Annotated in this window: 54 protein-coding genes and 1 tRNA gene (2 of these 55 only partly in view); 33 read left to right on the forward strand and 22 right to left on the reverse strand. The window is 67.9% G+C overall.

What is annotated here, in order from left to right:
* The 5 genes from HQ325_RS00785 to HQ325_RS00805 all read left to right on the forward strand — a co-directional run.
* A protein-coding gene (locus HQ325_RS00785) for a catalase (protein WP_222626303.1) crosses the window boundary here: on the forward strand, positions 1-1430 show its 3' portion. Its footprint begins 94 nt before the window's first position; the window shows 1430 of its 1524 coding nt (coding positions 95-1524); its start codon lies beyond the left edge, outside the window; it ends in the stop codon at positions 1428-1430.
* Between the two features lie 141 nt (positions 1431-1571).
* On the forward strand, positions 1572-2237 hold the full coding sequence (locus HQ325_RS00790; RefSeq protein WP_222626304.1) for an HAD family hydrolase: 666 nt from the start codon (positions 1572-1574) through the stop codon (positions 2235-2237).
* Complete coding sequence (locus HQ325_RS00795) at positions 2234-4042, forward strand: glycoside hydrolase family 15 protein (protein ID WP_222626305.1); 1809 nt, start codon at positions 2234-2236, stop codon at positions 4040-4042. The genes HQ325_RS00790 and HQ325_RS00795 overlap by 4 nt, the downstream gene beginning before the upstream one ends.
* Before the next feature lie 6 nt (positions 4043-4048).
* Positions 4049-4849, forward strand: coding sequence for an SDR family NAD(P)-dependent oxidoreductase (locus HQ325_RS00800; RefSeq protein WP_222626306.1), 801 nt, complete (start codon positions 4049-4051; stop codon positions 4847-4849).
* A 15-nt stretch (positions 4850-4864) separates the two neighbouring features.
* Positions 4865-5854, forward strand: a complete 990-nt coding sequence (locus HQ325_RS00805) for an LLM class F420-dependent oxidoreductase (RefSeq protein WP_027506666.1) — start codon at positions 4865-4867, stop codon at positions 5852-5854.
* 12 nt (positions 5855-5866) lie between these two features.
* Here the strand turns inward: HQ325_RS00805 and HQ325_RS00810 are convergent, their stop codons facing one another.
* From HQ325_RS00810 to HQ325_RS00830, 5 genes are all read right to left on the reverse strand, one after another.
* Entirely contained in the window at positions 5867-7258 is a 1392-nt protein-coding gene (locus HQ325_RS00810; RefSeq protein ID WP_222626307.1) for a nucleobase:cation symporter-2 family protein, read from the reverse strand.
* 77 nt (positions 7259-7335) lie between these two features.
* The gene (locus HQ325_RS00815) at positions 7336-7614 is read right to left on the reverse strand and encodes a hypothetical protein (protein WP_027506667.1); all 279 of its coding nucleotides are present in this window, start codon (positions 7612-7614) and stop codon (positions 7336-7338) included.
* 13 nt (positions 7615-7627) lie between these two features.
* A complete protein-coding gene (locus tag HQ325_RS00820; protein ID WP_222626308.1) occupies positions 7628-9190 on the reverse strand; it encodes a TPM domain-containing protein in 1563 nt (520 codons plus the stop codon).
* A gap of 50 nt (positions 9191-9240) precedes the next feature.
* Positions 9241-11508: an FGGY family carbohydrate kinase gene (locus tag HQ325_RS00825; RefSeq protein ID WP_261777830.1), complete on the reverse strand. Its 2268-nt coding sequence runs from the start codon at positions 11506-11508 to the stop codon at positions 9241-9243.
* A 2-nt stretch (positions 11509-11510) separates the two neighbouring features.
* Positions 11511-12569 carry a LacI family DNA-binding transcriptional regulator gene (locus HQ325_RS00830; RefSeq protein ID WP_222626310.1) on the reverse strand — a complete coding sequence of 353 codons (1059 nt, stop codon included), beginning with the start codon at positions 12567-12569 and terminating at the stop codon, positions 11511-11513.
* A gap of 74 nt (positions 12570-12643) precedes the next feature.
* On the opposite strand from HQ325_RS00830, the gene HQ325_RS00835 reads away from it, so the two are divergent.
* The gene (locus tag HQ325_RS00835; protein ID WP_222626311.1) at positions 12644-13861 is read left to right on the forward strand and encodes an HAD-IA family hydrolase; all 1218 of its coding nucleotides are present in this window, start codon (positions 12644-12646) and stop codon (positions 13859-13861) included.
* Here HQ325_RS00835 and HQ325_RS00840 read toward each other — a convergent pair.
* On the reverse strand, positions 13850-14860 hold the full coding sequence (locus HQ325_RS00840) for a LacI family DNA-binding transcriptional regulator (RefSeq protein ID WP_222626312.1): 1011 nt from the start codon (positions 14858-14860) through the stop codon (positions 13850-13852). The two genes, HQ325_RS00835 and HQ325_RS00840, sit on opposite strands and share 12 nt — an antisense overlap.
* A gap of 40 nt (positions 14861-14900) precedes the next feature.
* Entirely contained in the window at positions 14901-15641 is a 741-nt protein-coding gene (locus HQ325_RS00845) for an SDR family oxidoreductase (RefSeq protein ID WP_222626313.1), read from the reverse strand.
* 369 nt (positions 15642-16010) lie between these two features.
* Between HQ325_RS00845 and HQ325_RS00850 the strand changes: the two genes are divergently transcribed.
* The 6 genes from HQ325_RS00850 (at position 16011) to HQ325_RS00875 (ending at position 22698) form a co-directional block, all read left to right on the forward strand.
* Complete coding sequence (locus HQ325_RS00850; RefSeq protein WP_222626314.1) at positions 16011-16763, forward strand: nucleoside/nucleotide kinase family protein; 753 nt, start codon at positions 16011-16013, stop codon at positions 16761-16763.
* Positions 16760-17539, forward strand: a complete 780-nt coding sequence (locus HQ325_RS00855; RefSeq protein WP_222626315.1) for an ATP-binding cassette domain-containing protein — start codon at positions 16760-16762, stop codon at positions 17537-17539. The genes HQ325_RS00850 and HQ325_RS00855 overlap by 4 nt, the downstream gene beginning before the upstream one ends.
* Positions 17536-18633, forward strand: a complete 1098-nt coding sequence (locus HQ325_RS00860; RefSeq protein WP_222626316.1) for an ABC transporter permease — start codon at positions 17536-17538, stop codon at positions 18631-18633. Before HQ325_RS00855 ends, HQ325_RS00860 begins: the two co-directional genes overlap by 4 nt.
* Before the next feature lie 84 nt (positions 18634-18717).
* The gene (locus tag HQ325_RS00865) at positions 18718-19686 is read left to right on the forward strand and encodes an ABC transporter substrate-binding protein (RefSeq protein ID WP_222626317.1); all 969 of its coding nucleotides are present in this window, start codon (positions 18718-18720) and stop codon (positions 19684-19686) included.
* A 107-nt stretch (positions 19687-19793) separates the two neighbouring features.
* A complete protein-coding gene (locus HQ325_RS00870; protein ID WP_222626318.1) occupies positions 19794-21260 on the forward strand; it encodes a mannitol dehydrogenase family protein in 1467 nt (488 codons plus the stop codon).
* Between the two features lie 223 nt (positions 21261-21483).
* Positions 21484-22698 (forward strand): oxygenase MpaB family protein, encoded by a 1215-nt coding sequence (locus tag HQ325_RS00875; protein ID WP_222626319.1) that lies wholly within the window; start codon positions 21484-21486, stop codon positions 22696-22698.
* Positions 22699-22776: 78 nt separating this feature from the next.
* Here the strand turns inward: HQ325_RS00875 and HQ325_RS00880 are convergent, their stop codons facing one another.
* The gene (locus HQ325_RS00880) at positions 22777-23250 is read right to left on the reverse strand and encodes a tautomerase family protein (RefSeq protein ID WP_222626320.1); all 474 of its coding nucleotides are present in this window, start codon (positions 23248-23250) and stop codon (positions 22777-22779) included.
* A 123-nt stretch (positions 23251-23373) separates the two neighbouring features.
* Positions 23374-25887 carry a molybdopterin-dependent oxidoreductase gene (locus HQ325_RS00885; RefSeq protein WP_222626321.1) on the reverse strand — a complete coding sequence of 838 codons (2514 nt, stop codon included), beginning with the start codon at positions 25885-25887 and terminating at the stop codon, positions 23374-23376.
* A gap of 154 nt (positions 25888-26041) precedes the next feature.
* Here HQ325_RS00885 and HQ325_RS00890 point away from each other — a divergent pair, with 154 nt between their 5' ends.
* Complete coding sequence (locus tag HQ325_RS00890; RefSeq protein WP_374107202.1) at positions 26042-26284, forward strand: NAD(P)-binding protein; 243 nt, start codon at positions 26042-26044, stop codon at positions 26282-26284.
* A gap of 120 nt (positions 26285-26404) precedes the next feature.
* Here the strand turns inward: HQ325_RS00890 and HQ325_RS00895 are convergent, their stop codons facing one another.
* Positions 26405-27091, reverse strand: a complete 687-nt coding sequence (locus tag HQ325_RS00895) for a TetR/AcrR family transcriptional regulator (RefSeq protein WP_222626322.1) — start codon at positions 27089-27091, stop codon at positions 26405-26407.
* A gap of 160 nt (positions 27092-27251) precedes the next feature.
* Here HQ325_RS00895 and HQ325_RS00900 point away from each other — a divergent pair, with 160 nt between their 5' ends.
* Entirely contained in the window at positions 27252-27455 is a 204-nt protein-coding gene (locus HQ325_RS00900) for a hypothetical protein (protein ID WP_222626323.1), read from the forward strand.
* Between the two features lie 101 nt (positions 27456-27556).
* On the opposite strand, the gene HQ325_RS00905 is transcribed toward HQ325_RS00900, so the two are convergent.
* Both HQ325_RS00905 and HQ325_RS00910 read right to left on the reverse strand, forming a co-directional pair.
* Positions 27557-27630, reverse strand: a tRNA-Pro gene (locus HQ325_RS00905).
* 36 nt (positions 27631-27666) lie between these two features.
* Complete coding sequence (locus tag HQ325_RS00910; protein ID WP_222628734.1) at positions 27667-28632, reverse strand: metallophosphoesterase; 966 nt, start codon at positions 28630-28632, stop codon at positions 27667-27669.
* A 75-nt stretch (positions 28633-28707) separates the two neighbouring features.
* Here HQ325_RS00910 and HQ325_RS00915 point away from each other — a divergent pair, with 75 nt between their 5' ends.
* Positions 28708-29181 (forward strand): GatB/YqeY domain-containing protein, encoded by a 474-nt coding sequence (locus HQ325_RS00915; RefSeq protein WP_204869650.1) that lies wholly within the window; start codon positions 28708-28710, stop codon positions 29179-29181.
* A 30-nt stretch (positions 29182-29211) separates the two neighbouring features.
* Here the strand turns inward: HQ325_RS00915 and HQ325_RS00920 are convergent, their stop codons facing one another.
* Positions 29212-31581, reverse strand: a complete 2370-nt coding sequence (locus tag HQ325_RS00920) for a transglycosylase domain-containing protein (RefSeq protein WP_308014203.1) — start codon at positions 31579-31581, stop codon at positions 29212-29214.
* A 284-nt stretch (positions 31582-31865) separates the two neighbouring features.
* On the opposite strand from HQ325_RS00920, the gene HQ325_RS00925 reads away from it, so the two are divergent.
* The 3 genes from HQ325_RS00925 to HQ325_RS00935 all read left to right on the forward strand — a co-directional run bounded on the left by HQ325_RS00925 (position 31866) and on the right by HQ325_RS00935 (position 34104).
* Complete coding sequence (locus tag HQ325_RS00925) at positions 31866-32189, forward strand: WhiB family transcriptional regulator (RefSeq protein WP_027506681.1); 324 nt, start codon at positions 31866-31868, stop codon at positions 32187-32189.
* Positions 32190-32767: 578 nt separating this feature from the next.
* Entirely contained in the window at positions 32768-33436 is a 669-nt protein-coding gene (locus HQ325_RS00930; RefSeq protein ID WP_222626325.1) for a hypothetical protein, read from the forward strand.
* Positions 33437-33444: 8 nt separating this feature from the next.
* On the forward strand, positions 33445-34104 hold the full coding sequence (locus HQ325_RS00935; protein WP_222626326.1) for a S1 family peptidase: 660 nt from the start codon (positions 33445-33447) through the stop codon (positions 34102-34104).
* Between the two features lie 10 nt (positions 34105-34114).
* Here the strand turns inward: HQ325_RS00935 and HQ325_RS00940 are convergent, their stop codons facing one another.
* Both HQ325_RS00940 and HQ325_RS00945 read right to left on the reverse strand, forming a co-directional pair.
* Positions 34115-35239 carry an ArsA family ATPase gene (locus tag HQ325_RS00940; RefSeq protein WP_222626327.1) on the reverse strand — a complete coding sequence of 375 codons (1125 nt, stop codon included), beginning with the start codon at positions 35237-35239 and terminating at the stop codon, positions 34115-34117.
* Positions 35236-36282, reverse strand: coding sequence for an ArsA-related P-loop ATPase (locus tag HQ325_RS00945; RefSeq protein ID WP_308117883.1), 1047 nt, complete (start codon positions 36280-36282; stop codon positions 35236-35238). The genes HQ325_RS00940 and HQ325_RS00945 overlap by 4 nt, the downstream gene beginning before the upstream one ends.
* Before the next feature lie 41 nt (positions 36283-36323).
* Here HQ325_RS00945 and HQ325_RS00950 point away from each other — a divergent pair, with 41 nt between their 5' ends.
* Entirely contained in the window at positions 36324-36488 is a 165-nt protein-coding gene (locus HQ325_RS00950; RefSeq protein WP_197027831.1) for a hypothetical protein, read from the forward strand.
* A 1-nt stretch (position 36489) separates the two neighbouring features.
* Positions 36490-36951 carry a RidA family protein gene (locus HQ325_RS00955; protein ID WP_222626329.1) on the forward strand — a complete coding sequence of 154 codons (462 nt, stop codon included), beginning with the start codon at positions 36490-36492 and terminating at the stop codon, positions 36949-36951.
* 9 nt (positions 36952-36960) lie between these two features.
* Here HQ325_RS00955 and HQ325_RS00960 read toward each other — a convergent pair whose 3' ends face one another.
* Positions 36961-37845, reverse strand: a complete 885-nt coding sequence (locus tag HQ325_RS00960; protein WP_222626330.1) for a Gfo/Idh/MocA family protein — start codon at positions 37843-37845, stop codon at positions 36961-36963.
* A 66-nt stretch (positions 37846-37911) separates the two neighbouring features.
* On the opposite strand from HQ325_RS00960, the gene HQ325_RS00965 reads away from it, so the two are divergent.
* Positions 37912-38712 (forward strand): MBL fold metallo-hydrolase, encoded by an 801-nt coding sequence (locus tag HQ325_RS00965; RefSeq protein ID WP_222626331.1) that lies wholly within the window; start codon positions 37912-37914, stop codon positions 38710-38712.
* On the opposite strand, the gene HQ325_RS00970 is transcribed toward HQ325_RS00965, so the two are convergent.
* Positions 38709-39383: a Crp/Fnr family transcriptional regulator gene (locus tag HQ325_RS00970; protein ID WP_027506688.1), complete on the reverse strand. Its 675-nt coding sequence runs from the start codon at positions 39381-39383 to the stop codon at positions 38709-38711. The genes HQ325_RS00965 and HQ325_RS00970 overlap by 4 nt on opposite strands.
* Positions 39384-39532: 149 nt before the next feature.
* A complete protein-coding gene (locus HQ325_RS00975; protein ID WP_027506689.1) occupies positions 39533-39805 on the reverse strand; it encodes a hypothetical protein in 273 nt (90 codons plus the stop codon).
* A gap of 184 nt (positions 39806-39989) precedes the next feature.
* On the opposite strand from HQ325_RS00975, the gene nth reads away from it, so the two are divergent.
* From nth to HQ325_RS01005, 6 genes are all read left to right on the forward strand, one after another.
* Positions 39990-40676, forward strand: a complete 687-nt coding sequence (gene nth, locus HQ325_RS00980) for an endonuclease III (RefSeq protein ID WP_222628736.1) — start codon at positions 39990-39992, stop codon at positions 40674-40676.
* Positions 40673-41338 carry a TlpA disulfide reductase family protein gene (locus HQ325_RS00985; RefSeq protein ID WP_222626332.1) on the forward strand — a complete coding sequence of 222 codons (666 nt, stop codon included), beginning with the start codon at positions 40673-40675 and terminating at the stop codon, positions 41336-41338. Before nth ends, HQ325_RS00985 begins: the two co-directional genes overlap by 4 nt.
* Entirely contained in the window at positions 41335-42030 is a 696-nt protein-coding gene (locus HQ325_RS00990; RefSeq protein ID WP_374107175.1) for a CoA pyrophosphatase, read from the forward strand. Before HQ325_RS00985 ends, HQ325_RS00990 begins: the two co-directional genes overlap by 4 nt.
* Positions 42027-43217 carry a MarP family serine protease gene (locus tag HQ325_RS00995; protein ID WP_222626333.1) on the forward strand — a complete coding sequence of 397 codons (1191 nt, stop codon included), beginning with the start codon at positions 42027-42029 and terminating at the stop codon, positions 43215-43217. The genes HQ325_RS00990 and HQ325_RS00995 overlap by 4 nt, the downstream gene beginning before the upstream one ends.
* A 210-nt stretch (positions 43218-43427) precedes the next feature.
* Positions 43428-44555: a GGDEF domain-containing protein gene (locus HQ325_RS22730; RefSeq protein ID WP_222626334.1), complete on the forward strand. Its 1128-nt coding sequence runs from the start codon at positions 43428-43430 to the stop codon at positions 44553-44555.
* Positions 44556-44571: 16 nt separating this feature from the next.
* Positions 44572-45597: an Rv1355c family protein gene (locus tag HQ325_RS01005; RefSeq protein ID WP_222626335.1), complete on the forward strand. Its 1026-nt coding sequence runs from the start codon at positions 44572-44574 to the stop codon at positions 45595-45597.
* Here HQ325_RS01005 and HQ325_RS01010 read toward each other — a convergent pair.
* Together HQ325_RS01010 and HQ325_RS01015 are read right to left on the reverse strand one after the other, a co-directional pair.
* A complete protein-coding gene (locus HQ325_RS01010; protein WP_222626336.1) occupies positions 45585-46559 on the reverse strand; it encodes an alpha/beta fold hydrolase in 975 nt (324 codons plus the stop codon). The two genes, HQ325_RS01005 and HQ325_RS01010, sit on opposite strands and share 13 nt — an antisense overlap.
* A gap of 24 nt (positions 46560-46583) precedes the next feature.
* Complete coding sequence (locus HQ325_RS01015) at positions 46584-47114, reverse strand: phage holin family protein (protein WP_222626337.1); 531 nt, start codon at positions 47112-47114, stop codon at positions 46584-46586.
* 356 nt (positions 47115-47470) lie between these two features.
* Between HQ325_RS01015 and HQ325_RS01020 the strand changes: the two genes are divergently transcribed.
* Positions 47471-48763 carry an MFS transporter gene (locus tag HQ325_RS01020; RefSeq protein ID WP_222628740.1) on the forward strand — a complete coding sequence of 431 codons (1293 nt, stop codon included), beginning with the start codon at positions 47471-47473 and terminating at the stop codon, positions 48761-48763.
* A 69-nt stretch (positions 48764-48832) separates the two neighbouring features.
* On the opposite strand, the gene acs is transcribed toward HQ325_RS01020, so the two are convergent.
* Positions 48833-50800 carry an acetate--CoA ligase gene (gene acs, locus HQ325_RS01025; protein WP_222626338.1) on the reverse strand — a complete coding sequence of 656 codons (1968 nt, stop codon included), beginning with the start codon at positions 50798-50800 and terminating at the stop codon, positions 48833-48835.
* Between the two features lie 429 nt (positions 50801-51229).
* On the opposite strand from acs, the gene HQ325_RS01030 reads away from it, so the two are divergent.
* The 5 genes from HQ325_RS01030 to HQ325_RS01050 all read left to right on the forward strand — a co-directional run bounded on the left by HQ325_RS01030 (position 51230) and on the right by HQ325_RS01050 (position 57270).
* On the forward strand, positions 51230-52846 hold the full coding sequence (locus tag HQ325_RS01030) for an ABC transporter substrate-binding protein (protein WP_222628742.1): 1617 nt from the start codon (positions 51230-51232) through the stop codon (positions 52844-52846).
* 86 nt (positions 52847-52932) lie between these two features.
* Positions 52933-53856, forward strand: coding sequence for an ABC transporter permease (locus HQ325_RS01035; protein WP_027506699.1), 924 nt, complete (start codon positions 52933-52935; stop codon positions 53854-53856).
* A gap of 5 nt (positions 53857-53861) precedes the next feature.
* A complete protein-coding gene (locus HQ325_RS01040) occupies positions 53862-54788 on the forward strand; it encodes an ABC transporter permease (RefSeq protein WP_222626339.1) in 927 nt (308 codons plus the stop codon).
* Between the two features lie 4 nt (positions 54789-54792).
* A complete protein-coding gene (locus tag HQ325_RS01045) occupies positions 54793-56496 on the forward strand; it encodes an ABC transporter ATP-binding protein (protein WP_261777613.1) in 1704 nt (567 codons plus the stop codon).
* 21 nt (positions 56497-56517) lie between these two features.
* On the forward strand, positions 56518-57270 hold the full coding sequence (locus HQ325_RS01050; protein WP_222626340.1) for an oxidoreductase: 753 nt from the start codon (positions 56518-56520) through the stop codon (positions 57268-57270).
* Positions 57271-57646: 376 nt separating this feature from the next.
* Here the strand turns inward: HQ325_RS01050 and HQ325_RS01055 are convergent, their stop codons facing one another.
* Positions 57647-57671, reverse strand: partial view of an HAD-IB family hydrolase gene (locus tag HQ325_RS01055; RefSeq protein ID WP_308014204.1) — the end only. It continues 791 nt past the right edge of the window; only the last 25 of its 816 coding nucleotides appear in the window; its start codon lies off the right edge, out of view; the stop codon is at positions 57647-57649.

Here is a 57671-nt window from a genome sequence, read left to right on the forward strand (position 1 = left end):
TGCACGATCACTACCTCATCGAGAAGATGGCGCAGTTCAACCGTGAGCGGGTCCCGGAGCGTGTGGTGCACGCCAAGGGTGCAGGCGCCTTCGGCACGTTCGAGGTCACCGGTGACATCTCGCAGTACACGCGGGCGGCGGTGTTCCAGCCCGGCGCGAAGACCGAGATGCTGGCACGCTTCTCCACCGTCGCGGGCGAACAGGGCAGCCCCGACACGTGGCGCGACCCCCGCGGTTTCGCGCTGAAGTTCTACACCACCGAAGGCAACTGGGACATGGTCGGCAACAACACGCCGGTGTTCTTCGTGCGCGATCCGTTGAAGTTCCAGGACTTCATCCGCAGCCAGAAGCGCATGCCCGACTCCGGTCTCCGAGACAACAACATGCAGTGGGACTTCTGGACGCTGTCGCCCGAGTCGGCACACCAGGTGACCTGGCTGATGGGTGACCGCGGAATCCCGAAGTCGTTCCGCCACATGGACGGTTTCGGTTCGCACACGTACCAGTTCATCGCGGCCGACGGAACCAAGTCGTGGGTCAAGTTCCACTTCAAGACGGATCAGGGCATCGACTACCTGACCCAGGACAAGGCCGACGAGCTGGCGGGCACGTCGCCCGATCATCATCGTCAGGACCTGTTCGGATCGATCCGCAACGGCGACTTTCCGAGCTGGACAGTCAAGGTGCAGATCATGCCGTACGACGATGCCGAGACGTACAAGTACAACCCGTTCGATCTGACGAAGGTCTGGTCGCAGAAGGACTACCCGTTGATCGAGGTCGGCACGATGACCTTGAACAAGAACCCGGAGAACTTCCACGCCCAGATCGAGCAGAGCTCGTTCGAGCCGTCCAACCTCGTGCCGGGCATCGGCGCGAGCCCGGACAAGATGTTGCTCGGACGCATCTTCAGCTACGCGGACGCGCACCGGTACCGCATCGGCACCAATTACGCGCAGCTGCCGGTCAATCGGGCGAAGGCGGAGATCAACTCCTACTCCAAGGAGGGTGCGATGAACATCCACTACAACTCCGCGGAGACGCCCGTGTACGCCCCGAACTCGTACGGTGGTCCCGCCGCCGACACGAACGCGTACGGCGACGACGGTGCCTGGGACTTCGAGCCCCGATTCGTGCGCACCGGGTACGTGCAGCATCCCGAGGACGGCGACTTCGTCCAGGCCGGCATTCTCGTGCGCGAGATCATGGACGACGACGCCCGCGAGCGTCTCGTGGGCAACATCGTCGGCCATGCGCTGAACGGTGTCACCGAGCCTGTGCTTCAGCGGGTGTTCCAGTACTGGAGCAACGTCGACCCCGAGATCGGCAAGAAGGTCGAGGAGGGTGTGCGCTCCGGACAGGGCGAGACCGCCCCCACGACCGGCGCCGGCGCGGTGGACGACCCGGCCGACGAGGCCGCGAAGGTCTGATCCGCTCCGATTCTCGACGTCGCCCGTCGCACCCTCCGCAGGTGCGGCGGGCGTTGTCGTCGTCACACCTGAGGTAGCCCTCCGGTCGTGACGCTCCCCTCCCGCCGTTTGTCGTCCCTCACCCCCGGGTAGTCGAGGAGGGTGACTTCTCCCGCCGTTCTGTTCGACATCGACGGCACGCTCGTCGATTCGAACTACGCCCATGTCCACGCCTGGGCTCGTGCCTTCTCAGACGCCGGTATCGCTGTGGACTCGTGGCGGATCCACCGCTCGATCGGGATGGACGGCGCGAAGCTGCTCTCGTCGTTGGCGGGTGACGCACCCGAGGACGCGGCGGAACGCGCGAAGGAACTACACACGCAGTACTACGAGGAGATGTCCTCCCTGCTGTCGCCGCTGCCCGGTGCGCTCGACCTGCTCGGCGCGGTAGCAGACCGCGGGCTGCAGGTCGTACTCGCCACCTCGGCACCGGAGAACGAACTCGCGATCCTTCGCGGACTTCTCGGGGTCGAGGAGATCGTCTCGGAGTTGACGTCGTCGGAGGACGTCGAGACGGCGAAGCCGGAGCCGCGCATCGTCGACATTGCGCTGGACCGTGCCGGCGTCGGTGCCGAGCGCGCCGTCTTCGTCGGGGACTCCGTGTGGGACGTGAAGGCATCCGTTACAGCGGGCGTCCCGTGTATCGGAGTGCGCAGTGGCGGCGTCTCGAGTGCCGAGTTGACCGAGGCCGGCGCCACCGCGGTGTACGACGATCCTGCAGACCTGTTGGCGCACATCGACAGTTCGATGATCGCGCGCCTCGAATGAGAGAGAACGGCTACGCACCGATCGAGAACTACGCGGCGATCGGCGACGGCCGCACCGTCGCGCTCATCGCGGACGACGGGCGCATCGACTGGTTTCCCGTTCCCAATCTCGACACCGCGCCGGTGTTCGCGGCACTGCTCGACGCCGAGTCCGGCGGCTACATCTCGATGCGCCCGGCGGAGGAGTTCACGACCACGCGTCGGTACGCCGACGGCACCAATGTCCTGGTCACGACGTTCACCACCGAGTCGGGCGTCGTGAACGTCACGGACTCACTGAACACCGGTGTGGCGGGACGCCTTCCGTGGACCGAGCTCGCACGGCGCGTCGAGGGCGTCGAGGGCAGTGTCGACATGGAGTGGTCCGTCGCTCCGGGGACGTGTCTGGGAACGGCGTCGCCGTGGTCGTACGAGACGGTGCACGGCACGGTGCTGCGCGTCGACGGTGTCACTCTGGGCGTGCGCACTCTCAATGCCGACGACATCGAGCTCGAATCTCGCTCCATCAGTGGTCGATTCACCACCGCGGTCGGTTCGCGCTCCCTCGTGGCCGTGGTCGGTACCGAGGTGGAACCGCTGTATCTCCCAGTGCCGGAAGACGTCGACTCTGGCATCGATCGCACGATCGCCAACTGGCAGATGTGGTCCGAGGAGTTCCGGTACGAGGGCCCCTGGCACGACGAGGTGCACCGTAGCGCCCTCGCATTGAAGCTACTGCTGTACAGCCCGTCCGGCGCCATCGCGGCAGCGGCGACGACCTCGCTGCCGGAGCGGTGGGCCGGTGCCAAGAACTGGGACTACCGCTACGCGTGGGTGCGTGACACCGCGTACACGATCAAGGCGCTGATCCGCTTCGGCCTGCGCGAGGAGGTCCACGCCGCGGTGGCGTGGCTGCTGCGCATCATCCGCAGCAACGAGCAGATCACGCAGGTGTTCTACACCCTGAACGGTGAGATCCCGGGCGGCTCGACATATCCCGACGTGCCGGGGTGGCGCGGAGTCGGTCCGGTGATCAACGGAAACGAGGCGGCAACTCAGTTGCAGCAGGGGATCTTCGGTGACCTGTTCGACATCGTGTCCCTCTACGTCGACGCTGGCAACGTACTCGATGCGCCCACCGGTCGACTTCTCGCGGAGATCGCCGACACGACGTGTGACATCTGGCGCCGCAAGGACGCCGGGATGTGGGAGCTGCCCACGATCCGGCACTACACGTCCTCCAAGATGGGCTGCTGGCACGCGCTCGACCGTGCGGTGCACCTCTCCGAGCAGGGCATGATTCCCGGCATCGCGGACAGGTGGGTGACCGAGCGCGATCACATCGCTCAGTGGATCGACGACAACTGCTGGTCCGAGTCGCGCGGCGCCTACGTCTGGTACCCGGGCACGGATGAGCTCGACGCCTCCGTGTTGCTGCACGCGGGCAGTCGGTGCGTCGACGACGAGCGGATGTCGAGAACCGTCGACGCTCTGCGCGACGAACTCGGTTCCGGCGACCACCTCTATCGATACTCCGGCATGCAGATGGTCGAGGGTACGTTCGTCGCCTGCTCGTTCTGGGTCGTCGGCGCCCTCGCCAAGCTCGGCCGCGACGACGAGGCCAGCGCACTCATGGATCGACTGGTCACCAGCGGCAACGACGTCGGCCTCTTCGCCGAGATGATCGATCCCGACCGGTCGGCCGAGGACGAGCCGTCGACCTTTCTGGGCAACTTCCCGCAGGGGCTCTCCCATCTCGCTCTCATCAACGCGGCGCTCACGCTCGCCAGCGGCCACGACCACACGACCTCCGACACAGGAAAGTAGGACCACATGGACCTCGGAATCACGGGCAGAACTGCTGTCATCACCGGCGCGGACTCGGGAATCGGGTGGTGCACGGCGCAGATGCTGCTCGACGAGGGTGTCCGGGTCTTCGTCACGGACAAGGACCAGGACAAGCTGGACGCCGGCGCTGCCGAGCTCACGGGACCCGATGGGGCCGTCACGGCATTCGCCGCCGACGTGACGAAGCCCGCCGATGTCGACGCGATGCACGCGAAGGCGGTCGAGGCGCTCGGCACCGTGGACATCCTGGTGCAGAGTGCCGGCATCACCGGCGCACAGGGCATGTTCCACGAGATCGACGACGACGGGTGGTCGACGACGATCGAGGTCGACCTTCTCGGACCGGTGCGCGTCGTGCGCGCCTTCCTTCCCGAACTCCGTGCGGGCGGATGGGGGCGCATCGTGTTGCTCGCGTCCGAGGACGCGGAGCAGCCCTACATCGACGAGCTGCCCTACTGCGCGGCCAAGGCCGGCATCCTCTCGCTGGTCAAGGGGCTGTCGAAGACGTATGCATCCGAGGGTGTCCTGGTGAACGCGGTGTCGCCGGCCTTCATCCACACCCCGATGACGGACGCGATGATGGACAAGCGAGCCGACGAGCGTGGCACCGACCGCGACGAGGCCATCGAGAGCTTCCTGAAGGAGGACCGGCCGTTCATGGAACTCGGCCGACGGGGTACCCCGGAGGAAGTGGCGTCGGTGATCACGTTCCTGTGCTCGGAGCGTGCCAGCTTCGTCAACGGCTCGAACTACCGCGTCGACTCCGGTTCCGTCGCGACCATCTAGAGAGGACCCACGCCCATGACACGGTTCGGCTACACCCTCATGACCGAGCAGAGCGGACCGAAGCAGCTCGTCGACTACGCCGTGAAGGCGGAGGACGTCGGGTTCGACTTCGAGGTCTCCAGCGACCACTACTCACCCTGGCTGTCATCACAGGGACATGCGTCCTACGCCTGGACGATGCTCGGCGCGGTGGCGCAGGCGACGTCCCGGGTCGGCCTCTACACGTACGTGACCTGCCCCATCATCAGGTACCACCCGGCGATCGTCGCGCAGAAGGCGGCAACGCTGCAGATCCTCGCCGACGGCCGTTTCACGCTGGGCCTGGGAAGCGGCGAGAACCTGAACGAGCACGTCGTCGGCGAGGGTTGGCCCTCGGTGGACAAGCGTCAGGACATGTTCGAGGAAGCGGTCAAGATCATCCGGCAACTTCAGTCGGGTGAGCTGATCACGTGGCAGGGCGAGCACTACCGCGTCGACTCGGCGCGTCTGTGGGACACCCCCGAACACCCGCTCGAGATCGGCATCGCGGTCTCGGGGTCGAAGTCGATCGAGCGGTTCGCGCCGCTCGGCGACCACATGATCTCGACGGAGCCGAAGTCCGAGCTGGTCGAGGGCTGGGACAAGGCCAGGCACATCGGCACGGGCCTGAACCGGGAGTCGAAGAAGATCGGTCAGATCCCCATCTGCTGGGGTCCGGACGAGAAGGCGGCCACCGAGCTCGCGCACGACCAGTTCCGCTGGTTCGCGGGTGGGTGGGCCGTGAACGCGGACCTGCCGACGACGGCCGGTTTCGCGGGTGCGACACAGTTCGTCCGGCCGGAGGACGTGGCCGGAACCATCCCCTGCGGACCGGATCTCGATGCGATCGTCGAGAAGGTGGCGCCCTACTGGGAGGCCGGTTTCACCGACATCGCACTCGTGCAGGTCGGTGACGAGACCCAGGAGCGCTTCCTTGCCGAGGCTGCCGGGCCACTGCTCGAGAAGCTCCGCGCAGCGTCGTCCTGACGGACGTATCGATCAGAGCGCCGGTCCACGCACAGCGTCGTGGGCCGGCGGATTCGTGTCGGTGGACAGCTTGTCGCGCAACGACTCCGAGTTCAGCAGCATGTTCAGGACCACCGCGCACAGCGCACCCGCGCTGATGCCGGAATGGAAGATGGTCTGGAACCAGTCGGGGAACCGGTCGTAGAGGTCCGGCGACACCGTGGGCAACAGTCCGACGCCCACCGCGACGGCGACCACCAGGATGTTCGTGTTGTCGAACGACACCTGCGCGAGCGTGCGGACGCCACTCGCGGCCACCATGCCGAACAGTGCGATGCCCGCGCCACCGAGCACGGGAAGCGGCACACCCTCCACCACGGCACCGAGTTTCGGCAGCAACCCCAGCAGGATGAGGATGCCGCCGGCGAACGTGGCCACATGGCGGGTCTTGACGCCCGTGATCGCCACCAGCCCCACGTTCTGCGCGAACGCCGTGTACGGGAACGTGTTGAAGATGCCACCGAGCATGGTCGACAGGCCGTCGGCGCGCAGACCGTCGGCCAGGCGTCGCGGCGGAACCTTGGAGTCGACGATCTCACCGACGGCGATGATGTCGCCCGTGGTCTCGGTCATGATGACCAGCGCGACGATGCACATGGTGATGATCGCGCTGACCTCGAACGCCGGGAATCCGAAGTGGAACGGCGTGGTCACGCCGACCCAGTCCTGTTCCCGCACACCACTGAAGTCGGTCATGCCCAGCGGGATCGCGATGACGGTGCCGGCGACGAGTCCGAGCAGGATGCTCAGTCGCTTTGCGGCCGGGGGAGCGAACCGTTCGATCAACAGGATGATCAGCAACGTGAGTGCACCCATCCCGATGTACTTCGGATCACCGAAGTCCTCGGATCCCGTTCCGCCGCCGAACCATCCGGCCGCCACCGGCATCAGCGACAGGCCGATGATCAGGATGACCGTGCCCGTGACCAGAGGCGGGAACAGGTGGAGCAGCTTCGCGAACACCGGCGCCAGCGCCATCATGAACACGCCGGACGCGATCACGGAACCGTAGATGGCGGTGACGCCGTACTGCGAGCCGATGGCGATCATCGGTGTCACCGCGGCGAAGGTGCAGCCCTGCATCAGCGGTAGTCGTACCCCGAAGCGCCAGAACCCGACCGCCTGGATCAGTGTCGCGATCCCGGCGACGAACAGGTCGGCCGTGATGAGGTACGGCAGGTCGCTCGACTGCAGTTCCCCCGCAGCGACCAGGGCGCTGCCGACGATGAGAGGGACGGCGACCGCGCCCGCGTACATCGCGAGCACGTGCTGCAGGCCGAGTGGAGCCAGCACAGACAGCGGGGGAATGTGGTCGACCGGATGCGTGCCCGCCCGACCGCGAGTGAACCTCGACAACGACACCATGGGACACAGTGTCGGCCCTGCCCGTGTCGTTCGTCGGTCCTCTCGGTTTCCGCGCCGTTACGGCGTAGCCCGCCGGCTCAGAGTGTGGTGGCGGCGAAGGACACGAAGACGACGAACAGTGCGGCGCCGCCCAGCGCGGCTCCGATCATCGCCTCGCGGCCGTTGGTGGCCGTGCCGTCCTCGTCCCGGCCGATACCGACCCATCCGCACACCACCGCGAGGATGCCGGTGGGCACCGCGACGATGTCACCCACGAAGGGCACGAACGCGCAGACCAGCGCGACGATGCCCGCGACCAGCGCGCTGCTGCCCGCGCCGTTACGATACGCGGGACGTGATGACGGAGTGTCGGTCACACCCGGAAGGGTCTCAGGTGCTCCCCGCGGCGCCGCCACCGCCACCCGCGCCGGCCCCGGACACCGTGCCGGCGCTGCTGTTGGTCGAGGTGAACACCGAGGAGAAGACGACCCAGTTCAGCAGTGCGGGGTCCGAGGCGTGCAGTGATCCGGACGGTGAGGCGAAGGCGCGCAGCGTCGTTCCGCCGTCCGCGTCCGTGGCCGCCTCGAGGCGCTTCGTGAACGTGGAGCCGAGCCCCAGCGCGACGATGTCGGGCAGTGCGTCGTCCAGATCGAGCGAGGAGTCGTCGTCCTTTCCCGACTGCTTCAACCCGTCACGGTAGGCCTCCCAGGGACGAGCGGCATCGAGACCGGCAGCCGAGAATCGCGAGTAGGCGACCGTCATGACGAGGCCGGCGATCAGCAGGATCCCGCCGGGAATCGCGGCGACCAGCATGATGGGGGCCCCGGAAGCAGCGACCACGCCTGCGCCCACCATGACTGCGCCGCCGAGAAGTGCCAGTCCGACCAGACCCCAGCGTGGTCCGGCCGTGCCGTGGCGCACCCACCCGTTCGCCTCGAGGTGCGCGTCGACGACGGCCTTCGTGGAGCCGTGACCCTGCGCGAGTTTCGTGAGCGCGGTGCTGTCCACCACGTCGCCCTCGGCCTTCTCGGACAGCATGGTCCAGACGGCGTCCTGCACGTCGCCGCGTACCTTGCCGCGGTCGAGCAGTCGGACTCGGAGCGTGTCCTTGTCACGTTTCTTCGACCCGGAACCCGGCTCGGACTCGAGAGCCACTGCGTCGGCCGCCGCGAGCGCCAGCAGCGTGGCCGGCACCGCACTCGCCTGCGCGCTCCGATGGACCAGAGCCGTGACGATCGCGGGATCGGTGGTGTGATCGGGTCGGTAGGTCGTCGGAGGCTGCGCCGACACCGTGGGCCGCGAACGGCGACGGTAGATCTGCGCCGCGCCCGCGGAGCCGACCAGCACGACGGCGAGACCGGTCCACGGGAGCCACGTCGACCCCGGCCCGGCGGCGAACTCGTCGAGCGCCGTCACTGGTGGCCCGACCAGGATGGAGGACTCGAGCCGGTCGATGCCGTTCGTCAGACTGCCCGCGACGTCACCGTCGCGCAGCGGCGGCACCAGGGCGTCCTCGATGATCGCTTCCTGCTCGTCGCGGGGAACATTGCCGTCGTCGAAGGTGGAACCGAGGAAGATCCCGGCCCGAGCCTCGTCGTCGGTACCGGGCTCGCGGTTGATCAGGATGGCACCGGCGACGTCCTGATCGACGTCCGCCGTCGACACCCACGCCTGCTGGAGTGCCTCCACCTGATCGAGGGTGTCGTCCGAGTCGGCGTCCAGCTCGCGGACGTACGCGACGACGTCGGCCCCGGTCTCGGCGCGCAGCGCGTCGAGTCTCTGCTCCAGCGCCTCGACGTCGGCCGGACCCAGCGAGTCCCCGGTGCGGTCGTACACGCGTTGACCGACCGTGAGCCCGTCGAACTGTGTGTCACCGGAGCTGTCGGAGCAACCGGCGAGACCGAGCACTGCTGTCGCCGCGATGAACGCGACCGCGAACCGGAACCGTGTCATGCCGTCATGATAGGCAGACTCGACGGTCCGGTACGCGTGTCGCGTGTGGGTCAGCGGTTGTCGACGGCCTCGGCCAGCTCGCGCAGGCGCGGCAGCGCACGGTCCGTCAGCAGCTGCTCGCGGGTGTCGGCCGAGACGGCCATGCTGTCCTTCCAGAGGGAGCGACCCGCCATCGCGCCGCTGGCGCCGTTCGCCACGGCGGTGCGCACCTGCTCGATGAACGTCTCGTGATCCACACCGGCGGACAGGACGGCCCACGGCACGCCGTTCGCGGCGGCGGTCACGGCGGCACAGGCTTCGGCCGATCCGGGGTACTGCAGCTTGAGCACCTTGGCACCGCACTCGACGGAGATGCGGGCGGACTCGGCCACGAGGGACGGGAAGCGCTCCGCGTAGTCGACGGCCGATTCGCCCTCGAGCCGGTACGTGAGGATCTCGACGATCAGCAGCAGACCCTCGGCCGAGCACGCCTTCACCAGTTCGGCGATCTCCTGGCCGACCCGCGAGTCCGCCGTCTGACGGTCGGGGCGCATGTACCACAACATCTTCGCGACGTCGCCGCCCAGATCGCGCACCACGCGCGGGGTGACGCCGTCGACGAAGCGGGTGAACTTCAGACCGTCCACGGTCTCGAATCCCGAGGCGTCCATCCCGACCACGAGCGCGGTGTCCCGCGACAACGTGCCCTCGTCGACGACGCGGGGGAGCGCCACCTCCGGGTCGAGCAGGATGGCGGGAGCGTGGTTGCCGAGGTACTTCACGAGATCGCCCTTGGCATCGGCGAGTTGATCCTTCGAGATGGAGTCCGGACCGTCCGGGGCGTCGTTCATGACGGCCTTCATGCCGTTGCGCTGGTCGCCGGCCACGATCAGCATGTTGCCGTTCGCAGTGGAGATGGCGGCCATGCCGCGTCGTTCCAGTGTGGTGAGGTCGTTCATGTCGGAGCTCCTGTCGGTGGTGCGAGGTGGGGTTCGGTCGCTCGAGTCGAGCAGTCTGGAGGCGAACAGGGCTGCGCCGTAGGCGGTGTCCTGTGTTCGGCCGGAGGTGGTGATGTCGGGCAGGACGGCGGCGCGGGCGTCGCGGACGCAGGCCATACTCGCCCAGCCACCGGTGAGGATGCTGCGCCGTGCGGGCGGGACCTCACGGTCGAGCGCGGCGACCAGCAGGGCCACCTCGTCGTTCCCGTGGAGCAGCACGGCGCGGAAGAGTTCGGCGGCGTCCACCCCGTCGGTCCGGATGGTCAGTGCGAGCACACCGTCGTCGTTGCGTGCACCGGAGACGGTGACACCACCCTCGGCGACGGATCCCGCGGACGGCAGTGCCTGCACGCGCTGGTCCAGCCCGTCCCGCCCGGCGCGATCGGTGATGTCGCACAACTGCAGTGCGCGGCGCATGAGCAGTCCCGACTTCACACCGGCCACCAGCACGTACTTGCCGGGCACGACGTGGCGGACCGAGTTGATCAGGTGCTCGGCCAGTCGCGCGCGACTGGCCGCGGACGGTGGCGTGTCCAGGACGCGCAACAACACCTCCGCGGTACCCATCGAGACGAGGTAGGTGTCGTCGGCGATGTCGCCGCCGGACACCGCGGACACGAGGTGGTCGTGGCCCGCGACCGTGAGGGCGGCCCCGCGTACGAGCTCGGGAAGCCATGGCGCCGAGGCGAACCCGAGTGCGGTGCCGGCAGCGACGAGGGGCGGGAGGAAGGTGTCGTCGACACCGAGGTGCGCCAGCATGTCCCGCCAGGGGGCGCCGGTGTCCTGGTCGAGCAGCCCCGTACGCGACGCCAGCGAGTACTCGCTGACAGCCCGTCCGCCGAGAGCGGCGACGACGAACGCGGGCAGATCCAGCCATCGGAGTCCGCTGAGATCCAGTCCGCCGGCCTGCAGATGCAGGATCTTCGCGACCGAGACCTGCACTCCGAGAGGTATTCCCGTGGTGGCTGCGAACGCGGCCCGCAGCGGCTCGGGCAGGGCGGCGACCTGCTCCCCGCCGCGCGGGTCGAACCACGCGAACGACGGCGCCACGACCTCCAGCCCTGCGTCGACGAGGAAGCCCGTCTCGCCCATGCCCGAGACGGCGACGGCGTCGAGCCGGGCGTGCGGATCACCGGTGACGTCCGGCAGTCGGCGCGCGACGATCTCCACCAGGTGGCGCACGGTGTCGAGGAGATCGTCCGCCGCCATGTCGGTGGTACCGCCGGCCCCGTGCGTCCAGGGAGTGGCGAGTTGCTCGATCAGGACCTCGGAACCCGAGGAGTCGCTGACGAGGATCTTGATTCCGGTGCTGCCGAGGTCGAGACCGGCGACGAGGGACATGCTCACGGGCGGTACCGCTTTCCAGCGCTGGGGGACTGTCTATTCGGGGGAGCGAGATGCGAGCTGCGCACTTCCTGAACGAGATGCGAGCTGCGCTCGACGAGAGTCGTGTCGGCGATACCGGCCACGGCGTCGAGGGTGGGATCGTCGAAACGCAGCAGCAGACGGTCGAACGCCGCGGCTCCGATCTCGTACGGGTTCTGGTCGATGCAGGTGACGGGAGGATCGACGGCGTCGGCCAGAGCGAAGCTGCCGAACGACACCATGGCCACGTCCGTGCGGTGGATCTCGTGCAGGACCGACACGACGGCACCGGCGTGGCGGGCGTTGGAGACGAACAGCGCCGTCGGGGGTTCGGGAAGGGCGAGCAGGTCCAGCACCACCGGGCGCACCGCGTCCGGCGACGGCGCTACTTCGGGAATGCCGTCGCCCGGGGCGCTGAGACCGTTCTCGGTGAGGACGTCGACGTACGCGTCACGGCGACGTTGCGCCGTCTGCAGTCGCGCATCGTGACCGACGAGGGCGATCCGCCGGTGCCCCGCGTCGACCAGCACCCGGACGGCGCGTCGAGCCGCCGAGTAGTCGTCGACGGTGACGGAGTCGAAACCCGGGATCGAGCGGTCGACGGTCACCACCGGCAGGGTGTGGCGGCGCGGGGTGAGAAACGACGAGTGGTCGCCGACGGGGGCGAGCACGATGCCGCGCACGTGTTGACCGGCGAGGCGGGTGAGTTGCGACAGTTCGCGCTCGGGATCGAACCCGGTGCTGCCGACCATGACTCCCATGCCGCGATCGAGCGCACGCTCCTCGATCGCGCGTACCAGGGAGGCGAAGAAGATGTCGTCGATGGAGTCGACGACGATGCCGATGGTGGTGCCGGATCCGGACTTCAGTGATCGTGCGGCGGAGTTGGGAACGTAGTTCAGTTCGGCCACCGCCGCTTCGACGCGCTCGCGCAGCTCGGGGAGCACCGTGTCGACACCGTTGACCACGCGCGAGACAGTCTTGAAGCTGACGCCTGCCAGTGCGGCGACGTCCTTGATGCTGGCGCGGTGGGTCACGGGGAGACTCTCGATCGGGGGTGGGGACGGTCCGGCATTGCTGCGAGACAACGTTGTCTTCTATGATCGTCACCGTGCACACCTCCTGTCAAGACATCGTGTGGAACAGCGGTCCGCACGTGGTGATCGCCGGGGTCGCCGGCAGTGGCAAGTCGACCCTCGGAGCAGCGGTCGCCCGGGATCTCGCAGCGCCGTTGCTCGACCTCGACACCCTGACGGCGCCGCTGCTCGATGCGCTGAATCCGCTGCTGGGCAGTGGTCACTGGAACGAGTCCGGCGACGCGGCGCCCCTGATCCGCGCCGGGCGGTACGCCGTGCTGCGTTCCGTGGCAGCAGAATTGACGTCGGTGGGCGTGCGGTCCGTGATGGTCGCGCCGTTCACCCGTGAAATGCAGGGTGGTGACGAGTGGGCGGCCCTGGTCGATGCCGTGGCGCCCGCACCGGTGGTCGTCGTTCATGTCGACGGCACCGAGGCGCTCCTGACCCGTCGCCGCGCGGACCGCGGTCTGGACCGGGATCGCCACCGCGCGGACACGCCGCATCGGAGCCCCGCTGTCCCGCATCTGCGCGTCGACGCGTCTCTGACCACCGCGCAGCAACTGTTCCGTGTTCGCGGGGCGTTGGGACTGGTGTCCCCGCCCGTCGATCGGGGTGGCGTCGTCGGCCGGCCGTTCGACGCGATGCTGTTCGACCTGGACGGAACGCTCGTCGACTCGACAGCAGCGGTCGCGCGGTGCTGGGCCGAGGTCGGAGACGAGTACGGATTCGCGGTCGCGGACATCGCCCACGGAATGACGGCGGCGGAGTCCATGTCGCTGCTTCTCGGCGATGTGGACGGGCCGGCGGCAGCGCTGCGGCTGGGTGAGCTCGAGACCCACGACGTGGCCGATGTGGTTCCCACTCCTGGTGCGGTGAAGCTCTTCTCGGCGCTGCCCGGACCGCAGGTGGCGATCGTGACGTCCGGGGCGCCCTCGGTCGCGAACGCGCGTCTCGCGGCGGCAGGACTGACCGCACCGACCACGATGGTGACATCGTCGGACGTCGCACACGGCAAGCCGGACCCGGAGCCCTACCTTCTCGCGGCGCGCAGGCTGGGGATCGACCCGAGCCGCTGCCTGGCCGTCGAGGACGCGCCGGCCGGTGTGCGATCGGCACGGGCCGCGGGTTGCGCCGTGATCGGCGTGGGAGGTACCCACGACAGTGCCGAGCTGGACGCGGACCTGCAGGTCGACACCCTGGATCAGCTGACGGTCACCCTCGCCGAAGGAGGCGTCACCGTGTCACTGCGGTGACGCGGCGCCGTCGGGGAGCGTGCACGATTCCCTCTCGATCAGCTCGACTCCGAGCACGTTGCGGCGGCGGTAACGCCGGCGCGGGTTCTCGATGCGTCCGAAAATGCGATCGATCGCTTGGAGCCCGAGTTCGGCTGGGTTCTGGTCGATCACGGTGACGGGCGGGTACAGAGCGTCGGCCAGCGGGAAGTCGCCGAAGCCGACGTACGCGGGGCGCGTCGCTCCGCGCTTCTGCAGTTCGGGCACGCACGCCATCGCGGTGCGGGCGTTGGACAGGAACAGCGCCGTGGGCGGAGCCGAGGAGTCGAGCAGTGTGCGCATCGCCTCCCGTGCCTGATCGCGGCCGAGGACTCCGGTGACGACCAACGCGTCATCGTACTCGATCCCGTTGCTCTCCAGCGCATCTCGATACCCGGAGAGGCGGTTGAACGCGGTGCTGATGGAGATGTCGTCGCCGACCAGAGCGATGCGCCGGTGGCCCCGATCGAGAAGATGGGTGGTGGCCGTCCAGGCACCGCCGTGATCGTCGTCGACGAACGTGTCGGCGGTCAGCCCGGACGGCGCGCGGTCCACGAACACGGTGGGGGTGCGCTCGGCCCACCGCTTGAGATATGCGTGATCGGTTCCGATGGGCGCGATCACCAGACCGCTGAGTTGTCGTCGCAGGAGCGACTCCACCAGCGATCTCTCGAGGGACGCGTCGTGACCGAGGCTGGTCATGATGACGGCCATGTCGTGCAGACGGGCTCGATTCTCCACCGCACGCGCGATGGAGGCGAAGAACGGATCGTCGATGTCCGGGACGGCCACCCCGATGGCGCCGGTGTGTCCGGCACGGAACGACGTCGCGATGGTGTTGGGAACGTAGTTCAACGATTCGAGAGCTGCGTTCACCCGCGCGCGAGTCTCGGGATCGACGTGCGGATCGTCGTTGTAGACACGTGACACGGTCTTCGCGCTGACGTTGGCCAGTGTCGCGACATCCTGCATCGTGGTCATCGGGCCACCTTCTTCGTACGTGCCGGGACAGTATGACGGGTCAGCGGCTGGTGTACCCGCCGTCGACCGGAAGAGACACCCCGGTGATCATCGAGGCGTCGTCGCTCAGCAGGAACGCGATGGGGGCCGCGATCTCGGCCTCGGTGGCCCACCGACCGAGCGGCATCTGCGACAGGAACGGGCCCTCGATCTCCGGGCGCCCCCAGTAGAAGGCGGACATCTCCGTCATGACGACGGTGGGATTGACACTGTTGACCCGGATGCCGTGCTTGCCGAGTTCGAGTGCCGCGACGCGAGTGATGTTGTCCAGAGCCGCTTTCGAGGATCCGTACGAGATGTGTCCGGGGAGCGCCGCGAGCGCTGCCTGGCTCGAGACGTTGACGATGGCCCCGGCGCCGGCGGCGATCATCGCGGGAGCCGCGTACTTGATCACGAGGAGGCTGCCGCGTGCGTTGATGGAGATGACCTTGTCGAAGATGTCGATGTCGGTGTCCTGGGGGGTGGCGATCTCGCCGCCGAAGCCGCCGCAGTTGACCACGCCGTAGAGCTCGAGGCCGGACAGGGCCTCGCGGATGCTGTCCTCCGACGTGAGGTCGAACGGCAGTGGCCGCGCACCGGTCTCCTCCTGCAGGGCCGCGAGCGCGGCCTCGTTCCGTCCGGACGCGATGACGTCGGCGCCGTCGGCGACGAGGCGCCGCACGGTCGCGGCACCGATGCCGCCGCTGGCTCCGGTGACGAGGATGGTGCGGCCGTCGAACTTCGGCGGGTAACTCGGCGACATGAGGTTCTGCCTTCTGGAGAGTCGTGGGTGTGACAGCGATGCGATGTCATCGATGTCATGGCCACCGTCGAGGTGATCCATGACATCGATGACACGGACCGTACGTCACCGTGTGCATTCCCACGTCGAATTCCACGTAAAATGCCTGTGATCTGCGCTGATCCTGTATCCCGAATCGCTCGACGCACCTCGGCGCGGGCCGTTCGAGCGGCGTCCATGTCACCGATGACATGAATTTTCGCGAAACGCGTGACATCACGAGTTGCGTGGGTCACACTGATCCGCATCGCGATGCGGCTCGGGGCCGCACGACGACTCACCCCCACGGGATCGGGTCGATCGAGTCCCGCGATTCGACGAGGGACGGACATGTACGCAGCTTCGAACGACGCCGGTACGCCGGACGGCCGCGAGGACCGTCGGCGCTACGCGCCGGCCGATCTCACCGACATGGTGAGTCACCTGGCGTCCGTGCTGCGCGACGGATCCGGCGGGCGCCGACTGTTGGGTGTCACCGGTGCACCGGGCGCGGGCAAGTCGACCTTCTGCGCACTGCTTCAGGCCCAACTCGGTATGGACGCCACGCTGGTCGGGATGGACGCGTTCCACCTCGCCGACGAGGAGCTGATCCGCCTCGGGCGCCGTGACCGCAAGGGTGCACCGGACACCTTCGACGTCGACGGATACGTCGCACTCCTGCGCCGCCTGCGGAACCAGACGGCGACGACTATCTACGCGCCGCGGTTCGAGCGGTCGATCGAGGCCGCGATCGCCGGCGCCGTCCCCGTGCAGCGCGACACCGCGATGGTGATCACCGAGGGCAACTACCTCCTGCTCGACGACGGCGGGTGGGGCGCGGTGCGCGCGGAGCTCGACGAGGTCTGGTATCTCGACGTTCCGACGCAGGTGCGGGCAGAGCGCCTCGTCGCCCGGCACCGACACCACGGCAAGTCGCGCGCGGACGCCGAGCAGTGGACCCGTGACGTCGACCTCCGCAACGCGGAGATCGTGGCCGCGGCGGCCCGCCGCGCCGACCTGATCATCGAGGTGCCGAACGACCCGCATCTCGCGCCCGACACCGACTCACCACGCGACACCGACTCACCCGAGGAGCTCTCATGAGCAACCATCCCGACGGCGCCACGCCCGTCCTCGAGGCTCGCGGGCTCTCCCGCAGCTTCGGGAACGTGCGCGCGCTCGACGACGCCGATTTCGACATCTACGCGGGCGAGGTGGTCGCGCTCATCGGCGACAACGGCGCCGGCAAGTCGACGATGGTCAAGGCGCTCTCGGGCAGCCTGGCGCTGGACTCCGGCGAGATCCTCTACGACGGTGCGCCCGTCGATCTGGACAGCCCGACCGCCGCGGCAGATCTCGGCATCGAGACGGTGTTCCAGGATCTGGCGCTCGCTCCGCACCTCAACGCAGCCCAGAACATGTTCCTGGGCCGCGAGATTCCCGCGGCGGGACTGCTGGGCAAGCTCGGCTTCCTGAACACGGCCGAGATGCGCACACAGTCGCGTGCGGCGCTCGACGAACTGGGTGCCACGGTCCGCAGCCTCACCGACCCGGTCGGAGCCATGTCGGGTGGCCAGCAGCAGGCCATCGCCATCGCCCGTGCAGTGGCCTGGGCCAAGGGCGTGGTGTTCCTCGACGAACCCACCGCCGCACTCGGCGTGGTCCAGACCCGCAACGTGCTCGACACCATTCGTCGAGTGGCGGACAAGGGCGTCGCCGTGGTGTTCATCAGCCACTCGATGCCGCACGTCATGGAGGTCGCCGACCGCGTCCAGGTGCTGCGCCTGGGCAAGCGAGTCGCCACGCTCGATGCGAAGAACACGACCATGGAAGCACTCGTCGGCGCGATGACCGGCGCGACGGTGGGAGCCGCGAGATGAGCAATCAGACCTTGCCGAAATCAGCGGGATCCTCGGCCCCCGATCCGTCGTCGAACGGCAGCTCGTTCGATCTGCGGAGCAGCCTCGCCGGCCTCGCCCGCGTCCAGGTGTTCCAGATCGTCATCGTCCTCCTGGCGATCAGCATCCTGTTCTCGATTCTCGCGCCGAACAGTTTCCCCGAGTGGGGCAACATCCGGCAGATCATCCAGAACGTCTCGATCCTCGCCGTCCTCGGCATCGGGATGACGTTCGTCATCGTCACCAGCGGTATCGACCTCTCCATCGGCTCGGTCCTCGTCTTCTCCGGCGTCGTCGCCGCGAAGGTGATGCGGGCCGTCGGCGGCGAGGGCTGGAGTGTGGCCGTCATCGGCATCCTCGTGGCCGTCGCCTGTGGGCTCGCGTGGGGGCTGCTCAACGGGTTCCTCATCGGTATCGCGAAGGTGCCTCCGTTGATCGCGACGCTGGGTACGCTCGGCGGCGCACTGGGTCTCGCCCAGGTCATCACCGGTGGTGTCGACATCCGCGACGTGCCGCCGGTGCTGGTCGACACGATCGGCTACGGCAACGTTCCCGCGACCACCATCCCGCTCATCTCCTTCATCGCCCTGGTGTTCGTCATCGTGTTCGGTATCGTGCTGCACCGCACAAGATTCGGCCTGCACACCTTCGCTGTCGGGTCCAAGGAGCAGTCCGCCCGGCGCGTCGGCATCAAGGTCGACCTGCACCTGATCAAGGTGTACGCGCTGTCCGGCACGCTCGCCGGTCTCGCGGGCATCCTGTCGCTCTCGCAGTACGGCACCACGGCCATCGCCGGCCAGTCGCAGACCAACCTCAACGTCATCGCCGCGGTCGTCATCGGCGGCACCAGCCTCTTCGGCGGTGTGGGCACCATGTTCGGCACCGTCATCGGACTCTTCATTCCCGCCGTGCTCCAGAACGGCTTCGTCATCGTCGGTGTGCAGCCCTTCTGGCAGCAGGTCGCCGTCGGTGCTGTGCTCATCGCCGCCGTGTACTTCGATCAACGCCGCCGAGCCGCCGCCACCCGCGGGGCGTCGACGTCCTCACTGAAACGACTGTGGGCTCGAAACCCCTGACGTACCACCGTCGCTCAACCTCTCGACTTCACCGCAGTCACACTCCACTCACCACGCTCGGCCTACCGGAAAGATCACTCACCCATGCGTACATCCCGGACCGTCGCCGCCGCTGCGCTGGCAGCCGCGTCACTCTCCACCTTCGTGCTCGCCGGCTGTTCGTCCGACTCGGGCGGCGGTGAGAAGAAGCTGGCGTTCATCCAGGGCGTCAGCGGCGACGAGTTCTACATCAGCATGCAGTGCGGCATCCAGGACGCCGCTCAGGCCGCCGGCTACACGGTCGACGTGCAGGGCCCCGCGAAATTCGATCCGACGCTGCAGAAGCCGATCGTCGACTCGGTCGTCGCCTCTCGCCCCGCGGCGATCCTCATCGCCCCCACCGACGTGTCCGCGATGCAGGCACCGCTCGACGCCGCCGCCCAGGCCGGAATCAAGGTCGTCCTCGTCGACACGACGCTCGAGGACCCGTCGAAGGCAGTGTCGGCCATCTCGTCGGACAACGAGGGCGGTGGCGCGGAGGCATTCAATGCCATCGAGGAGCTGAACCCGAGCGGTGGCAAGGTCATCGTCATCTCCACCGACCCCGGCGTCTCCACCACCGACGCCCGCGTCAAGGGATTCGAGGACGCGGCCGCGGGCAACTCGGCCTTCCAGTACCTCGGAGTGCAGTACAGCCACAACGATCCCGCCGAGGCCGCTCGTCTGATCTCCGCCGCCATCGCGAAGGACCCCGACATCGTCGGTGTCTTCGCCACCAACACCTTCGCCGCGGAGGGCACCGCGACCGGCGTGCGCCAGACCGGGAAGCAGGAGCAGGTCAAGATCGTCGGCTTCGATGCCGGCCCCGCCCAGGTGAAGCAGCTCCGCGAGGGAACGGTCCAGGCACTCATCGCTCAGCAGCCGGCCACCATCGGCACCGACGGCGTCGAGCAGGCCGTCGCCTCGCTCGAGGACCAGCCCACGGAGAAGGACATCTCCACCGGATTCCACGTCATCACCGCGGACACGATCGACGGCGACGGCGCGCAGTACGTGTACAAGTCGGCCTGCTGATCGGCCGTCCCCAGCTGCGGTGGCGCTCTTCTGTCTCGCCGGCTCGATCCCGGTGAACGGGAGCGCCACCGCGTTCCACGTCGTACCACTCGAAAGGCACCGCTGCCGTGACCATCTCGATCCACGACGCCCTCACAGCGCCGCCCGTGGGCGTGTCGGTTCCGCGTCATCGAGTGGACGGCTCGACCCTGGTCTGCGGCATCGTCCACTTCGGTGTCGGCGCCTTCCATCGAGCGCACGAGGCCATGTACGTCGATCGCCTGCTCGCCGCCGGGCACCTCGACTGGGCGATCTGCGGTGTCGGTGTCATGCCCGCCGACGCGGCGGCGCGTGACGTCGCCGCCGCCCAGGACCAGCTCTACACCCTCACCACGGTGCATCCGGACGGCGCGGAGGACACCCGCATCGTGGGGTCCATCGCCTGCTACCTCTACGCGCCGGACGACCCGGGTCTCGTCGTCGCCACGCTCGCGGCACCCACCACGCACATCGTCTCGCTCACCATCACCGAGTCGGGCTACGGCATCGACGACGCGACCGGTGCCTTCGATCCGCGGGACGACGCGACCCGCCACGACCTGGTGTCTCTCGACGCGCCGATCAGTGTCCTCGGGTTCCTCACGGTGGCCCTCCGCCGCCGCCGCGACGAGGGCACGGCCCCGTTCACCGTCATGTCGTGCGACAACATCGTCGGAAACGGCGGTGTCGCTCGTGCCGCACTGGTGTCCTTCGCCCGTCACCACGACGGCGCACTCGCCGACTGGATCGACGACGCCGTCGCGTTTCCGGACTCGATGGTGGACCGGATCACCCCTGCCACGTCGCCTGCCGTGATCGATGCTGTGCGCGGGCGGACGGGTATCGACGACGCCTGGCCGGTGCGGTCAGAATCGTTCGCCCAGTGGGCCCTCGAGGACGACTTCTCCGACGGGCGGCCGCCGTTCGAGGACGTGGGCGTCCAGGTGGTCACGGACGTCGCGCCGTTCGAGCGGATGAAGCTGCGACTCCTCAACGCCTCGCATCAGATGCTCGGCTATCTCGGCGTGCTGGCCGGAAAGACGTTCGTGCACGAGGTGATGGCCGACCCCGACCTCGGAGCCTTCGTCGCCTCCTACATGCGCCACGAGGCGGCGCCCACCGTGGGCGTCGTGCCCGGTGTGGACCTCGACGCGTACATCGACGACCTGCTCGCACGGTTCGGCAGCCCGGCCGTGCAGGACACGGTGGCGCGTCAGGTGGTCGACGCGACGTCGCGCATCCCGAAGTTCGTCCTGCCCGTCGTGCGGGACAGGCTGCGTGACGACCGGTCGATCGATCATGCAGCCCTGATGCTCGCGGCGTGGTGCGCATGCATCGAAGGGGGAGTGGCGCTGCTCGATCGGGCGGCTGATCAGCTCTGCGCACTGGCGCGGGCCGACCACGACGGCCCCGGCGCATTCCTGGCCCAACCCGACGTCTTCGGGGACCTGACGACGAGCGTGCGACTTCGGGTGGCGTACCAGCGCGCGAAGCGTCGCCTCCAGGACGACGGCCCGATCGGTGCGGTCCGGCTGCTGGTGGCCTCCTCGGTCTGACGACGGACCCGGGACCCCGTCGTGTCGTAGGCCTGCACCCGCGTTCCGGCATCGTCGACGTCGTCTCTGTGCCGACCTCGAGCGAACGTGATAGAACTGTGTATAACGAGGTTCTGTACCTCGCGACGGCTCGTGCACCACGCCTCGATCACCGGGCATGCACCTCACTCGGGTCGACGCGCATGCCCGGAGTGCTCGGTCGTTCCTCGACGGAAGGCGTCACATGTCCAGCGAAGCACGCAGTGATTTCGCCCCGCACGGTCCCAGCGTCGACGCGCTGATCGCGTTGGCGAGTACCCCGGGCGCGGAATCGTATCTCGCACCCGAGGACATCGACTACAGGTCGTGGAATCACGTGGGTGACCCGTTGTGCGAGGCACTGATTCACGTGATGCGCGAACGTAAACTGATGGGTGGCGACATCTATGCGAACGCCAGAGAGCTCGAACGAGAGGGCAATTCGGAGGCCGTCGCCTTCCTCGCCGACGTCGAGGCCATTCCGAGCTGGCTCGATGTCGATTCCCTCAGGGTGGGTGCGCGGATGGGACGCCGCAATCCGCTGGGCATGTTGTTCGGGATCCACGGGGCCTTGCCCATGACCTACCTGGATCCGGCCACCGCGGAGGTGATGTCGTCGACCGGTCGCCTGGCCGGCGGAGGCGACTTCCGACGCCGTTTCTGGGAGACGGCAACCGGTTTCGTCGGAGCACTCGACGTGGACGGGATGTTGCCGGGTGGTGATCGCTGGATCATGTGGGTACGAATCAGGTTCATGCACACCATGATCCGGCTGGGAATCCACCGCAGTGCGAGGTGGCCCCGATACGAATCGGGAACGCCGATCAGTCAGATGGCGACTGCCGGTGCGACGTACATCTTCGGGCAGTACCGGGTCAACATCATGGAGTATTTCGGGGGAAAGGTGACCCCCGACGAACGCGACGGCTTCGCGCTGATGTGGCGCTGGGTGTCGCGCATCGAGGGTGCGAACAATCAACTGCTCGGGCGAGACCACGCCGAGGAGATGGCGATCCAGATGCGGATCCACGAGACGCTGCTCGGTGAGAGTGACAAGATGAAGACCTTGATGCGCGACGTCGTCGACGGCACAGCGTCGATGGCCGCTTTCGGGAAGTCGACATGGTTGAACCATGCGGTGGCGCGGCAGGTTCTGAAGCCGTCCATGATCGCCACGCACCCCGGTGGCGATGCTCGGGACGCGTTGGGCCTCGAGGCACGGCCCACGGCGGAGGCGGTGGTGCGACTGGGGGCGGGCGCGCTACGAGCAGTGAGTTCGGCGACGAGGCTTCCGGGAGTGCGCCGTATCGCCGAAGAGGGCGGTTTCCGACTGTTGGAGAGCTCGCTGGAACGCGGACTCGACGGCGTCCGAGCCGACTATCGCGGAACGGCAGTGGCGGGACGACCGACCGACGAGTGACGACGTCGTCGGCATCCATCGCGGCGCAACACTGCACGCGGGATGCCGACGAGTCGCCGTCGATTTCCGGTCCGAGGGTCAGGCCGACACTGTGTCGTACGGCGACGGCTTGTCGTCCCGCGCCCACGTCTTCTCCGCCTTCGAGAACGGTGGCGGCGGTGTCATGCCGTCGATCATCCAGCTCTTGAAGAGCCCTTCCACGACCGCTGTCTCCCAGCGTAACCCGCGATCGTCGACGAACGGTCGGACGATTCCGGCGAAGCTTTCTCGCATCAACGAATACAGGTCGTCCTCGGTCATCGTCGCGCCGAGCTTCTCGGACAGCTCGTCCATGTTGCGAGCGACGTGAAGTACCTCGATCAGGACGAAATCGTCTGTCGGTTCACCCCCGAGGTAGAAGTTCTCGGGATCGAATTCATGGAAGACGACGCTGGTGTAGAACTTCGGCAACCCGACGACGTCCAAGTAGAACGAGGTGATGCTGTCGGCGAACGCCTTCTTGTCGGCGGCGGTGTACACATTCTTCGCGGTCCTGATGTTCCAGAGCGGCATGCCTTCTCCTGTGGGTCGGTTCGAATCTGGGTTCGACTCGCACACCGAACTCGCCCGCCCCCTCGCGGGCGAGTTCGGTGGTCGTCGATCTTCTGGGCTGGTCTCGCCGTGGGGAGCGCGTCGTCAGCTGTCGGTCGAGACGCTCGAGTCCACGAGTTCGATGCGTACCGGGACATTCTTGTGCCACGGATTTCCGAAGAACTTGTCACGTCGCGTGACCGTGGTCAGTGTGTTGAGCGGCACGCCGACCACGGTGTCGCCGTTCTCTCCCGGGTAGGAGACACCCATGCCGTTGGGCAACGACACGTGTCCGGGTTGCATCATGTCGCTGATCTCCACCGTCGTTGTCGCCGTGCCCGTCTCCGTGATCAGACGCACGATGTCACCTGTGTCGACAGCGAGATCGACGGCGTCCTGCGGGCTCATGCGCAACGCCCCGCCCTTGTCGCGGCGACGCCACTCGGGGTCGCGAATGATGACGTTCGCGGTGAATGCCCGTCGCTCACCCGCCGACAGGATGAACGGGAATTCCTCGCTGGTGTAGCACGGTTGCTCGGCGTCGAGAAGACGAATCTCGTCCATGAGCTCCGGGATCGCGACGTGGATCTTCTTGTCCTCGTGACGTATGTAGGACCAGGCGTCGGAGTAGCGATCCTCGGTGAAGATCACGCCCTCGCGGCGGTCGCGGATCGCTTCGAACAGCTTCTCGCCCTGACCGTCGCCGTCGTCGGTGAACCCCGCCCGCCGTGTCGCGTCGGGCTGCGCGATGGCTGCGAGCTGAGCGAAACTCCAGACGAGTGACTGTGCCTCGTCCCCCGGCGCAAAGGTTGCCCCCAGTGTGCGATAGACGAGGTAGGGCACGATTCCGGCGAGTTCGGGCTTCTGCTCGATCGTCGAGAACAGTGCGAGGCTGTACGCGGATCGACCCACTCGTGCGGACGCCGTCAACGACGCGATGATGTCCGGATCCACGAGGTCGAGTCTGTCCATCACGGCCGCGTAGATCTCCGGTTCCGAACGGGTGCCCGGCATCGGCGGCATCAAGGGGTGACGCATCTGAAAAGTGTTGTGCGGGAAGTGCAGAGTGAACAGTGACGCCTCGTACTTCTCGAACTGACTTGCTGCGGGCAGCACGTAGTCCGCTGCCCTGGCGGTCTCGGTCAGCGCGACATCGATGACGACGGTGAGATCGAGGCTGCGCATCGCCTGCCGGAAGCGCTCCGAATCGGCCAAGGAGTGCAGGGGATTCGAGGACTCGATCCACATCGCGCGAAACCGGTCCGGGTGGTCGGTGAGAATCTCGTCCGCGATCGAGTTCCCGGGGATCAGTCCGGCCATGATGCGCGCGCCGGTCACCGGGGTCACCCCTTCATCCCCGGCGACGTTGCCCGCCAGCCTGGCGATCGGATCGGCTGCTGCCACCGACACCGATGCGAAGAAGAGTTGGAGCGCTGCTCGCGCGACGTTCTCGGCCACTTTCCCGGAGGTCGTGTGCCCGTCGAGGCGCGAGAGTACGGCGCGCATCGCGGAGGCGCCGTGACGCATCGACGTGAGTCCGACGGCACGCCGCACTCGGAAGAACGGCACCGGCTCTTCCCGCTCGATCGGAAACCACGGGCCGGCGAGCGGAAAGACCCAGGAGTGAAGGTGCATGCCGCCGGGCTTGGCGAAGTTGCCTGTCAGCACCCAGAGCATCTTCTGCAGATACGAGCAGACGGTGCTGTTGGGTGACTGCTGGATTCCCAGGTCCTCGTACGTGGCGACACTCTTCGCTCGCGCGATACGGCGGGCGGCTGCACGGATGTCGTCCTCGGGCACACCGCATCGTCGTGCGTAGTCGGTGATGTCGATGTCGCGGAAGAGCTGCAGAACCTCGTCCACGCCGACCGCATGGGTGTTCAGCCAGTCCGACGCGATCAGGTCTTCCTGTACGAGGGTGGCGTCGAGGGCGCCGAGGCACCAGACGTCGGTGCCGGGCTTGATCTGCAGGTGATGGTCGGCCATCGCTGCGGTCTCGCTCTTCCGGGGATCGATCACGATGATCGCGCGGTCGGGGTCGCGGGCCAGCTCCTTCAGGGTGGGTCGGGCCCGAGCCATCCCGTGCGACTGCCACGGGTTCTTGCCGATGAACACGGCGACTTCGGAGTTCTCGAAGTCGCCCGCCGTGTGGCCGCCGTACAGGTGCTTGTCGACGTACGCCTCGCTGGTCTTCTCCTGGCCCAGGGCGTTGGACATGTACTTGCCGCCCACGCCGTTGAACAGCGCGCGGCCGTAGCCGCCACCGAGGTGGTTGCCCTGACCACCGCCACCGTAGAAGAAGATTCGCTCACCGCCGTGTTCGTCCCGCACGGCGGCCAGGCGAGCGGCGATCTCGTCGAGGGCTGTGTCCCAACTGATCTCCTCGAACGTTCCGTCGGGACGTCGGCGCAGCGGGCTGTCGATTCGGTGAGCGCCGTTCTGATAGCGATCGAGCCGTAGCGGCTTCTCGCAGCTGTATCCCTGCGAGTTGGGATGGTCCTTGTCGCCTCGGATCTTGGTCAGCGCTCGGCCCTCGAGCAGCACCTCGATGCCACAATTGCATTCGCACAGAATGCATGCGGTCTTCTGCCAGTCGGCTGGTGTCGCGTCCTGCGTCATGTCGGTGGTCCCTTCGCGTCGTGTGAGCGATCGTACATAACAAAGTCATACTCGGGAGATCCGATCACAGATCCGACCGACAGGACGGGGAGTCCGCGGGTGACGTGACCAGACGCATAACCTCATTATGGACTCGCGTCCCCTGTGACTCGCCATCGTGGGCTCCGGCCCGGCCGGGATCTGTGCCGCAGACGCGCTGACGGCGTCCGACACGGCCTCCGAGCGGGGAGTGTCCATCGATCTGTACGAGCGGCTGCCCGCACCGTTCGGGCACCTGCAGGGGATCCCGTTCGACACCCGGCCCGGAGTCGTCCTCATGAAGCCGGACGCATCGTCGACGAGGGCACGCACCTGGCCGGGCTCTACACGACGGGCTGGGTCGAGCGCGGACCCATAGGCCTGATCGGGCACGCCGAAGGGCGATGCTCACGAGACCGTCGAGTGCATTCTCGACGACATGAGGGCCGAGTCGCCGGAGCCGACAGGGTGCTCTCCGCGCGACGGGCGTGACCGATACCTATCGTCTGCGTTTCCACCATGCCATGGCCTTCGCCGCGCCGGCCACGGACAGGTCGCGCGGGTACCCCATCCCGACGAAGTGGTTGACCGCCATCGGTTGCAGGATCGTCGCGACCGGATCCGCATGACCGGCGAAGTTGCCACTGATCTCCAGCGTGACGAAACCGTGCACGAGACTCCACAATTCGGCGGCGATCTGCTCTCCGTCGATCGGAGACACACCCGTGCGAGCCAGTTCCTCGCACGTGGCGGTCAGAACGGCGTAGGCCGGCGCGAATCCTTCGCTGGACGTCCGGTCCGACGAGGCGACGTACCGGTAGGTCCCACGCGTCGAGAGGCCGAACATCATGTCGTAGAGATGTGCATTGTTCTGGGCGACGTCGCGTGTCGTCAGCGCCATCGCGAACAACCGAGCACCCGGGTTCATGCGCGCCTTCGACGCGGTGAGCAGAGCTGCACGAAGATCGGCGTATCCGCGAATCACGACTTCCCGCAACAGTTCCTGCAGGCCGCCGAAGTGATGGTAGACGGTGATCGTCGAGACACCGGCGCGGTCGGTGATCGTCCGCACCTTCAACTCGCTGGGCCCGGCATCGGCCAGCAACTCCACCGCCGAGCGGACGAGTCGGTCGCGGACCGGCTCGTCGTCGACATTCCCGTCGCGGGAGCTGTGAGGGGATGCCATGAACCGATCGTTGCACACGACGCCGGGGTGTTCGGCTGACGGCACCACGGACCGCCCCGGAGGGACACGCACGGTGTCCCGACGAGGATCATGGTCCTCCCACCATTGTCTCGGCTACCAATGGAATCCGAAATGGTTGCTGAGATGCCATAATCACAGGGTGTGGTGGTTCATCGTCGGCATCGTGGCCGTCTGGTCGGTCGTGGCCGTGATGCTGGGTGTCCGCATGGGCCGGTCGATCCGCACTGCAGACATCGAGGAAGAGGCAGGCCGCCTTCGACGCGACGAGCACGAGCGTGCGGAACAGACGAAGACCGCCCGCCTCGACGAATTCGGACCCGGTCGCGTCGACTCCGATTCCTGACCCGGATCCGAGTCGGACGCCGACCGCACACACCCCGACATGGCGGAAGGCCCTGAACCGGCATCCCGGTGCAGGGCCTTCCTTCGTGTCTCAACCACGAGTCGGGGTGGCGGGATTCGAACCCACGACCTCTTCGTCCCGAACGAAGCGCGCTACCAAGCTGCGCCACACCCCGTGGCCGTTCACTACCCGTCCGGGCAGCTCTGCAACTCTATCGCACCATGGCTTCGGAACGCGAAACGCCCTGTTCGGGTGAGGTGACGGGCGGGCGCTTCGCCGGGACGAGAGTGATCAGGGTGGCCTCGGGGCGGCAGCAGAAGCGGTACGGCGCATACGGAGACGTACCGAGACCCGCCGAGACGTGCAGCCGGGTGTGGGCGCCCCACCGCGACGGTCCCTTGACGCGAGAGCGGTCGAGTTCGCAGTTCGTGACGAGAGCCCCGTAGAAGGGAACACACAGTTGGCCGCCGTGGGTATGTCCCGCGAGTACGAGGTCGTAGCCGTCCGCCGCGAAGCGATCGAGCACGCGCGGTTCGGGCGAGTGGGTGATGCCAATGCTCACGTCCGCGATGGAGTTCGGTGCGCCGGCGATGGTGTCGTAGCGATCACGCTTCAGGTGCGGATCGTCCACCCCGGCCGTCGCGATCCGAACACCGGACACCTCGAGCTCGCGGCGGACGTGGGTGACGTCCATCCACCCGCGCTCGGTGAAGGCGGCCCGCAGGTCCTGCCACGGCAGCGGGTTCCCGAAGACCTTCTTGTGATTCTTCGAGAAGTACTTCAGCGGGTTCTTGGGCACGGGTGCGAAGTAGTCGTTCGAGCCGAACACGAACAGCCCGGGCCTCCCGAGAAGGGAGCCCAGTGACTGCACCACGGCCGGGACCGAACGCTGGTGGGACAGATTGTCGCCGGTGTTCACGACGAGGTCGGGTTCGAGTCGATCGAGTTCGCGCACCCAGTTCTGCTTGAGCTTCTGGTCCGGCATCATGTGCAGGTCGCTGATGTGCAGGACGCGCAGCGTCGACGATCCCGGGGCGAGCACCGGCATCGTGGTCTCCCGCAGCGCGAACGCGTTGCGCTCGATGGCCGTGGCGTAGGTCAACCCCACCGCCGCAGACCCCGCGGCGAGGGCCGCGATCCCTCCGGGAGTGGCGAGAGAGCGCGCGGCCGACTGCAGACTCGGGAGCGAGTGCGCCGAGCGACGGGGGAACGCTGATGTACCGGACACCTCATCGACAGTACCGTTTCCTGCATGGCCGAGAACTGTGACATGGAAAAGCGCCTGCGGGCGGATCTGACGACATCGATGAAGGCGAAGGACAAGCTCCGGACGGCGACACTGCGGATGCTGCTGTCAGCCGTGCAGACCGAGAAGGTGTCGGGCAAGGAAGCGCACGAGCTCACCGACGACGACGTGCTGCGTGTGCTGGCCAAGGAATCGAAGAAGCGCGGCGAGTCCGCCGAGATCTACACCCAGAACGGGCGCGGTGAACTCGCCGCCACCGAGCGCGCCGAGGCGCAGATCATCGACGAGTACCTGCCGACACCGCTGACCGATGCCGAACTGGCCGACGTCGCCGACACGGCCATCGCACAGGTGGCCGAGGAGCTCGGGGAGCGCCCGGCGATGCGTCAGATGGGACAGGTCATGAAGGCAGCCACGGCGATCGCAGCCGGCAAGGCCGACGGCTCCCGCATCTCGGCCGCGGTCAAGGCTCGTCTGTAGAGCTGCTGCCCCCACCCGGCACCGCCGCGCCTAGCGCGGCGGTGCCGTCAGCCCGGGGATCGCCGGAAGGGTGACCCCGGGCGGCAGCGCCGGAAGTTGGATTCCCGGTGCCGGTGTCGCCGGCGCGGCTCGGACCGATCCGTCGCTGATGTAGAGGGTGACCGTCGATCCCGGAATGGCCGAGCCCGAGGGTGACGTGCTGACCACGGTGCCCCGACCCTCCGACGACGCGGTGGTCGCCACCTGCACACGGAACCCTGCGGCCTGCAGCTGCGAGGTCGCGGAGTTCTGCGTCAGACCCGTCACGTCGGGAACTTGGCCGTTGGCCGATCCGCGCACGTACTTCTGGTCGACGGCCGGGAGTCCGACGTCGCCGAAGCTCGTGGCCACCGGGTCCATCGCGTCGTACCAGGTCCGTGCGGGCTCGTTGCCGCCGAAGAGGTTGCCCGAACCACAGGGGCGCAGCGGGAACGAGCAGATCTCGCTGGGAGTCGGAGAGTCGCCGTAGGTGTAGGCCGCGGCTGCGTACCGATTGGTGAATCCGAGGAATCCCGAGGACCGGTGCGATTCGGTGGTGCCCGTCTTGCCGGACATGGGCAGCGACCAGCCCACCGAACTCGCGGCGGCCGCGGACGTGCCGCCGGCCTGATCGTCCTTGCTCATCGCGTTGGCCAGTGTGTTCGCCAGTCCCGGTTCCACGACCTGCTCGCACGCCTGCTGCGTGACGGGGATCTGCTTACCACTGCGATCGAAGACGCTGTCGATCGGGTTGGGCGGGCACCACTTGCCACCGGACGCGAGAGTCGCGGCCACGTTCGACAGTTCCAGCGGATTGACGTACGTCGGTCCGAGTGTGAAGGAGCCGAGGTTGGCCTCCTTCTGGTAATCGGCGAGGCTCTGGTCCGTGCCCTGGCCGGCCGTGCCGGGCAAGGTGTACGAGCGCAGACCCAGGCGAACCGCCATGTCGACCGTCGGGGTGACACCGACCGACTCGATCAACTTCACGAACGCGGTGTTGGGGGACTGTGCCAGCGCGTCGGTCACGGAGAGCGACTGCGGGTAGTTACCGGCGTTGGTGACGCAGTACGTCGACGGAGGGCACCCGCGTGCGCCGCCGTCACCGAGTCCCTTCACCTCGACGCGGTTGGGTACCTGCAGGACAGCGGACGTACCGAGCCCCTTCTCCATCGCGGCGGCGGTGGTGAAGATCTTGAAGATCGATCCGGCCCCGCTGCCCACCAGGGAGTAGGGCTGCGGCTGCACGGTCTCGTTGGCGTCGCCGTTCAAGCCGTAGCGGCGGGACGAACCCATCGCGAGAATGCGGTGCGAGTCCTGCCCCGGCGCGATCACGTTCATGACCGTCGCGACGCCGTCGAGGTCCGGGCTGCTGTTCCCCGACAGTGCGGCGCTGGTGGAGGACTGCACTGCCGGGTCGAGCGTGGTCTTGATCAGGTAGCCGCCCTTGTCCACTTGATCCTTGCTGATTCCGGCGTCGGCCAGGTACTGCAGCGCGTAGTCACAGAAGAAACCGCGGTCACCCGCGGCGATGCAGCCGCGCGGCAACTGGTTGGGTTCCGGCAGGACACCGAGCGGCTCGGCCTTGGCGGCCTCGATCTCCGCCGCCCGGTCCGGGATGTTCTGAATCATCGTGTCGAGAACGGTGTTCCGTCGTTCCATCACGCCGTCGTAGTTCGTGTACGGGTTCAGGGCGGAGCTGGACTGCACCATGCCCGCGAGCATCGCCGCCTGCGTCAGGCTCAGCTGGCTCGCGTCGATTCCGAAGTACGTCTGCGCGGCGTTCTGGATGCCGTAGGACGAGTTACCGAACGGCACCAGGTTGAGGTAGCGCGTGAGGATCTCGTCCTTGGTCAGCTGCTTGTCCAGCGTCAGCGCCATGCGGATCTCGCGGATCTTGCGCGCGGGAGTGGTCTCGATGGCGGCGCGGCGCTCGGCGTCCGTCTTGGCGACGACGAGCAGTTGGTAGTTCTTCACGTACTGCTGATCCAGGGTGGACGCGCCCTGCTCCACCTGGCCGCTGGTGGTGTTGGTGAGGAAGGCGCGCACCGTGCCCTGCCAGTCGACGCCCTCGTGCTCGGCGAACCGGCGGTCCTCGATGGAGACGATGGCGAGCTTCATCTCATTGGAGATCTGGTCGCTCGGCACCTCGAAGCGTCGTTGCTCGTACAGCCACGCGATGGGGTTGCCCGCGGAGTCCACCATCGTGGACACGGCGGGCACTGTTCCCTCCACGAGTTCCGCGGAGACGTTGTCCACGGTGTCGGCGGCGCGGTTGGACGCGAATCCGAACCCGCCGGCGAGCGGGAACATGACTCCGGCGAGCAGCGCGCCGGCCAGGGCGGAGCACCCGGCGAGTTTGGCGACAGTCTTGGCGATCGGCACGAACAACAGAGTACGTGGCTCCTCGGAGACACAGCCCGTACCGGACATGTGGACGCCTGACCTGCCCCGATGTGACCGATCGCACGGGCGTACCAGAAAAGTGATCCCCCACCTTGCTTCCCGCGCGGCCTTTCCCCTACATTGATGGACACGATGTGATTCAGATAACAATCACATCAGTTAGTGGGGTGCTCCTCAGTTTGCTGTGCAGCGTGAGCTGCGTCGGCGGCTGGGACGCCCGGAACGCCAGGGACACGGTGTTCGCCGACGGTAAGGGGTCACGAATGCACACAGGAACGCCGAATGCAGCGCTCGACATCGGGGAAGCCGAAGCGCGCATCGCATGGGTATCGCAGGCGCGATGCCGGGGAGTGGATCCCGATCAACTGTTCGTCCGCGGCGCCGCGCAGCGCAAGGCCGCCACGATCTGCCGCCATTGCCCCGTGCTCATGCAGTGTGGAGCGGACGCCCTCGACAACCGTGTCGAGTTCGGCGTCTGGGGCGGCATGACCGAGCGTCAGCGCCGCGCTCTGATCAAGCAGCACCCCGAGGTGGACTCCTGGGCCGAGTTCTTCGAGACCCAGCGTCACCACCAGTCGGCTGTCTGACCCGTGCCGCCGCCGGGCGACCGGCCACGGTCTCTGTGATCTCCCACCGCAATGTCCGATCCGCGGTGGGAGATCTCTCGTCGCATCGCATGAACACTTCGTGAACGCCCGGCCACACGTCGGGACCGGTTCGGGGTGCGGAGCGTCTGTCACGCTCGCCCGCGTCGCTCGGCGACACCAGACAGCGCGGACCAATCGGACTCGGGTCGAGTCTGTGTGCCTCGCACCGTAATCGGTCGTATCGGAAGAAGCGTGACGCACGGTCGCTCGGCCGCCACGCTCCTGCGAGCAGGCATCGAAGCCTCTGACCTGTATCGACGTCGACACCACCCCGCGGCGTGTGCGCCCGGCCGCCGCCGTACCGGTCGTGCTCCGTGCCGAACCGGACCGGCCGTTCGGTGGCCCGGCCGCCCGGCCGTCCGTGCGGTGTCACACCCCCCGCGGTTCGCTTTCCGTTGTCTCGCACGTCGATTGACACCGCCCGCCCCTGACCGTTGAATCCTGCTCGGCACTCGCCGCTTCGAAGGATCCGACGATCAGCGCGGATTCGCTCCCACTGCGAAAAGGACTCGACGGGCATGAAGATGAACAAGATCGCGGTTGTCGCCGCGATGACGATCGTGTCGCTGGGCACCGCCTCCGCGACCGCGTACGCCGATCCGGCCGCCGCCGCCGCTCCCGAGGTGCACTGGAACGCCGTGGCCGCGGGCACCGGGCTGCTCGTGACCACCGACTCGGGAACTCTGAGCAACGAGAACAACCACCTGATCATTCGCGACGACTCGGGCGTCGTCGTCGACTCCGTGCCGCTGGCTCTCGCCGTCGACGGGCTGGCGCATCCCGTGTCCGCTCAGGTCGAAGGCAACACCGCGACCCTCGCTGTCGACGCCGCTGCGCCCACCACGCCGGTCTACGACATCCCGGGCCTGAATCAGGTCGACCTGCCCGCCGCGGTCGCCGGCGTCAAGGACAACCTGTCGCTCACCGCCACCGTCGGTGGATTCCTCGGTGCTGCAACCGGTCTCGTGGGCGGATGCCTCCTCGGTGCGGCAGCCGCCGGCGTCGTCTCCGCTCCCGTCGCGCTGCTCTTCGGCGCGGGTCCGATCGCCGGGTGCATCGGTGGCGCCCTGCTGCTCGGCGCTGGAGGATCCCTCGCCGGTACGGCCGTCGGTGGTCTCGGTTCCGCCGTGGCCAATGCGCAGCAGTTCGTCACTCTGCTCCAGGCGCCGCCCGCAGCGAAGAAGTAGTCACACCGGTGCGAGTACTTCTGGTCGGTCTCGCCGTCCTCTGCTCGTTCGTTCTCGGCGGCGGGGCACTGGCCTCCGCCGCCGAGCGCGTGGAGCTGGGCGGGGGTTCGGGACTCGTCCTGACGCAGGACGGACGACAGACCCTGTGCACGCTCAACGTGATCGGTGCGGACACCGCCGGGCGCACCATCGGGCTCACCGCAGGTCACTGTGGGCGGGTCGGTGACACCGTGGCGAGCGAGAGCGACTCCGCCGCAGGAGATGTGGGCTTCGTCGTCGCGGCCCTGCCCGCGTACGACACGGCGATCATCGAGTTCGACGCGGAGCGGGTGGCTCCGGTGGCCTCTGTCGGCAGCACCACCATCACGACTGTCGGGGATCCCGCACGCTTGGCCGAGACCGTGTGCAAGCAGGGGCGTACGACCGGTGCGACGTGCGGACCCTCCTACGGTGACGTCCTGAACTCCCAGCAGGTGTTCGCGCAGGTGTGCGTGAACGCAGGGGATTCCGGAGCACCGGTGATGCGAGGGACCTCGGTGGTCGGCATGGTGAACGCCTACCTGGTGGCGCCCTGCATCGGCCCCGCCGTCGTCACCGACCTGGCGTCGATCCTGCATGCGATCGACGAGAGCGGCGGCCCCGGCGCGGGCCTGCGTCTCACCGCCTGAGCCCGAAGGCTCAGGCGGTGCCCGTCAGCTGATCGGCGACGGCACGCAGAGCGTCGAGATCGGACACCTCGAACGGCAGTGAGGGCACCCCCACGACCGGAACGCGGGGGTGCGCGGCGGTGAAACGACGCAGCAGTCCGATCTCGCGCTTCGCGGTCACGGCCCGATGCGCGTGCACGCGAAGCACTCCCGCGGCCAGAGCGGCCTCGGGGGTGCCTTCGGCGTCCAGCTGGTCCGCGGCGGTGACGGCGTGGTCGGACGGCAGCGAGCTCAGCGTCGGGTGCGTGCGATTGAGCACCAGTCCGGCCAACGGCATGCCGTCCTCGGACAGGCGGGTGACGAAGAAGGACGCCTCCCTCAGCGCGTCGGGCTCCGCGGCCGCGACGACGACGAAGTGGGTCCCGTCCTGACGCAGCAGGTCGTACGTGTGGCGTGCACGTTCACGGAAGCCGCCGAACATCGAGTCCAGCGACTGCACGAAAGCGGAAGCGTCGGAGAGCATCTGGCTGCCGACGATGGAGGAGACGCCGCGCATCGCGAGACCCACGGCACCGGTGACCACCCGGCCCAGCCCGCGGCCCGGGGCCATCAGCAGCTTGATCATGCGGCCGTCCAGGAACGAGCCCAGACGCTGCGGGGCATCGAGGAAGTCCAGCGCGTTGCGCGACGGTGGCGTGTCCACGACCACGAGATCCCAGTCGCCACTGGCCGCGAGCTGCCCCAGCTTCTCCATCGCCATGTACTCCTGCGTCCCCGAGAAGGACGACGCCACAGTCTGGTAGAAGGAGTTGTCCAGGATCTGCTGAGCCTTCTCCGGCGTCGAGTGCTCCATGACCATCTCGTCGAACGTCCGACGCATGTTGAGCATCATCGCGTGCAGTTCGCCGGTCGCGCCGGGTCCGAGAGCGACCGGCTGCGGAGTGTTGTCCAGCTCGCCGACGCCGAGAGCCTGGGCCAGCCGCCGTGCGGGATCGATCGTCAGCACGACGACCCGGCGCCCGTTCTCCGCGGCCCGCAACGCCATCGACGCCGCGGTCGTGGTCTTGCCGACACCGCCGGACCCGCAGCACACGACGATCCGTGACGACGGATCGTCCAGGATGGACCCGATGTCGAGAGTGGGGACGGTGCTCATCGCACTCCCTGTTCCGTGAGGTGGTGGGCGAGCTCGTACAGTCCGCCGAGGTCCATCCCGTCGGCCAGTGCCGGGAGCGTCAGGCGCGGCACCGCGAGGTCACCGAGACGCTGTTCGCTCTCGCGCTGAGCGGCGAGCCTCGACGCGTGCTCGATGGACTCGGTCAGCAGGCCGGCGAAGTCGTCCTCCGACAGCGTGATTCCGGCATCCGCGAGCTTCTTCTCGATCGCGGCGGCGTCGAGACTCCCGGAGGCCGCCTCGTCGAGCGCCTCCGCCGGGAGGAACGACTCCTCGGTGCGGTTCACGATCACGGTGCCCAGTCGGAGATCGGCTGCCGCGAGTTCTGCGGCGGCATCGGCGGTCTCCTGCACCGGCAGCGCCTCGAGCAGCGTCACCAGGTGCACCAGCGTCTGCTCGGAGTGGAGCAGCTTCACCACACCCTCGCTCTGCGATCGGACCGGGCCGGTCTTGGCGAGATCGCGCATCGCCGTCGTCACGTCCAGGAAGCTCCCGATACGGCCCGTCGGCGGTGAGTCGACGACGATCTCGTCGTAGAGCAGGCGACCGTTCTTCTCGGTGCGAACCGCGCGCTCCTTCACCTTGCCGGTGAGGAGCACGTCGCGCAGACCGGGCGCGATGGTGGTGGCGAACTCGATGGCACCCACCCGCCGCATCGCCCGGCCGGCGAAGCCGAGGTTGTAGAACATGTCGAGGTACTCGAGGAACGCGGTCTCGATGTCGATTGCCAGCGCGTACACCTCACCACCGCCGTCGGCGGAGGCCACCTTGGTGTCCACCGGACTCAGCGGCGGGACGTCGAAGAGCTGGGCGATGCCCTGGCGCCCCTCGACCTCGACCAGCAGAACCTTGCGCCCACCTGCGGCGAGGGCCAGGGCGAGCGCGGCGGCGACGGTGCTCTTGCCCGTCCCACCCTTGCCCGAGACGAAGTGCAGTCGCGCGCGGTCCGCTCCGGGCGGCCATCCTCGCTCCGCCTGGGGGATCGATCCGGTGGGGTGCGACGTCGCACCTGCTGTCTCCGACACGTCCTCGACCTTACTGACCCGGTGCGCTATAGGCTCCTGCCATGAGCGCATCGACGACGTGGGAATACTTCACCGCACCCCTGCTGATCCACAACACCAAGGCCATCCTCGACAACTTCGGCGCCGACGGCTGGGAGCTGGTCACGGTCATGCCCGGCCCCACCGGCGAGAACCTGGTCGCCTACTTCAAGCGCCCGAAGAGCTGACATGGGTGTGACGGAGAAGCTCGCCGAGCTCGGGCTGACCCTTCCGCCCGTCGTGCCGCCGGTGGCGTCGTACGTTCCCGCAGTGCGGTCGGGAGACCACGTCTTCACCTCGGGCCAGCTGCCCATGGTGGACGGCGCGCTGACCGCCACCGGCAAGGTGGGAGCCGAGGTGTCGGCCGAGGACGCGACCGCCGCCGCCCGCGTCTGTGCATTGAACGCACTGGCTGCGGTCGACGCACTGGTCGGCATCGACTCGGTCGTCCGCATCGTCAAGGTCGTCGGATTCGTCGCGTCGGCACCGGGATTCACCGGTCAGCCCGGCGTGATCAACGGTGCCTCGAACCTGCTCGGTGAGCTGTTCGGCGACGCCGGCATCCACGCTCGGTCGGCTGTCGGAGTCGCCGAACTGCCCCTCGGCGCAGCCGTCGAGGTGGAGATGATCGTCGAGGTCGCACCTGCCTGACGGGGCGAGTCACCGGCCGCTCGCCACGAGGGTCCGGCACTGCTCGATGACGCGCTGCAGAGCGAGTCCGCGATGTGCCGAGCACCCGTGGCGGGTGCCGGTCCGGACGGACTCCAGGAACTCGTCGAGCAGCACCGCGTAACACCGGTCGGGTGGCGTCGTGCGGTCCGACAACTCGACCAGCCCGCCCGGTCCGCTCGCGCCGACCCGCAGCACGGACGGGCGCACGGGCGTCCGCATGGACAGCGTCACCAGGCTCGTCCGGACGCCACCGGTGCTCTCGTGCTGCAGAGCCAGCGACCACGTGTCGGACGCTTCGTCGCGCCTCGCCCACGCCACGGACTCGATCGGTCCGAGCACTTCCATCGCGAGATCGAGGACGTGCGGGCCCACGTCCATGAGGGCGCCGCCCTCCTGCCGCCATGTCGAGCCGGCGTAGTCGCCGCCGAGCAGAGCACCGGACAGCCAGGTCGCCGTCACGGTCGCGACCCCGGTGCCGCGCACGGCGTCGAGGAAGGCTCGGGTCTCGGGCGCGAATCGCCGCGTCAGAGTGACCATCGACGAGACCCCGGCCTCGTCGATCGCGGCGACGAGAGTGGCCGCATCCGCCGCGGAACCTGCGATCGGCTTGTCCAACAACACATGTCGACCCGCGGCAGTCGCCCGGAGGGCGAGATCGAACTGCACCTCGGGGGGTACCGCGAACGCGACGGCGTCGACCGACTCGATCAGGGCGTCGACGTCGTCGACGTACGGCACCTCGGGAGCCGTGTGTGTCGCGGCGTCGGGACGACGGGCCCAGATGCCGGCGAACTCCACGTCGGGGTGCGCGGTGAGTGCGGGTGCCGCGGCCTGACGAGCCCAGGGTCCGGCACCGATCAGACCGATTCTCATGCTGGGAGCCTAGGTTCTCCCCCGGTCGGGATCGAACCTGCGTCTGCTGCCTGGCACAGTGGTCGCATGGCGGAGAAGGATCCCTCGGCATCGGAGAAGCACCCCGCGTACGGACGGCTGCGGCGCGTGACGTCGACCGCGTCCGTCCTCCTGGCAGAGAACCCCGGGAAGATGACGCTGGACGGCACGAACACGTGGATTCTGCGAGCCCCGGGTCACGAGCAGTGCATCGTGGTCGATCCGGGCCCGCGGTCCCGGTCGCACGTCGATCGCATCGCGGAGCAGGGTCGCGTCGCGCTGATCCTGATCACCCATCGCCATCACGATCACACGGGCGGTATCGCCCGGCTGCACCGGCTGACGTCCGCACCGGTGCGTGCGGTCACGTCGGCGTGTCTCCGAGGTGACTCCGCACCCCTGGTGGACGGCGAGGTGATCGCGGCTGCCGGGGTGGAGCTCACCGTCGCGGCGACACCGGGCCACACCGCAGACTCGGTCAGCCTGGTCCTCGACGACGCGGTGCTGACCGGCGACACCATTCTCGGTGCCGGATCGACCGTCCTGGACGGGAAGGACGGGGATCTCGGGGACTACCTGGCCTCACTCGACCGACTAGAACAACTCGGCGAGGGACGCGTCGCGCTGCCCGGCCACGGACCGGACCAGCCCGACACCGCGGTACTTGCCCGCGACTACCGGGCCCATCGCGAACAGAGGCTCGATCAGGTGCGGGCGGCGCTCGACGTCCTCGGACCCGACGCCACCCCCCTGAGGGTGGTGCGTCACGTCTACGCGGACGTCGACAAGAAGCTGTGGCCCGCGGCGCGGATGTCGGTCAAGGCCCAGCTGACGTATCTGCGCGGTTAGCGCGCGCGCCGAGCGAGTCGCTCGGAGTCCGAGATGAGCACGCTCTTGCCCTCGAGGCGGAGCCAGCCGCGGTGCGCGAAGTCGGCGAGCGCCTTGTTCACGGTCTCGCGCGAGGCGCCGACGAGCTGAGCGATCTCCTCCTGCGTGAGGTCGTGGACGACGCGCAGCGAGCCGGCCTCCTGGGTGCCGAAACGCTGTGCGAGCTGCAGCAGTGCCTTGGCGACGCGGCCGGGAACATCGGTGAAGATGAGATCGGCCAGGCTGTTGTTGGTACGGCGCAACCGGCGGGCGAGTACACGGAGCAGCTGTTCGGCGATCTCGGGGCGCTGATCGATCCAGGCCTTCAGGGCGTCGCGATCCATGCTCACCGCGCGCACCTCGGTGACCGTGGTGGCGGTGGAGGTGCGGGGGCCGGGATCGAAGATCGAGAGCTCACCGAACATGTCCGACGGACCCATGATGGTCAGCAGGTTCTCGCGACCGTCGGGGGAGCGGCGGCCGAGCTTCACCTTGCCGCTGACGATGATGTACAGCCGATCGCCGGGCTCTCCCTCGTTGAAGACCACGTGGCCACGCGGGAAATCGACCGGTTGCAGCTGCTTGGTCAGCGCCGACACCGCAGACGGCTCGACCCCCTGGAAGATGCCGGCTCGTGCCAGTACCTCGTCCACGTGTACTCCCTTGCCCTGAAAGATCGGCAGATCTACGAATGTGTCGTCTTCATGTGTCCGGTCGGAGTCTACGTCGCCGGGCGGCCACAGGAGTGATCACAGCCACCCTCGACGCGTCGGCGTCGGACCGGGGCCGTGTCGGCAGGTGCTCAGCTGGCGCGGCGTGCCCTGTCGTCGAGAAGTGCGACGTCCTCCTCCATGACGTCGCCACCGCGGCGACGTCGGGTGCGGAAGCGTGCGAGAGCGTTCGGGAAACCTTCCGCGGCCAGGGTGGCGACCTCGGCGGAACTGGCGGCGTCCAGAAATTCCTGGACCTCCTGCTCGCGGACTCCTGCGCGGTTCAGCCGCGCCTCGAAGCGCTCCATGGCGAGGGCGAACAGCATCAGCAAGACCGGGAACAGAACCACAGCGAGTGCTTGCATACCGAGGAGTAAACACTGTCGACGTCTCGAAAAGAACACGGCGGGGTCACCGGTGCGGACACGACCGGAGCGTGCTGTCGGGGGCGTTCCGTAGAGTCGTGGCGTGCAGAAATCAGCCGCCGGTCCCTCTCACGTGGGCAAACGGGACGAGTCCGCCCTCGCGCTCACGCGCCGGGCACGCCGGATGAATCGCAGCCTCGGCGTGGTCTTCCCGCACGTCTACTGCGAGTTGGACTTCACCACTCCGCTCGAGCTGGCGGTGGCCACCATCCTGTCCGCGCAGTGCACCGACAAGAGGGTCAACGAGACCACGCCGGCACTCTTCGCGAAGTACCGCTCGGCCCGTGACTACGCCGAGGCGGACCGGACGGAGCTCGAGGAGTACATCCGGTCCACCGGCTTCTACCGCAACAAGGCCAACTCCCTCATCGGGCTGGGGCGCGAGCTGCTCGAGCGGTACGACGGGGAGGTTCCCGCGTCGTTGAAGGAGTTGGTGACGCTGCCCGGTATCGGGCGCAAGACGGCCAACGTGGTTCTGGGCAATGCGTTCGACATTCCCGGCATCACGGTCGACACCCACTTCGGCCGACTCGTCCGCCGCTGGGCCTGGACCGAGGAGGAGGATCCGGTCAAGGTCGAGCACGCCATCGGTGCGCTGATCCCGCGCAAGGAGTGGACGATCCTGTCCCACCGCGTGATCTTCCACGGCCGCCGCGTGTGCCATTCGCGGACGCCGGCGTGCGGTGTCTGCCTGCTGGCGAAGGACTGCCCGTCGTACGGGCTGGGGCCGACCGACCCCGTCAAGGCCGCGGCGTTGGTGAAGGGGCCGGAGACGGACCACATCCTCGCCCTGGCCGGCATCGAGACGTGAGCAGGTCGTCCGCGGCGAGGTGGAGCCTGGCCGCGCTCGTGGTGGTCGTCGCCCTCATCGTCGCCATCTGGCCGCGCGGGGACGATTCGACGGGACCGACGAGCTTCGCCGACTACCGCGACACCTTCGGCGCGGCGCCCACCGACGACGCGACGGACACGGAGCTGGCCCCCTTGCGCGCCGAGGCCGCGCTCGCCGCGTGCCCCGTGCCGACGTCCGGCGCCCCGGCGCCCGCCGGCCCACTGGCCGGTCTGCGCATCACCTGCCTGGCCGACGGAGCGCCGGTCGATCTCGGTGCGGCCGTCGCCGGCACACCGACTCTGCTCAACCTGTGGGCCTACTGGTGCGGCCCGTGCGCGGAGGAACTGCCGTATGTGCAGCAGTACGCCGAGCGTGCGGGCGGTGCCGTTACCGTGGTGACGGTGCACGAGGATCCCCGCCAGGGCAACGCCCTGACCCGACTGGCCGACTACGGCGTCCGACTACCCGGCGTGCAGGATCCGTCCGCTGCCGTCGCCGCTGCCGTCGGAGCTCCGGCCGTGTTGCCCGTCAGCGTGCTGCTCGCCGCCGACGGATCCGTCGCCGCGGTTCTCCCGCAGCCGTTCCGCTCCGTCGACGAGATCGCGGACGCCGTGCGCACCCACCTCGGAGTCTCGGCGTGACGGATCCCGCGGGCACGCCGCCGTGGCTGTCCCGTCTGGCCGCCGTGCACACCGTGCGCGACGACGCGAGCAACCCGGTGATCGCCCGCCACGCACCGGACGGAGCGACGGGCAGACCGGCCGCGGTGCTGGTGCTCTTCGGCGGGCGGCCCGACGCGGCGGAGTTGCCCACCGACGCCACCGTGCTGCTGACTCAACGTGCGTCCTCGCTGCGGCAACATCGCGGTCAGGTCGCCTTTCCCGGCGGCGCAGCCGATCCCGGCGACGACGGACCGGTCGGGACCGCTCTGCGGGAGGCGCAGGAGGAGACCGGCGTGGACCCGGACGGCGTGGAGCCGCTCACCGTCCTCGACTCCATCTTCGTGCCCCCGTCGGGCTTCGAGGTGACGCCGGTGATCGCCTACTGGCGCGTCCCGAGCGAGGTGTCCGTCGTGGACACCGCCGAGACGGAGCGTGTGGTGGCCGTGCCGCTCACCGACCTTCTCGATCCGGTGAACAGATTCGTGGTGCGCCACCCCCTCGGTTATCGAGGCCCGGCGTTCGCAGTGGGAGGAATGCTCGTGTGGGGTTTCACGGCCGGAGTGTTGTCCGGCGTCCTCGAGACGGCGGGCTGGGGTGCCCCCTGGGACACCGAGGACGTCCGGGACCTCGAGACGTCGCTCGCCGCCGTCGGTGAGGAGTTGCACCCGTGACGGGATCGACCTGGCTCGACATCGGAGTGGCGCTGGTGGCGTTGCTCGCGGCGTCGTCGGGATGGCGGCAGGGTGCGGTCGCCTCCGCCTTCGCGTTCTTCGGCGTCGTCCTCGGTGCCGTCGCCGGCATCCTTCTCGCGCCGCGCGTGCTCGACCACGTCGAGGAGGGTCGGATGCGCGTGCTCGTCGGCGTCGCGCTGATCGTCGTCATGGTGATCGTCGGCGAGATCGCGGGCATGGTGCTGGGCCGGGCGTTGCGCAGCGGAATCCACAGCCCGGCCGCGCGTTCGGTGGACAGTGTCATCGGCGCCGGTCTGCAGGCGGTGGCCGTGCTCGTCGCGGCCTGGTTGTTGGCCGTGCCACTCACCGCGGCGTCGCAACCGCAGATCGCCGCGGCCGTGCGTGGATCGTCGATCCTCGGCGCGGTGGACGACGTGGCTCCAGAGTGGGTTCGCGAGATCCCCAACGAGTTCTCGGCCCTGCTCGACACGTCGGGCCTCCCCGACGTCATCGGTCCTTTCGGTCGCACGCCCGTGGCCGAGGTGGGACCGCCGGATCCGAGCGTGCTGGCGTCGCCGATCGCGGCGGACCTCCAGGACAGCGTGCTGCGAATCCGTGGTATCGCCGAGAGTTGCCAGAAGGCGCTCGAGGGTTCCGGCTTCGTCATCGGGCCGGGCCGGGTCATCACCAACGCGCACGTGGTCGCCGGCACGTCGTCGGTGGCCGTCGACACCGCGGACGGCCCGCTCGACGCGGACGTCGTCCTGTTCGATCCCGCCGTCGACATCGCGGTGCTCAGCGTGCCGGATCTGACTGCCGACGTCCTGCCCTTCGCGACGGAGCCTGCGGAGTCGGGAACCGACGCAGTGGTCCTCGGGTACCCCGGGGGTGGCCCGTACACGGCGTCGTCCGCGCGGGTGCGCGAGACGCTGAACCTCACCGGGCCGAACATCTACCGCACAGGGACGGTGGACCGAGAGGTCTACACCGTGCGCGGATCGATTCGGCAGGGCAACTCCGGAGGACCCCTGGTGGCCACCGACGGCACCGTTCTCGGCGTCGTCTTCGGCGCCGCGGTCGACAACTCCGATACCGGATTCGTGTTGACCGCAGCAGAAGTCGCCGACGAGGTGGCAACGGGGCTGCAGAACGGGCAACCCGCCGGTACGGGATCCTGCGTGGGGTGACGATGCGTCGGCTGTCACGTTGTGACGCGCTCGCACCGCGTACCGTGACCACGACGGTGACGAGGGGATGCGGTACTCCGTCACGTGGTGAGCCATGAGGGTGTGATTCGGGGGCATGATCGTGTGGCCGATTGGTTCTGCGATTCGCGGGGAAACATCCAACGGTGGCCCACACGTCCGTCGTGCGGGGTCGGGATGTGACGGATGACGGTGACGACGGGAGACGAGACGAGGATGGGCCGCCGCGGCGGTCGGCAGCTGAAGGCGGCCGGCAACCACTTCGACACGCGGTCGAAGGCGGTCATGGCAAGCGCGTCCGGCGCGCTGCCCCTGCTCATCATCGCGATTCTCCAGCCCACATTCCTGCGGCCGGGCACCCTGCCCGTTCTGATGGTCATCGTGGCCTTCACGGTGGTCACGGTCGGTATCACCCTCCGTTCGGGACGTCTGTCCGATCGGCAGTTCACCGTGTTGGGATCGGGCGGCATGGTCGGCGTGGCCATCTCGGCCTATCTGATCGCCGATCCGTCCGGGTCCCGCGCGGTCACGGCGATGCTGGCCGTCGTGCCCGCCATCGCGGCGTCCGGATCCCCGCCGAAGGTCACCATCTCGCTCACGGGTGCCGCTGTGGTCATGGCGACGGCACTGAGCATCAACGGCTCGGAGGGCGCGGTGCGGTTCGTCGCCGCCGGCGCCGCGGTCACCACCGTGGTGGTGCCGGCGGTGTTGATCGCCACGATGCGCAGTTCGCTCGAATCGGTGACCGCCCGCCTCGAGACTCTGGCCAACACCGATCCGCTCACCGGGCTGCTCAACCGCCGCGGCATGCTGCCCCGAGTGGGCGTGATGCTCGCGGAGGCGTCGCAGAACGACGACGCCATCGTCGTGTCGCTCGTCGACGTCGACCACTTCAAGTCCGTCAACGACACTCGCGGGCACGCCGCCGGGGACGTCGTGCTCACGACGGTCGCCGAGGCGATCGCGGCCTGCGTCCCCGAGGACGCGGTGGTCGCCCGACTGGGCGGTGAGGAGTTCCTGGTGCTCGGACTCAGCACGTCCGTCGCGGCACTCGAGGAGAGGGTGCTCGAGAGCGTCCGCTCTGCGTGCGATGTCACCGTCAGTATCGGTGTGGCGCAGGCGAACGTGGTATTCGACGACAGAGGTGGCAACGACGTCGAGGCCACCCTGGACCGACTGACCTACGCAGCCGATCGCGCGCTGTACGCGGCGAAGACCGCGGGCCGTGATCGGGTGGCTTTCGCTGTGGAGGACGTCGTCCGGTGGTCACCGACCGTGACGCCGGTGCAGCGTCGCGACAAGACGGAACCCCATCGGTGACGGTAGAGGAATGAGCATGAACGAACATCGCGTCCTGGACCCGACCGATTCGGGCGATCACGAGATTCTCGGTCGCCTGCTGTCGGAGATGGGCGGCGACGCGATCCTGGACACCACTGCCGAGCAGCTGCGGTCGCTCGGCGCGCTGTTGCCCACACCGCCGTCCGAGCTTCTCGACGAGCCGACCCGCTGGGTGCACTACCCCTGGCGTCGCTCGCTCGTGCGGGTGCTCGGTCCGCGCGGATTCCGATTGCTCCGACTGGACCGGAATCGCAACAAGATCACCGTCGACGAGCAGGATGCCGCACGGCGTCTCCGCATCGGTGTCGTGGGTCTGAGCGTCGGCCACGCGGTGGCGCACACCCTCGCGCTCGAAGGGCTGTGCGGCGAGCTCCGGTTGGCCGACTTCGACGAACTGGACCTGTCGAACCTCAACCGCGTCCCGGCCTCGGTCTTCGATCTCGGGGTGAACAAGGCGGTGCTGGCGGCTCGCCGCATCGCCGAACTGGATCCGTACCTCGAGGTGACGACGTTCCCGACGGGTATCGACCAGGCGACGACGGACGCCTTCCTCGCCGATCTCGACATCGTCGTCGAGGAGTGCGACTCGATCGACGCGAAGGTGTTGGTGCGGCAGGAGTGCCGTCGCCGCGGGATTCCCGTGATCATGGAGACCAGCGACGGGGGCGTGCTCGACATCGAGCGCTACGACCTCGAGCCCGACCGACCGTACTTCCACGGGTTGCTCGGCGACGTCGACGCCGCGGCGGTCGCGGGGATGACGCCGCGGGAGAAGGCGCCACTGGCGGGGCGCATCCTCGAGATGGAGCGCATCACGCCGCGCATGGCGGCATCGTTGCCGGACATCGGTACGACGTTGTCGACGTGGCCGCAGTTGGGGAGTGACGTGGCGCTGGGCGGCGCGTCGGTGGCCGCTGTGGTGCGGTTGTTCGGGCGCGGGACACCGCCTCCGTCGGGACGCGTCCGTGTCGGTCTCGAGGCGATCATCGAGAGCACCCTCGTCGACCCCTACAAGGGCTGACCGCTCGCTCGGAGATGGCGCAGCAGAACGTCGGTGACCTCGTCCGGGCGTTCCTGGTGCACGTAGTGCCCCGATCCCGTCACGCGATGCTCCACGAGCTGCGGTGCCCAGTGGGAGTCGCGGCGCGCCGTTGTCGGCAGGACGTACGGGTCGGCGGATCCCAGGATCTGCAGCGCCGGTAGATCGACGGTCCGGTCGATCGCGGCGCGGAAGCGGCGTCCGTCGGAACGGAACTGGCTGCGGAACGCCCAGCGCTGATACTCCAGCGTGCTGTGCGCGACGCCGGGGATCCGGATGGCCGACCGCATCCTCGACACGACGTCCCCGAACTCCTCGGACGACTGCCACTGCGCGGACGAGCGCGCGCGGACGAGTCGTTCCACCTCGGCACCGTCGTCGGCGACGAGCGTCCTCTCCGGAGCCAGCGGAACCTGGTAGCGCAGGAACGACGGCAGCAGCGCCGAACGTTGCGCCGTGTCCCGGATCGCCGCTCGCCGCAACGAGATCGGATGGGGTGAGGCGATCAGCGAGATCGAGCGGACCGCGCGAGGATGCAGCGCCGCGGTCGCCCAGCACACGAGTCCGCCGTCGGCGTGCCCGACAAGATCCGCCTCGGAGTGTCCGAGCGCGCGAACGAGGCCGGAGACGTCACCGGCGAGGGTCCAGCCGTCGTAGCCGCGAGGCGGCTTGTCGCTGTCGCCGTAGCCCCGCAGATCCACCGCCACGGCGTGATAGCCGGCGGCGCCGAGAGCGGTCAGCTGATGGCGCCACGACCACCACAGGTCGGCGAAACCATGGACGAGGATGACCAGCGGTGCGGGTCGGTTCGTATCAGGGCGTTCCGGGTCGGCAGACGTCGAGGTGTCTGCCTCGGCGATGTGGAACCGGATGCCGTTGGCGCGGATGTCGCGGTGCTGCCACGGGCCGGGATATCGGACGGTCGACGGGTCGGGTGCGGCCACTGTCGTCGGTACGCGGGCGCGGTGTCAGCGCGAGAGCGGGGCGCGCACGTCGAGCGCGTCCAGCTGCTTCTTCGGCGCTGCGCCGTCGCCCTGGCCCGGCAGCACCGAGGAGGCCGCCTTCAGCGAGTCGATGGTCTTCTCGGGCTTGCGGAGCTTCTTCACCCGGAGGTAGCCGAGGAACGCGAGCAGCGCCGTGATGACCACCATGACGAGGAAGACGATGAGGAATGCGAGCCACCGGGTGACCCACACGTTGAGCAGCTCCGCGAGGAAGAAGAAGAAGAAGAACGAGCTGAAGATGAGGACCGCGAGCGCGAGGATGAAGAGGACGCTGCCCTGCAGGCCCTTCTTGATCTCGCCGGTGACCTCGGCCTTCGCCAGCTCGACCTCGGCGCGAACCAGCGTGGAGACCTGCGTCGTCGCGTCCTTGACCAGCGTGCCGATGCTGGCCGTGGCGGGGTTGCTGCGACTGTCGACGTCCGTCAGCGGGATCGAGGAGATACTGGCCGGAGCGGTCGTCCGACCGCTCGTGTCGGTGCCTCGGCTGCTGCTCACGTGCAAGTCCCTTCGAAGATGTTCGTCGCGCTCGACAGTGATCGTCCGGCGATACCGGCCAACCCTATGTCCTTACCCGTTCGGGGCTCACACTATCGCCGCCGGGCGGGGCCGGTCCCGCCGGACGTCGGTCCCCGCGTGGTGAGCGCTCACGAACCGAGTGGCCGGTATCGGCCCTCACGTCACGATGCGTCGGGTAACTTCCTGCTGACGAACCCGCCTCCCAACAGGAGAAACCCGTGACAAGCACTTCCGCGGACCGCGTTCCGAACCCCGACGGTTCGAACATCGCCGGTCCGGACACCGATCTCGATGCAGTGGACGGCGTACCTCGCAGTCGCATCGTGGTCGCCTCGATGGTCGGAACCTCCATCGAGTTCTTCGACTTCTACATCTATGCCACCGCCGCCGTCCTCGTCTTCCCCCGGCTGTTCTTCCCCGCGGGCAACGACACGACGGCCCTGCTCGCGTCCTTCGCGACGTTCGGCCTCGCCTTCGTCGCCCGCCCCATCGGTTCGGTGCTCTTCGGACACTTCGGTGACCGCATCGGCCGGAAGGCGACCCTGGTCGGGTCCCTGCTCACCATGGGCGTCGCGACCTTCCTCATCGGTCTGCTGCCGACGTACGACAGCGTGGGCATCATCGCCCCGATGTTGTTGGCGCTCATGCGTTTCACGCAGGGTGTCGGCCTGGGCGGCGAGTGGTCGGGCGCTGCACTGCTCGCCACCGAGACCGCCAAGGAGGGCAAGCGGGCCTGGGCCGCGATGTGGCCCCAGCTCGGCGCGCCCATCGGCTTCCTGATGGCCAACGGCATCTTCCTCATCCTGACGTTGTCGATGGACTACGACTCCAAGACGTCCGGATCGGACCACGCCTTCCTCACGTGGGGATGGCGTGTGCCCTTCCTGCTGAGCGCGATCATGGTGATCATCGGCCTCTACGTGCGACTCAAGCTCGAGGAGACACCGGTGTTCAAGCGCGCCGTGGCCAACGGCCAGCGCGTCAAGACGCCGGTGGCAGAAGTCTTCAAGACCAGTTGGCGTCCGCTGATCCTGGGCACGTTCGTCATGCTCGCGACGTACACGCTGTTCTACGTCATGACGACGTGGGTGGTCAGCTACGGCACCGGCAAGGTAGTCGATCACAGCGGTGTCGCCGTGACCATCGCCTACACCGACTTCCTCGGTCTGCAGCTCATCTCGGTGTTGTTCTTCGCCGCATTCGTCCCCGTCTCGGGATGGCTCGCCGATCGGTTCGGCCGCCGCATCACGCTGATCGTCATCACCACCGCGATCATCCTGTTCGGCCTGTCGTTCAAGTGGTTCGCCGCTCCCGAGTCCGCGACCGAGAGCCGGATGCTGCTGTTCATGTGCGTCGGGCTGGCGCTGATGGGTCTGACCTTCGGACCGATGAGTGCTGTACTGCCGGAGCTGTTCCCGACCAACGTGCGCTACACCGGATCGGGAATCTCGTACAACACCGCCAGCATCCTGGGTGCTGCTGTGGCACCGTTCATCGCGACCTGGCTGGTGAACTCCTACGGCGTCGCGTGGGTGGGCGTGTACCTGGCCGTCGCCGCGGCACTGACGCTGTTCGCACTCGTCGTCATGAAGGAGACGCGCGGACGCGATCTCGACACCGTGTCCTGACGGACTGCCGACAGCAGAGAGGGGCTCGTGCACTCGGTGCACGAGCCCCTCTCTCTGCGTGACGCGTGGTTACTTCTGGCCGGCCTTGGCGATCGCGTCGAAGACGGCGGGATCGACGAGGGTCGAGGTGTCGCCCAGATCCCGGCCCTCGGCGACGTCGCGGAGCAGGCGGCGCATGATCTTTCCGCTGCGCGTCTTGGGGAGCTCCGGGACCACCGTGATCTGTCGCGGCTTGGCGATCGGCGAGATCTCCTTCGACACCTGAGCCTTCAGCTCGGCGATCAGCGCGTCGCCGGTGTTCTCGATGCCCTCGCGCAGGATGACGAAGGCGACGATGCCCTGGCCGGTGGTCTCGTCCGCCGCACCCACGACGGCTGCCTCGGCGACGCCGGGGTGGGTCACCAGAGCCGACTCCACCTCGGAGGTGGAGATGCGGTGACCGGAGACGTTCATGACGTCGTCGACGCGTCCGAGGACCCAGAGGTCGCCGTCGTCGTCGAAGCGCGCACCGTCACCGGCGAAGTACCAACCCTCGGTGGCGTAGCGGGACCAGTAGGTGTCCTTGTAGCGCTCCATGTCGCCCCAGATGCCACGCAGCATCGACGGCCACGGCTCGTCGAGTACGAGGTACCCGTTGCCGCCGGGCCCGAGCATCTTCGCGTCGTCGTCCACGATGGCGGCCGAGATGCCGGGGAGCGGTGTCTGGGCCGATCCCGGCTTGGTGGCGGTGACGCCGGGCAGCGGCGAGACCATGATCGCGCCGGTCTCGGTCTGCCACCAGGTGTCGACGATCGGAGCGCTGCCGGCGCCGATGACGTCGCGGAACCAGCGCCACGCCTCGGGGTTGATGGGTTCGCCGACGCTGCCGAGCAGGCGGATCGAGGAGAGGTCGTGTGCGTCGGGGATCTGTCGTCCCCACTTCATGAATGTGCGCACGAGCGTGGGCGCCGTGTAGTAGATGGTGACGCCGTACTTCTCGACGATGTTCCAGTGCCGGTGCTCGTCGGGGGAGTTGGGCGTCCCCTCGTAGACCACCTGCGTGGCGCCGTTGGCCAGCGGGCCGTAGACGATGTAGCTGTGCCCGGTGACCCAGCCGATGTCGGCCGTGCACCAGTAGACGTCCTTGCCCTGCTTGTGGTCGAAGACGTAATGGTGCGTGTAGGCGGTCTGCGTCAGGTAGCCGCCGGAGGTGTGGATGATGCCCTTGGGCTTACCCGTGGTTCCCGAGGTGTAGAGGATGAAGAGTGGGTGCTCGGAGTCGAACGCCTGCGCCTCGTGCTCGGGGGAGGCGGATCCGACGGTGTCGTGCCACCAGAGGTCGCGGCCCTCGGTCCACTGCACGTCGATGTCGGTGCGCTTGACCACCAGGACGTGCTCGATCGACGCGGCGCCGTTCACGGCCTCGTCGACCGAGTCCTTGAGCGGCGCGGCCTTGCCGCGGCGCCACTGGCCGTCGGTGGTGACGACGAGCTTGGCCTCGGCGTCGTCGATGCGCGAGCGCAGTGCGGAGGACGAGAAGCCTGCGAAGACGACGCTGTGGGTCAGTCCGAGGCGGGCGCACGCGAGCATCGAGACGATGGCCTCGGGGACCATGGGCATGTAGATGGCGACGCGGTCACCCGAGACGAGCCCGAGATCGGTGAAGGCGTTCGCGGCGCGGCTGACCTCGGCGAGGAGGTCGGAGTAGGTGATCTCGCGGCTGTCCCCGGGCTCGCCCTCCCAGTGGATCGCCACCTGGTCGCCGCGGCCCTCGACCACGTGCCGGTCGACGCAGTTGTAGGCGACGTTCAGTTCACCGCCGACGAACCACTTCGCGACGGGGGCGTCCGACCAGTCGAGCACCTGCTCGAACGGGGTGTGCCAGTGCAACCGGTTCGCCTGCTCGGCCCAGAACGCGAGGCGATCGTCCTTCGCCGCCTGGTAGAGCTCGGATCCGGCGTTGGCCTGCGCGACGAAGTCGTCACTTGGGGGATAGGACACCGGGTGCTCCGATTCCGTGTCCCTGGTCGCGCCGTCGTCGGTCACGGTCTCGGTCATCGTGGTACCTGGCCCCTCTCGGAAGAACTGGTGTCTCGGTTCGGTGTGTCGCGACTGTGAGGGTAGTCACGTGTGACCGGCGCCGCACCGTTGCAGAGGGCTGCGACCCGGGACGTGCGGCGAGAGGTGCGTTCTGCGCGACGGGCGGTGTGCAGCAGCGATGGATGGTGACGAGACACCGAAATCGCCTCTCATCAGGCTGTCTGACCGGTGAGGTCCAGTCCTGTCAGGTTACGTCCGTATTTCGGGGCGGACCCGGGTCGTTCCGATTTCGGGGGAGTGCACGACAGACCTTTGTGAGTGTGTCTAAAGTCAAGCAAATATCCGGGTCACGCCGGTCATCGCCCGTGGCCCACCCGACACCCGCGGACCACCCGCGGACGGTGCGTGCAGTCGACCCTGTTCGTGCCGGATTCGATGGAGGACATGTTGAGAGTCAAGAAGACGATCGCGGTGGTCTCGGTGGCCATCGCCGCCGTGGGCATGCTCGCGGCGTGTGGTGGCGGGGGTGGGTCCTCGAGCGCCGAGGGCACCTACAGCCTGTACATCGGCCAGCCCGAGAACCCGCTCGTTCCCGGTAACACCACCGAGAGTGAGGGCAACCAGGTCCTCAAGGCCCTGTTCACGCCGTTGGTGAACTACGACGACGAGAGCAGCGAGGTCGAGTACACCGGCGTCGCCGAGTCGGTCGAGTCCGACGACCAGCAGAACTGGACGATCAAGCTCAAGCCGGACTGGACGTTCCACGACGGCACGCCCGTCGACGCGAAGTCCTACGTCGATGCGTGGAACTACACCGCGCTGAGCACCAACGCCTTCGGTGCCTCGTACTTCTTCGAGAACGTCCAGGGCTACGACGATCTGCAGGCCGCCGAGGGCGCTGAGCCCACCGCGACCACGATGACCGGCCTCGAGGCCGTGGACGACACCACGATTCGCGTGGCTCTGAAGGAGCCCTTCGCGATCTACCCGGTGACCCTGGGCTACAGCGCGTTCTCGCCGCTGCCCGAGGCGTTCTTCACCGATCCCGACGCCTTCGGACGTCGCCCGATCGGTAACGGCCCGTTCAAGGCCGACGAGGACTTCGTCGAGGGCCAGGGCATCACCCTGACCAAGTACGACGACTACAAGGGTGAGAACCCGGCACAGTCGCAGGGCGTGCAGTTCAAGGTCTACACGGAGCTGAGCACCGGCTACACCGACGTCCAGGCCGGCGGCCTCGACGTCATGCTGGATCTGCCGCCGGACGCCTGGGCGACCGCACGTGACCAGTTCGGTGACCGGTACGGCGAGCGCGCTCGCCCCGACATCACCTCGCTCGCGTTCCCGACCTACGACCCGCGTTTCTCGGATCCCCGTGTGCGTGAGGCGTTCTCGATGGCGATCGACCGTCAGGCCATCACCGAGGCCATCTTCACCAACACCCGCACGCCGGCCACCTCCTTCGGTTCGCCCGTCGTCGACGGCTACCGGGACGACGCCTGCGGCACCAAGTGCGAGCTGAACGCCGCTCAGGCCAACACGCTGCTCGACCAGGCCGGCTTCGACCGCTCGCAGCCGGTAGAGCTGTGGTTCAACGCCGGTGCGGCACACGACACCTGGATGACCGCCGTGGGCAACCAGCTGCGCACCAACCTCGGAGTCGACTACGTGCTCCGTGGCGATCTGCAGTTCGCGCAGTACCTCCCGCTGCAGGACGCTCAGGGCATGACCGGTCCGTTCCGTTCGGGTTGGATCATGGACTACCCGTCGCTGTACAACTTCCTGTCGCCCGTCTACAGCTCGGCCGCACTGCCGCCGGCCGGCTCGAACGTCAGCTTCTACTCCAACCCGGAGTTCGACGCCGCTCTCTCGCAGGGCAACAACGCGGAGTCGATCGACGCCGCGACGACCGAGTACCAGCGGGCCGAAGACATCCTGTTCCGCGACCTGCCGGCCACTCCGCTCTTCTACGGTCTGAACCAGGCCGTGTGGAGCGAGCGGGTCGACAACGTCAAGATCGATTTGTTCGGTGACATCGAGGTCGCGGACGTCACGGTCAGCTGACCTCCCTCTCGACTCGGTGGGGCGCCGTGCAGACGCAGGGCGCCCCACCGACGCGTGAACCGTGAGACCCCGAAGAGGAGAACCCAGTGGGTCGCTTCATCACGCGCCGATTGCTGTTGACCATCCCGGTCCTGATCGGCGCCTCGTTCCTGATCTTCGCGATGGTGTACGCCCTTCCCGGCGATCCCATCCGCGCGCTCGCGGGCGATCGCCCGCTCGCCCCGGCCGTCGTCGCGCAGTTGCGTGCGCAGTACAACCTCGACGACCCGTTCCTGGTGCAGTACGTCAAGTACGTCGGCGGGCTCCTGCAGGGTGACTTCGGTACCGACTTCGCCGGGCGCCCGGTGCTCGACACCATCTCCCAGCGTCTTCCGGTGACGGTGCGGCTGACCATCGTGGCCATCGTCTTCGAGGCCGTCATCGGCATCGCGGCCGGTGTGCTCTCCGGTCTGCGCCGCAACTCCTTCTTCGACAACCTCGTGCTGGTGTCGACGACGCTGCTGGTGTCGGTTCCCGTGTTCGTCTTCGGCTTCGTCGCCCAGTACCTCTTCGGCTACAAGTTCGACCTGTTCCCCATCGCGGGTATCAACGACGGGTGGTACAGCTACCTGCTGCCCGGCCTGGTCCTGGCGTCGCTGTCCATGGCGTACGTCGCGCGTCTCACGCGGTCCGCGGTGTCGGAGGCCATGGCGGCGGACTACATCCGCACCGCGCGTGCCAAGGGCGTCGGGTACCGGCGCATCGTCCTGCGGCACGCACTGCGCAACAGCATGATTCCCGTCGTGACGTTCATCGGCGCGGACATCGGCGCACTGCTGGGCGGCGCCATCGTCACCGAGTCGGTGTTCAACCTGCCGGGTCTCGGACGCGCGATCTTCGACGCCGTGCAGCGCCAGGAGGGTGCGGTGGTCGTCGGCATCGTCACGCTGATGGTGTTCTTCTACATCTTCTTCAACCTCGTCGTGGACGTGCTCTACGCGCTCCTCGACCCCCGAATTCGATACGAGTAGGCGCTATGACCAACGATGCACAGCATGCCGCCGCCGAGGGCGAGCCGGGCAACGTCGTGACCGGTGAGGCCCAGGAGCTGGTAGGCCAGGCGAGCCTGTGGGGCAACGCGTGGAAGAAGCTGCGCCGCAGCGTCTTCTTCTGGTTCGGAGCCGTCATCACCGCGGTCCTCGTCCTGATGGCCGTGGTGCCGCAGCTGTTCGCTCGCGGCATCGATCCGCGCGCCTGCGACCTGTCGGACACGCGGCTCTCGCCGAGCTCCGAGCACTGGTTCGGAACGGACCTGCAGGGATGCGACTACTACGCCAACGTCATCTACGGCGCCCGCATCTCGCTGACCATCGGACTGCTCGCCGTCGTCGGCGTGCTGATCATCGGCGTCCTGATCGGCGCGCTCGCCGGGTACTTCGGCGGCGTGCTCGACAGCCTGCTCGCTCGCTTCACCGACATCTTCTTCGGCATCCCGCTCCTGCTCGGCGCGCTGGTCCTGCTCACCGTCACCAGTGAGCGGACCGTCACCACGGTGGCGCTGGCCCTCATCGCCTTCGGGTGGATGACGGCCATGCGACTGGTCCGCTCGTCGGTCATCTCGATCAAGCAGAGCGAGTACGTGCAGGCCGCACAGGCACTGGGCGCGAGCACGTTCCGCATCCTGGTCCGCCACATCCTGCCCAACGCCCTCGCACCCGTGCTCGTGTACGCGACCATCGCCGTCGGCACGTTCATCGCGGCCGAGGCCACGCTGTCCTACCTGGGTATCGGGCTGCAGTTGCCGGCGATCTCGTGGGGCCTGCAGATCAACCTCGGCCAGAACTACATCTCCACCTCGCCGCACCTGGTGCTCTTCCCCGCCGGGTTCCTGTCGGTGACCGTGCTGGCCTTCATCCTCATGGGCGATGCGCTGCGAGATGCGCTCGACCCGAAACGGAGCTGACGCAATGAGTCTCGACAAGAGCGTTCGAACCGACGACGGACCCGTGCTCGGCGTGTCCGGCCTCACCATCGACTTCGAGGTCGACAAGACCTGGCGCACCGCCGTGCGCGACGTCTCGTTCGACCTCGCTCGGGGCGAGATCCTCGCCATCGTCGGCGAGTCCGGCTCGGGCAAGTCGACCACCGCCATGGCGGTGCCCGGCCTGCTGGCCGACAACGCCCGCGTGAGCGGCAGCATCACGCTCAACGGTCGCGAACTGACCGGCCTGAAGGAACGCGAGCTGAACTCGGTGCGCGGCAAGGACATCGCCGTGATCTTCCAGGAGCCGATGACGGCTCTGAACCCCGTCTACACCATCGGGTGGCAGATCACCGAGGCCATCCGCGCGCACAGTGAGCTCGGTAAGGCGCAGGCGAAGGAACGCGTCATCGAGTTGCTGCGGCTCGTCGAGATGCCGGAGCCCGAGAAGCGCGTCAAGTACTACCCGCACCAGTTGTCCGGTGGCCAGCGCCAGCGCGCGATGATCGCCCAGGCGTTGGCGTCCGAGCCGTCCGTGCTCATCGCGGACGAGCCGACCACGGCGCTCGACGTGACCGTGCAGGCCGAGATCCTGCAGCTCATGCGCGACCTCCGCGGTCGGGTGAACGCGGCGATCCTGCTCATCACCCACGACATGGGCGTGGTCGCCGACATGGCCGACCGCATCCTCGTCATGCGCGGTGGCGACATCGTCGAGCAGGGCACCTCCGGCGACATCTTCCATCGGCCCGATCACGCCTACACCCGCGAACTCCTCGCCTCGGTGCCCCACCTCGGTTCCCGGACCGGGCAGGCGGGCACCGACGACACTCCCGACGTGCGGTACGCGCTCGAACTCGTCGACGCCGTCATCGAGTATCCGGGTGCGCGTCGCTCGAGCGGCTTCCGCGCCGTCGACGGGGTCAGCCTCACCATCGAGCCGGGTGAGGTGGTCGGCCTGGTCGGTGAGTCCGGATCGGGCAAGTCGACCATCGGCAAGGCTGCCGTCGGCCTGCTCAAGCTGCACTCGGGATCGTTGTCCATCGCCGGTACCGACATCACGTCGATGTCGACCCGCGACCTGCGTCCGGTGCGCAGCAAGGTCGGCATCGTGTTCCAGGACCCGGGGTCGTCGCTGAACCCGCGGTGGCCCATCGGTCAGTCGATCGGCGAGCCGATGCTGCTGCACACCGAGATGGACCGTGGTCAGCGCAACACGAAGATCGAGGAGTTGCTCGACCAGGTGCACCTGTCGCGGGACATGCGCAACCGCTACCCCCACCAGCTCTCGGGCGGCCAGCGTCAGCGTGTCGGCATCGCCCGCGCGCTGGCTCTCGAACCCACCCTGCTCGTCGCCGACGAGCCGACGTCTGCGCTCGACGTGTCCGTGCAGGCCAAGGTGCTGGAGCTCTTCCAGGAGCTGCAGCGCGAGTACGGCTTCGCGTGCCTGTTCATCAGCCACGACCTCGCCGTGGTGGAGGTGCTGGCTCGCCGCATCGCCGTCATGAGTGCGGGCAAGCTGGTGGAGTTCGACCGGACCGACACCATCCTGCGCTCACCGGCCGACCCGTACACGAAGCGACTGCTCGCCGCAGTGCCCGTCCCGGACCCGGAGCAGCAGGCCGTCCGGCGCCGTGAACGTGCCGAGTTGATGGCGGCCGAGCGGAACGCCGGATCCACCGCGACGTAGGACCACCGATAGCCTGACCGGATGACCAGCTCAGCCACAGATCCCCTCGGCCCGATCCTGGAGCTCGAGGGGGTGCGCGACGCCGCCGAGCGGGCGCGGAACGCGCTGGGTGAGGTCCACCGGCACAAGGCCAACCGGCGCGGATGGAAGGCGACGGCGGCCGAGGCCGCGGTGCGGGCCGCGCGTGCCTCCGCCGCCATGGAGGGATCGTCGACGGCGATGCCCGAGGAGGGTGACGCCGCGCCGCCCCTGCTGGCCGGCGCGCTGCGGGTGGCTCAGGCCCTCGACGGTGACGCGCTGCCCATCATGGTGGGCGTCTGGCAGCGGGCGCCGCTGCAGGCACTGGCACGGCTGCACCTCCTGGCCGCCGCGGATCTGGCGACGACGCAGGACGATCTCGGGCGTCCCCGCGCGGACGCAGCCGACCGTCTGGCCTTCCTGGCCGATCTCGTGACCGGCGCCACGAAGGCGCCCGCCCCGGTGCTGGCTGCCGTGGTGCACGGAGAACTGCTGGCGCTGAAGCCTTTCGGCACGGCCGACGGCATCGTGGCCCGGGCAGCCTCGCGGTTGGTGGCCGTGTCCACGGGCTTCGACCCCCACAATCTGGGCGTCCCGGAGATCAGTTGGGCGAAGCGGCTCGCCGCGTACCGCACCGGAGCCGACGGATTCGCACGCGGCACCGAGCAGGGAGTCGGAAGCTGGGTGTTGTTGTGCTGCGGTACCTTCGAGGCCGGCGCCGCGGAGGCGACCACCATCGCGGACAATTCCGTCTGACACATGAAACGGGCGACGCTGCCGAGTTCTCACCTCGACGACGTCGCCCGTCAGCACGAACGTCGGTTACCAGGCGTGCAGAGTGGGTTGTGGCGGAGCGGACTCCGCGAGGCCTCGGCGGGAAATCGTGCGCCCGGGACTCGTGTCCGCAACCAGTGCGAAGTTCTCATCCCTGATGCGCGACTTTCGCAGGCCCACAACACTTGTGCCATCATAGCGGCGCGCTACGCGTGGGTACTGATCGGTCGTGCTGGGGAAAGCCCGGCTGGGAGAGCGATCCTTCTCTTCCGGCCCGCTCTTGGCCTTCCGTCTTCCCGTACGACCATTTGTACTCTGTGACTCGCGCCACAGCAAGGGTTTCGCGAACCCGATCGATTCAGCGTCGGCGTCGCAACAGCGTG

This window comes from Rhodococcus sp. BP-349 (assembly GCF_019835845.1).
Lineage (GTDB): Bacteria > Actinomycetota > Actinomycetes > Mycobacteriales > Mycobacteriaceae > Rhodococcoides.

Excerpts from the sequence above, each read along its gene's own strand:
- HQ325_RS00795 (WP_222626305.1), top strand. The coding sequence starts at position 2,234 with ATGAGAGAGAACGGCTACGCACCGATCGAGAACTACGCGGCGATCGGC.
- HQ325_RS00800 (WP_222626306.1), top strand. The coding sequence starts at position 4,049 with ATGGACCTCGGAATCACGGGCAGAACTGCTGTCATCACCGGCGCGGAC.
- HQ325_RS00805 (WP_027506666.1), top strand. The coding sequence starts at position 4,865 with ATGACACGGTTCGGCTACACCCTCATGACCGAGCAGAGCGGACCGAAG.
- HQ325_RS00810 (WP_222626307.1), bottom strand. The coding sequence starts at position 7,258 with ATGGTGTCGTTGTCGAGGTTCACTCGCGGTCGGGCGGGCACGCATCCG.
- HQ325_RS00820 (WP_222626308.1), bottom strand. The coding sequence starts at position 9,190 with ATGACACGGTTCCGGTTCGCGGTCGCGTTCATCGCGGCGACAGCAGTG.
- HQ325_RS00825 (WP_261777830.1), bottom strand. The coding sequence starts at position 11,508 with ATGTCCCTCGTCGCCGGTCTCGACCTCGGCAGCACCGGAATCAAGATC.
- HQ325_RS00840 (WP_222626312.1), bottom strand. The coding sequence starts at position 14,860 with ATGACCACGATGCAGGATGTCGCGACACTGGCCAACGTCAGCGCGAAG.
- HQ325_RS00845 (WP_222626313.1), bottom strand. The coding sequence starts at position 15,641 with ATGTCGCCGAGTTACCCGCCGAAGTTCGACGGCCGCACCATCCTCGTC.
- HQ325_RS00850 (WP_222626314.1), top strand. The coding sequence starts at position 16,011 with ATGTACGCAGCTTCGAACGACGCCGGTACGCCGGACGGCCGCGAGGAC.
- HQ325_RS00855 (WP_222626315.1), top strand. The coding sequence starts at position 16,760 with ATGAGCAACCATCCCGACGGCGCCACGCCCGTCCTCGAGGCTCGCGGG.
- HQ325_RS00860 (WP_222626316.1), top strand. The coding sequence starts at position 17,536 with ATGAGCAATCAGACCTTGCCGAAATCAGCGGGATCCTCGGCCCCCGAT.
- HQ325_RS00865 (WP_222626317.1), top strand. The coding sequence starts at position 18,718 with ATGCGTACATCCCGGACCGTCGCCGCCGCTGCGCTGGCAGCCGCGTCA.
- HQ325_RS00875 (WP_222626319.1), top strand. The coding sequence starts at position 21,484 with ATGTCCAGCGAAGCACGCAGTGATTTCGCCCCGCACGGTCCCAGCGTC.
- HQ325_RS00880 (WP_222626320.1), bottom strand. The coding sequence starts at position 23,250 with ATGCCGCTCTGGAACATCAGGACCGCGAAGAATGTGTACACCGCCGCC.
- HQ325_RS00885 (WP_222626321.1), bottom strand. The coding sequence starts at position 25,887 with ATGACGCAGGACGCGACACCAGCCGACTGGCAGAAGACCGCATGCATT.
- HQ325_RS00895 (WP_222626322.1), bottom strand. The coding sequence starts at position 27,091 with ATGGCATCCCCTCACAGCTCCCGCGACGGGAATGTCGACGACGAGCCG.
- HQ325_RS00915 (WP_204869650.1), top strand. The coding sequence starts at position 28,708 with ATGGCCGAGAACTGTGACATGGAAAAGCGCCTGCGGGCGGATCTGACG.
- HQ325_RS00925 (WP_027506681.1), top strand. The coding sequence starts at position 31,866 with ATGCACACAGGAACGCCGAATGCAGCGCTCGACATCGGGGAAGCCGAA.
- HQ325_RS00930 (WP_222626325.1), top strand. The coding sequence starts at position 32,768 with ATGAAGATGAACAAGATCGCGGTTGTCGCCGCGATGACGATCGTGTCG.
- HQ325_RS00940 (WP_222626327.1), bottom strand. The coding sequence starts at position 35,239 with ATGAGCACCGTCCCCACTCTCGACATCGGGTCCATCCTGGACGATCCG.
- HQ325_RS00950 (WP_197027831.1), top strand. The coding sequence starts at position 36,324 with ATGAGCGCATCGACGACGTGGGAATACTTCACCGCACCCCTGCTGATC.
- HQ325_RS00955 (WP_222626329.1), top strand. The coding sequence starts at position 36,490 with ATGGGTGTGACGGAGAAGCTCGCCGAGCTCGGGCTGACCCTTCCGCCC.
- HQ325_RS00960 (WP_222626330.1), bottom strand. The coding sequence starts at position 37,845 with ATGAGAATCGGTCTGATCGGTGCCGGACCCTGGGCTCGTCAGGCCGCG.
- HQ325_RS00965 (WP_222626331.1), top strand. The coding sequence starts at position 37,912 with ATGGCGGAGAAGGATCCCTCGGCATCGGAGAAGCACCCCGCGTACGGA.
- HQ325_RS00975 (WP_027506689.1), bottom strand. The coding sequence starts at position 39,805 with ATGCAAGCACTCGCTGTGGTTCTGTTCCCGGTCTTGCTGATGCTGTTC.
- nth (WP_222628736.1), top strand. The coding sequence starts at position 39,990 with ATGAATCGCAGCCTCGGCGTGGTCTTCCCGCACGTCTACTGCGAGTTG.
- HQ325_RS01005 (WP_222626335.1), top strand. The coding sequence starts at position 44,572 with ATGAACGAACATCGCGTCCTGGACCCGACCGATTCGGGCGATCACGAG.
- HQ325_RS01020 (WP_222628740.1), top strand. The coding sequence starts at position 47,471 with ATGGTCGGAACCTCCATCGAGTTCTTCGACTTCTACATCTATGCCACC.
- acs (WP_222626338.1), bottom strand. The coding sequence starts at position 50,800 with ATGACCGAGACCGTGACCGACGACGGCGCGACCAGGGACACGGAATCG.
- HQ325_RS01040 (WP_222626339.1), top strand. The coding sequence starts at position 53,862 with ATGACCAACGATGCACAGCATGCCGCCGCCGAGGGCGAGCCGGGCAAC.
- HQ325_RS01045 (WP_261777613.1), top strand. The coding sequence starts at position 54,793 with ATGAGTCTCGACAAGAGCGTTCGAACCGACGACGGACCCGTGCTCGGC.
- HQ325_RS01050 (WP_222626340.1), top strand. The coding sequence starts at position 56,518 with ATGACCAGCTCAGCCACAGATCCCCTCGGCCCGATCCTGGAGCTCGAG.